Genomic DNA, 51,321 nt, shown 5'->3' with positions numbered 1-51,321 from the left:
AAATGATTAAACCGACAAGTATTTTTTTCATAAAACAGGCATTTCTGGCTAAAAGAATATAATTGCTTTCAAAGCTTAAATTTATTATATTTGTTAAACAAATCCCGTCGTGCTATGGGATTTTTTCTATTTATATAAACGTGGAAGTTATGAGCAAAGTATCTTATTATACTGCAGAGGGCCTTAAAAAGTTGAAAGATGAATTAAATCAGCTGCGAGACATTGAGCGGCCAAAAGCTTCTGAAGCTATTGCTGAAGCCCGTGATAAAGGAGACCTTAGTGAAAACGCTGAATATGATGCGGCCAAGGAGGCTCAGGGAATGCTGGAGATGAAGATCTCCAAAATGGAAGAAATTGTCGCTAATGCGCGCGTTATAGACGAATCTCAGCTCGACACTTCGAAGGTTTTGGTGCATTCCTTCGTTCGGATTAAAAATCTGGGGAATGGTTCAGAAATGAAATATAAACTTGTTGCCCAAAGCGAAGCCGATCTTAAATCGGGGAAAATTTCGGTAGATTCCCCCATAGGAAAAGGTTTGTTAGGTAAAAAGGTGGGAGAAAAGGCAGAAATTGATGTGCCAAGCGGAAAGATGGAATTTGAAGTTCTCGAGATCTGGAGAGAATAAACCGTTATTTAACAAATAAGTAAAATCCTTTTCCAATTCCTTAACTCAGGAAGATAGAAAAGGATTTTATCTTTAAGTAAACTAACAAAAAACAAAGTCATGGCCACACTTTTCAGTAAAATTGCCCAGGGAGAAGTCCCATCTTATAAGATCGCAGAAGACAGTCAGTTTCTTGCTTTTCTCGACATCAACCCCAATGCCAAAGGCCATACACTTTGTATCCCTAAGAAAGAAGTGAATAAGATTTTTGACCTGGAGGAGGAGGTTTATCAGGAGTTAATGCGTTTTTCCAGAAAGGTAGCTATAGCTCTGGAGAAAACTGTTCCTTGTAAGCGAGTAGGAATGGCAGTAGTTGGCCTGGAAGTACCGCATGCACACGTGCACCTTATTCCGTTAAATTCTATGAAAGACATGGATTTTTCAAATAGTGTTAAAATGAGCGATGAAGAGTTTAAGAAATTAGCGGAGTCTATTCACGTAAATCTTTAAATGTTTAAAAGGAGGCTTAGAATAGTTTAGGCAATTGAAGATTAAACTTTTCTTAGAGAGATTCTGAAGGTAGTACCTTTGCTAATCTCACTATGAGCTACTTTAATTCTTCCACGGTGATACTCTTCTATAATTCTTTTTGCGAGTGAAAGGCCTAATCCCCAGCCTCTTTTTTTAGTGGTATGCCCGGGTTCGAAGATGAGTTTGAACTTGTTTTTTTCGACTCCTTTTCCGGTATCTTTAATATTAATATAAGCCCAGGTATTGTCTTGTTTTATTTCTATAGTTAGCCTGCCTTTGCCCCGCATAGCATCTATGGCATTTTTCACGAGGTTTTCTATGGTCCAGCTAAAGAGTTGATGGTTGAGGTGTACATAAATCGATTCTTCCGGGACGATTAATTGAAAATCAATCAGGTTTGAACTTCGGGTCTTTAGGTAATCAAATGTATTATGGGTTTCCTCTACTATATCTGTTTTGGTTAGTAAGGGAGCCGAACCGATCTTGGAAAAACGCTCTGTGATGGTTTTCAGGCGGTCTATATCCTTTTCCATTTCTTCGATATAAGAAGGCTTAACTTTTTCATCCTTCAGGATCTCTGTCCATCCTATCAATGAGGAAAGCGGGGTGCCTATTTGATGTGCTGTTTCTTTCGCCATTCCGGCCCAGAGTTTATTCTGTTCACTTGATTTTGTGGTAGTGTAGAAGAAATAAACTACCCCCACAAACAGAAACCCGATAAGGGTGAGCCCAATAGGATAATATTTTAGCTTATTCAAAGCCGGGGAATTTCCGTAGAAAATATATTGTTCCTGCCCTTCTCCAAGATTGATAACAATTGGTTCATTTTCATCCTTAATACGGTTGAGGTATTTTTTTAATCTCTTTTCGTTCTGGGTAATTGAAGGATCTATATTTGTGGTATAAGCGACCTGCCCGTTCGCGTAAGTATGAATAATAGGAATACTGGTGTTATTGTTAAGAATTTCCAGGATTAGATCAATCTCTGAGTCGGCCGTGGCATTGTCAAGTTCCTGCTGAGCCTTTGCCCAGATATTCATCTTGGCACGTTCATCTTCTTTAAGACTTTGAAAAAAAATAGAGGTGTTCCACAGAACCAGAGCGACCACTACCAAACAGGATATTACTATAAACCAGCGGTTAAAATTTCGCTCATTGGGAAAATTCATGCAGTCTAACAGGTTTTATATTTTAAAGATAAGCGTTTTTAAATATATTTTATTGCCCTGTAGCTCTTTTCATTCCTTATGGGTTTCGTTACCTTTGTCAAAAATCAAAGAATGGTAAGTATAACTCCCGGGGAGCTTAGTACAGGTAAATTGCATCAGTATCTATTGGGGGCTGTGGGGCCAAGACCTATTGCTTTTGCCAGCACGCTGGATTCACAAGGTAGACCTAACTTGTCGCCCTTTAGCTTTTTTAATGTTTTTGGTTCTAATCCGCCTACCCTTATTTTCTCTCCTGCAAGACGTGGCAGAGATAATACGGTTAAGCATACATATAACAATGCCAAAGCTAATAAAGAAGTTGTAATTAATATCGTGAATTTTGATATGGTACAACAAATGTCTCTTTCAAGCTCCGAATATGCCGAAGGTGTTAATGAGTTTGAGAAAGCTGGTCTTAGCATGTTGAAATCGGAGCTTGTTAAGCCTTTTCGTGTTGCTGAATCTCCTGTGCAGTTTGAATGCAAAGTGAAAGAAGTGGTAGAACTCGGCCAGGAAGGTGGAGCCGGTAATTTGATTATATGTGAAGTGCTTAAAATGCATATTAAGGAAGAAATCCTTGATGAAAAAGGCTTTATAGATCAACATAAGATTGACCAGGTAGCGCGTATGGGCGGTAATTGGTATACTCGTGCTAATATGGGGATGTTTGAAGTGCCCAAACCGCTTTCTACCTTAGGGATTGGTGTAGATTCAATTTCTGCTGAAATCAGGAATAGTAAGGTGCTTACCGGAAACGATCTTGGAAAACTGGGGAATGTGGAGCGTTTACCTAGGGAAGAAGAAATTCAGGATTATTTGAATGAAAATTCAGAAATTGCAAAGCTTATTAAAAGCAGAGATATAAATAAAATTCATTTAAAGGCTCAGGAAATCCTGAAACAGGAAAAACCCGAAACAGCCTGGAAAATACTATTAGCAAAATAAAGATTTATGGAAGTACAAGGAAAAATTAAACTTATTGGGGAGACTAAAACTTTTGGAAATAATGGTTTTAGAAAAAGAGAGATGGTGGTAACTACAGAGGAGCAGTACCCACAACATATAATGATCGAGTTTGTTCAAGATAAAACCGAGCTCTTAAATAATTATCAGGTTGGACAACCTGTAAAAGTAGGAATTAACCTACGCGGGAGGGAATGGGTTAGTCCGCAGGGAGAAACCAAGTATTTCAATTCCATACAAGGTTGGAGAATTGAGAATCTTCAGGCACAACAACCCGGTAGTAACGATGTACCACCGCCAGACCAGTTTGAGCCGGCAAGTGACTTCAATGAAGAAGATCACGACGACCTGCCGTTTTAATACTGAAAAGATCTAAGAAATTCATAATTTACAAGTCCGGTAGTATTTCTATCGGGCTTTTTTTTAACCATTAAAATAAAGTCAGTTGATTTTTCTTAAAAGCGGCGATCCTTTTCCTCCGGTAGAATATGCTGATGAACAAGGTTTACTGGCCGTTGGGGGTGATCTTAATGTTCAGAGTCTCATAGCAGCATATAATCAGGGAATTTTTCCCTGGTTTGATAATAGCCAGCCGGTTTTATGGTGGAGCCCTGATCCAAGGATGGTGCTTTTTCCAAACAGGCTTAAAGTTTCAAAGAGTATGAAACAGCTTCTAAAAAAAGATGTTTTCAAAATCACTTATAATGAGGACTTCGCCGGCGTTTTGGAACAATGTGCTAACATAGAACGTCCTGGGCAGGTTGGTACCTGGATTACAGAGGAAATAAAAGCCCAGTATCAAAAATTGTATGAACTGAATATAGCACAATCTGTAGAGGTTTGGAAGGATGGAAAACTTGTGGGTGGACTTTACGGAATATATCTAAAGGAAAAAAAAGTTTTCTGCGGAGAGAGTATGTTCGCAAGAGTGAACAACGCCTCGAAATTCGGATTTATAAAGTTGGTAGAAAAACTGAGAAAAGAAGGGGTTAAACTTATTGATTGCCAGATTTATACCGAACACCTCGCCAGCCTTGGAGCTGAAGAAATTCCGAGAAAGGAATTCCTGAAATTTCTGGAGTGAATTAGATTTTTAACGTGATTAGTTAATCGGTGAAAATAAAGATCGAATTATGTAAATTTAAAACTTAGTAAGTAAGTTATGTTTCCCGAAATTAATTCAGGCACTGTATTTTTTTTATATCTGGCAATTTTCTTTTTTGCCATTCTCTTCAGGTATTTTCTAGCTGCAGGAATTTTTTATTACTATTATTATGTCTGGTATTATGAAAAATTCCATGCAAAGAAGCTAAGTAGACGGGGTGCTAAAAAAGCTCAGTTAAAAAATGAAATCATTTGGAGTATAAAAGCTTCACTAATCTTTGCCCTGGCAGGAACAATCCTGTATTGGTTATGGACAAAAGATCATACTGCAATTTACCTTGCGCCCGATGCATTTGGTTACTGGTATTTACCGGTAAGCCTCATCTTAATCCTGCTAATTCATGAAACTTATTATTATTGGGTGCACAGATGGATGCACCATCCCCGCATTTATAAAACAGTACATAAGGTTCACCACGATAGTTTAACACCCACCCCCTGGACGGCATTTTCTTTTCATCCCTGGGAGAGTTTGCTGGAAGCTATTATCCTGCCGTTAATCCTGCTAATTATTCCGGTTAATATCTATGTTCTGATATTTTACCTGCTTTTAATGACCCTCAGCAGTGTTATTAATCATTTGGATATTGAGGTCTACCCAACCGGTTTTCAGAAAAGCTGGTTTGGTAAATTATTTATAGGAGCCACTCACCACCATTATCATCACGCCGAATTTAATACCAACTATGGCTTATATTTTACTTTTTGGGATAAATTAATGGGTACGGAAAGCTCAAAAATGGAGGGTACCGAAAGTGACCTTAATCTATAAATCGGGATGTATTTCTTTATATCTGAAGCACTTAATTTCGTGGTCGTTTACCATTCCGGTAGCTTGCATATGTGCGTAAACCACGGTAGAACCAACAAATTTAAATCCCCTTTTTTTGAGATCTTTGCTTAGTTTGTCACTTATTTTAGTAGTAGCCGGAGCTTCTTTATAATTTTCTACATTATTCTGAATAGGTTGTCCATTTACAAAACTCCAGATGTATTTGCTAAAGCTTCCAAATTCTTCCTTAATTTTTATAAAGGCCTGGGCGTTATTTACTGCTGAGCGCACTTTGAGTTTATTCCGGATGATCCCGGGATTGGCGAGGAGTTCCTGGATTTTTTCTTCAGAATAAACAGCCATCTTTTTATAATCGAAATCATCAAAAGCCTCGCGGAAATTTTCTCTTTTCCGAAGCACCGTAATCCAGCTTAAACCTGCCTGAAAGGTTTCCAGAATTAAAAATTCAAAAATCCTTTGGTCATCGTATACGGGAACACCCCATTCTGTATCGTGATAGGCTTCGTACAAAGGATCGCCTTCGCACCATCCACAGCGGTGTTTTTTTCTCTTAAGGCTGGAATTCATAAGTTATTGTTCCTGGTTGATTATCTCTGCCGGGTAGTTCACTAAATGTGGCATCAGCAGCGTATAGCAGGGCGTTGTCGATTAAACATTGATTTGAGGTAGTAGAACTCGCTTTGTTAACCGAAGTCTCCAAAACCCTACCCCCCGAATCAACACGAATATTAATTACCACTTTGCCGGCCCGATCACAAGTATAGACAGGATTAGGGATATTTATAGCATTACGCCCTTTTAAAGAAAATGAAATTGAGCTATTTCTTAGGCTCCCGGCCTGCGTTGAAATTTTTTGCGAAGCTTCATTTCCATGAGAAGCCTGCTGTTTTTTTTGAGATGACTTTTGAAAGTTATATTCCCCGTTTTTGGTTTCATTTTCATTCTCTGAAGCTTTCTCACTTTGAGCGCTGTTTTTCTCAAATATTTCCTCTAATTCCCGCTCAAAGTTTTCCTGTCGTGCTTCCTGGTTTTCGTCAAAAGCGCGATGGGTTTTTTGGCTTATGGATTTTTGGGGTTCTGGGGTTTCCTCTTCAGGTTCAGGTGTTTCTTCCTCCAGGGACTCAAAACTATCCAGGTCAACTATCATCTCATTTATTTGTTTTTGGTTTTGAGATAATGTGAAAATATGCAGAGACAGTACCACCACCGAACAAAACAGAATAGTTATAATCAGGGCTTTATGTCGGTCAAAAAAATCCATCGTATATAAAACTCGGCTGGAAAGTTTTTATTTCAGCTATGCGGCAATTTCCTTGGTAAAGACATTTTGATAAATGTGCCAAAACCAGGATAAAACTTCCTGCTAATTAGTTTTCCCGTGAAGGTAAGAAATTCTGAAAGGATTCTACACTGAAGGAATTTTCAAGTCTATATTCTCCAATTCGGGTTCGCTTTAATGCTGAAAGGTGAGCTCCACTATTGAGTGCCTTCCCAAAGTCATAAGCAAGACTACGGATGTATGTTCCTTTGCTGCAAACCACTTTAAAATCTATTTCGGGGAACCTGTTTGAATCAATCTCAAATTCGCTAATTTCTACCTTTCTGGTATTGATTTTTACTTCTTCCCCTTTCCTCGCAAATTCATAAAGCCTTTTACCCTCTTTCTTTAAAGCTGAAAATACCGGTGGCATTTGTTCAAACTCTCCCGTAAATTTTGAAACTGCCTGGTTAAGGTTTTTTTCGGTGATATGATCTACGGGAAACTCCTGATCGATTTCGGTCTCAAGATCATAAGAAGGAGTTGTAGAGCCCAGACTTATAGTCCCGGTATATTCTTTTTCCTGGCCCTGGAGTTCCTGAATTTTTTTAGTGAATTTCCCCGTGCAAATAATCAGGAGTCCGCTGGCAAGAGGATCAAGTGTTCCGGCGTGGCCAACCTTAATCTTTTTTATTCCACAACTTTTTCTTATAAGCCAACGTACTTTATTTACAAGTTGGAAAGAGGTCCATTGCATGGGCTTGTCGAATAAAAGGACCTGGCCCGTTTTAAAGTCTTCTGCGGTGAACTGTTTTTGTTCCATTTAATAATTATAATATCCGAAGATAATTGCTGCTACACCTACCACAAAACAATAAATGGCGAAATAGGAAAGTTTACTTTTTTTAACCAAAGTAATCATCCAGGTGCATGCTACCAGTCCTGCAATAAAAGCTGCTATAAACCCAACAATAAGTACAGAAGCCTCTGTGGTACTTTCCGCAAGGTTTCCATCTAATAGATCTTTAACAATTTTACCTACAATTAGGGGAACCACCATTAGGAATGAAAAACGTGCAGCTTTTGTTTTATCGTTACCCAGTAGTACCGAAGTTGAAATAGTTGCACCACTGCGTGAAATACCGGGAAGGATTGATATTGCTTGGGAAACACCAATTACAAAGGCATTAGAGAAGTTTACTTTTTTCTGGGTATTTTTAGCCTTATCTGCCAGCCAAAGTAGGAGTGCGGTAATTATGAGCATAAATCCAACAAACAATACGTTTCCTCCAAAGAGAGATTCCAGCTCATCTTCAAAATAAAACCCGATGAAAGAGGCGGGGATCATGGAGATAATAATTTTTACTGAAAACTCGGTTTCTTCATTCCATTTAAACTGGAAAAGTCCGTGAAATATTTCTGCTACATCTTTCCTAAATACGACCAGGGTGCTTAGCGCCGTAGCAAAATGTAAGACTACCGTAAATAAAAGTGATTCTTCAGGAACACTGGTATCGCCTAAAATCGCTTTTCCCAGTTCAAGGTGCCCACTGGAGGAAACCGGTAAAAATTCTGTAAGCCCCTGGATTACTCCAAGGATAGCAGCATCAAATTCGTTCAAGGGTAATTATTTTTTGTGAGGATTCAATAAAATAGCATATACTTCAATTCCAAAGCCTAAAAGAACCAAAGTAGGAGCAAGTCGTATACGCCTGAAATTATAAATAGCATCATTAAATTGATTGGGATCTTCGCTTCCCCCGCCAGACATTAAAATGAATCCCAGGGCAATCACTGCCAGACCAATGAACATATAGGTATAATTTTTCTTACCAAAAATGAAATCCTGTTGGGGTTGATTAGTTTCCTTCTCTTTTTTCTTCATAATGGCTCCTGATTTAGGGGATTCAAAATTAATTAAAAATATGTAACTAAGCCTGAAAGGATTTATTTTATAAATGAATCATAAACAAAAAGCTGCGGGCTTGAGCCGGCAGCTTTGTTCTTTGGTTTGTGTTTTTCTGTTTTAGTCTTATGCCGCGTGCGTAACATTGTAGTGCGTAAGCAGGCTCTGGTAAAATACCAGACTTTTTTCATCCTTCCTTATGCAGGATTTTAGAAAGCGCTGAAGATTCTGGCATTCAAAAGTGATGCTGGTATATTGCCTTTCTCCAACGGGAATTTGCATTTCCACCGTTTGTTGGGCATAATCAATCTTTACGTTCTTGGCCTCAAAATATTTTTTAATAATGGCCCGATGCATAGTATTGAAATTAGTCATTTCAATGTCGGGGTTGGAAATACTGTAAGTAATCAAATTCTTAACTTCATCAATAATGTGACTTGGCGGCGTAATCGTGTTCATAATTAAGAATGGTTGTTTTGGTTAGTAAATTTTATTCTACACCCGCTAAATTAGTATTAGCCTGGTTAATTGCTGTTAAAAAAAATCTAATAGTGTTTTGATTAATAAAAGTTTAACTCCCATATTAAACAATTTTGAAAATTCTTAAGTGTTGGGGGTGCATAAAGTAAGATTAATCTTACAGGATTATATAGAAAACTTTATTAACTACTTTTAAACTTCAAGTATTATCGGAGAATGGAGTAGGCGATAACGATCGTCCAGGCTGGATGCATTTATATAAGTGGTAGGAGAAATCCTGGTCTTACCATAGGTGTTGTGTATATGTCCAAAAATATGATAAGGAGGCTGTAATTGTTTGACTCGCTTAAAAAGCTCTTCGCAGCCAACATGGCGTTTGTTACTAAGCCTGTCTTTAATGCTGTAAGGTGGGGTATGGGTGATTAATACCCGGGTGTCTCCCGGAATCTTATTCCAGTGGGAACGTATTTGTTTTCCGCGTTCACGATGAAATGCCCAGGAGCCATCACCGGGGGTTACGGGAGATCCCCAAAATTTTACTCCCTCGATTTCCACTGCATTATCTTCAAGATAGAAAACATTGGTGGGAATTTCAGGAAACTCAGATATACCTGATTTTTCCAGGAAAAAGTCATGATTCCCCCCTATAAAGATTTTGTGCTTATGGGGTTGCTCTGAAAACCATTCTAAAAAATCCAGGGTTTCGTGTTTAGTGCCGGCTTCGGTGAGATCTCCCACATGGATTAACACATCGCCAATAGGGATCTTAATTTCCCGGTGTTTATTATGGGTGTCGCCAATGCATACCAGCTTCATTTATGAGGAAGTGTTTTAAAAATTTAAAAGATAAAAAAATCCGGTGATTTTTTCACCGGATTTCTCTGTAACAACGATTTCTCAACAAAGGTTCCTCATCTTCACTTCCCTCAAAAATCGCTGTCGCCAGATTTTAATCTTCTTCCTTTTCCAGGTCGGGAGAAGTATAATCCTTATCTATAGGGAGTAGTTTAGTAATTAATTTGGTAATACCAAAAGCTACAATCAGTGCGGTTACGGCAAAGAACAGAAACTTAACCAACAAACTGTCGCTAATTGCCAGGCTATAGAACGCCAGAAAGATTTCTATAGCTATGAATAATATTTTCACACTGAATTTTAAAAACATTTTTTCTTATTAATTTGGTCCAAAGATATAACCAAAAATCCCTCCAAGATTCAGTTTATAAATGTTTGACTTAAATTTAACTATGTAGAAATGTGGCGGTTAATTTTTTAAGTTAAAATCTCTTAAACGCTTCAGGAGTGGTCCTTTAGATTTGTAAATTGACTTAAATAAATTTAGGATTTTGAAAAAAACCACAAAGATACTTCTCTACATCATTACTGGAATTATACTACTGGCTCTCATTTTATTTGCGTTGAATAATTTTGCAGAAGAAAAACTAAAAAAAGAAATTGAAGATGCAATCTCGCAAATTAACTTAACCTATGAAGAACTTGATATAAATCTTCTTAACAGGAAGGCTACCCTTAAATCTCCTTCTCTTTCCATGAATGGGAAAAGCTTTAAGGCAGAAAAACTTAGTCTTAATAATATTGGGGTGTTTAAATATTTTACAGAAAAAGAGATAGAAATTGGAAGTTTTAGACTGGATGGCCCCAGTTTCGTATATAATAAAAGCAAAAAATCAAAAACTAGTCCGGACTCCACTTCAAAGGGGTTTAAGAAGAGTATATTAATAGATAAATTTCAGGTGAGAAATGGAGATCTGACCATAGTGGAAAATGATTCCGCAGAGAATTCTTTGTATGCGAAATTCAGTCATTTTAAGATTCTTGAATTTCAATTGGATTCCAGCAGTGTGGATAACACAATTCCTTTTAATTATAGTGATTATGCTTTAAAAGTAGATTCCTTTTTTTATAAACTAGATGCCAGACATATAAGTACGGGGAATTTAAATGTTGAGGAAGATACTTTGATGTTAAAAGATTTCAGAATTATTCCGGTATATGGGAAACAGGAATTTCAGAAGCATATACCTTACGAACTTGATCGTTACGAATTAGTAATTGAAGAAGTGAGTTTTAGTAATTTAAACTGGATGTTTAAAAATGATAGCCTTTCAATAGAGAGTCCGCTAACAGAAATTAAAAACGCAAACCTTGAGGTCTACAGGGATAAATTACAGCCCGATGATACCCGGCAAAAAAAAATGTATAGTGAAATGATCAGGGAGCTTCCGGTCATTTTAAAGTTGGATACTATTAGGCTTAGTGATTCCTATATTAAATATGAAGAGTTAATAGATGCAGACAGGTCTCCCGGAGAGGTGGATTTCAGTAAGCTTAATGCCAGTATTTATAACTTGTCTAATAAAAATATGCAGGCTAAAGATTTTAAACCTACCGTAGTTGATGTGAAAACCATGTTTATGCAGGAAGCAAATCTTAACGTGAATTGGGAATTTAATATTCGAAATAAAAATGACCGATTTAATATTTCGGGGAATATGGATAGAATTTCTGAAGAAGCGATGAATCGGTTTATGAAACCAGCAATGAACGTCTTGGCTAAAGGGGTAATAGAAGATATGGCCTTTAATTTTTCAGGAAATCATACGGAAGCTTTAGGGGATATGAAGTTGGTGTATAAAGATTTTAAGGTAGAAGTTCTTCGGGAAGATGGTAAGCGTAAAAACAAGGTTTTGTCTGCCCTTGCAAATCTTATAATGAATAATGATGCAATTTCTGATGATGTACGGCAGAAACAAATTGAAGTCACCCGGGATAAAACGCGTTCTTTCTGGAATTATCTATGGAAAATGATACGTGCCGGGGCCCTGAAATCCTTCTTTTAAATCCTGAATGTAACAACCGGACGGTTAGCGTGGTTTACCAGATCTTCACTTATACTTCCGTTAAAGAAATGTGCGATACCTTTTCGACCGTGGGTGCTTATTCCTATTAATCCTGCATCCAAATTACGGGCAAAATTCAGAATCCCTTTTTCTACACTGGTGTCGCTATATACATGTAATTTTATTTTATCTCCATCTACCTGAGAGCCTGTGATAAATCTTTCCAACATTTCATAAGCTTCCGTGCTGGTTATAAAATTATTTGGTGTGTTTATAAACAATAGGTGCAGGTTAGCTGAAAGTTTTTTGGCGATTTCGTCAGCGTGTTTCAGAGTATGGCGGTTGGCTTCATTGGCATCTGTGGCAAAGACAAAATCTTTTATATTAAATTCTGGTTGATCCTTTTTTATGACCAATACCGGGATTGTGGAAGATCGAACGACTTTTTCAGTATTACTACCAATAAACATTTCCTTGAAGCCACTTGCCCCATGTGATCCCATCACTATAAGGTCGCATTGTCTTTCCTCGCTCACCTCCTTTATGCCATCAAAAGCCTGGTGGAATAATACCGTTTCCTTTACTTTTAGATCTTTCAGATAGGGTTTCGCCATTAATTTTGAAAATCGCTGATGTGCGAGTTTCATAAAAAATATTGACTCAGGAAGGTTGTGTGCATTGCTTCCCTGAACAGGGTCTATAAGCTGTAAAGGTAATTCCAGCATATGCAAAAGATAAATTTCACTATCGAATTTACGCGCAAGCTGGGCCGCTACCTTAAGTGCATTTTCCGCTTGATCTGAAAAATCTGTGGGAACGAGTATTTTTTTCATAAGGATGCAAACCTATAAGTTGATACTAAATATAATTAAATGTACAAAAAAAATATGTACAGGAATTTCTTGTCATAAATATACCTGAAACAGAAAATAGGAGAAAGCTAAAGCTGCAAGGGATTGAGTTTCTTGTTTTAGCCTTGGTTACTTTAAAATTGACTGTAGTTTGTTTGGTATTTGAAATTCAATTTTAAAGACAGATTTACGTAATGATCAGCACAGGAGTAAATGCTTTAAAAAATTGGTTCAGGGATTATTGATCTCCTGAACCCTTGAGAATCCATGGTGGCAATTAGAACTTTCCCAAACTCTTCCCTGTTTTAAAAATATTGTGTTTAAACAAAAAGAGACATAGTTCTATGGCCATGTCTCTTTTTATATTTAATAGCCGAAACTTAAGCTATAATAATCTCTGCAAAAAGATTATTTATTTAATTCATTTTCTAAATCCAGGGTTTTGGGAAAAAGGATGTTGTTTTCCAGATGAACATGCTGGTGAAGATCCTGCTCGAATTCTTCCAGTTTAGAATAGAATGCTCTATAAGTATTGCAGGCAAATTCGGGTGGGGTGTAATTATTGCTTAAAACAGAGATTCTTCTCAATAATTCTCCTGCGGTTTCGTGTTCTGCTTCCATCATCTGGATTGGATTGTCTGCAGAGCCAAAATGAGGTTTAGGGGCTTCAGTTTCCTCTCGCTTCGCCTGAACCAGTTTCTTGATAAAGGGGAAAAGTATAAGTTCTTCTTTCTTCATATGAGCACTTAACTCCCCGGCAACTTCTGAAACCAGATCGTTTATTTCATTCAATTCTGGAGCGTGATGTCCGTGCACTGTTGTAACTTTTGCCGAATACTGCAGAAGAAGTGGAATATTTTCTTCTACGTAAGTATGATGTACGTTAATTATATGATCTGTGAGGAAATCCAACTCCCAGCTGTTGTAATTGCACGCCCTGCTTGTGGAAGGATTTACATTTAGTAATTCATGCTCCACGGTAGAGTAATCTATATTGGCATTTTTACAAGCTTCGGTAACAGGGATGTTTCCGCCGCAGCAAAAATCAATTCCATGTTTTTTAAAGATGTGGGCTGTATCTATGTTTTCGGTAACTAATTGTGCTACGGTTTTTGTTTTTAAGTTTTCCATAATTCAGGTATTTATATTAATAGTGTTTTTTGAATAAGTGGGTGTGAGATTTTTGTTCTTATGGATACAAAGGTGGTTGTTAACGGCCTGCCTGTTTATGAGTGAAGTCATAATGATAAAATTCACATTCAGAAGGAATTAAAAGCTGATGGAACCTAATGCAGAGCAAAAGGCAACAGCTTGGTTGTATTGTTTTTTCTAAAGCTTTAAAAATGAAAACCTTATTTATTGAAATGCCTTAAATTTGATTGGGAGTGTGGTTTTCTATCTCCGATTTTATTATTATATTTGCATCGTTGAAACTAAAAAAGTACAGCGAGGGGACGAAAGTCCCCTCTTTTTATAAGCTATGTTGCAGGAAAAAGTAGAAAAATTGCTGGGGGAAGCTTTAGAAGAGAATAATTCTTTATTTTTAATTAGCCTTGACGTTAACCCTTCCAATAATCATATTTCGGTGATCATCGATGGAGATCAGGGCGTTTCTGTAAATGATTGTATAACCGTGAGTCGCCAGATTGAGCATAATCTGGACAGAGATGAAGTAGATTTTTCTCTTGAGGTTAGTTCGGCCGGGGTATCAGAACCACTTCGGTTACCAAGGCAATACCAGAAGAACATTGGCAGAAAAATAAAAGTAAAGACCGCTTCTGAGACTTTTGAGGGGGATTTAAGGCAGGCAACAGAACAAGATATAACATTGAACTGGAAAACGAGGGAGCCCAAGCCGGTAGGTAAAGGCAAGCACACGGTAGAAAAAGAAGCTGTAATCCCGTATTCAGAGATTGTAGAAGCAAAAGTTATTATAACATTTTAACCGCAAATTGATATGGAAAATATCGCTTTGATTGAGTCATTTTCAGAGTTTAAGGATGATAAGCTTATAGATAGAGTTACCTTGATGGCAATTCTGGAAGAAGTTTTTAGGAATGCATTGAAGAAAAAATATGGTGAAGACGATAATTTTGATATTATTGTAAATCCAGATAAAGGGGATCTTGAGATTTGGAGAAACCGGGTAGTGGTTGCCGATGGTGAAGTTGAAGATCCAAACCAGGAAATTTCTCTTACTGAAGCCCGAAATATTGAACCTGATTTTGAAGTTGGTGAGGATGTTTCAGAAGAAGTGAAACTTGTAGACCTTGGGCGTCGTGCTATTCTGGCTTTGCGTCAAAATCTTATCTCTAAGATTCACGAGCACGATAACACCAATATCTATAAGCACTTCAAAGATCTTGAAGGCGAGATTTATACTGCAGAAGTTCATCATATTCGCCATAGAGCGATAATTTTACTGGATGACGAAGGGAATGAGATTATTCTGCCTAAAGACCACCAGATTCCTTCAGATTTCTTCAGAAAAGGAGAGAATGTTAGAGGGGTTATTGAAAGCGTGGAGCTTAAAGGGAATAAGCCAAGCATAATCTTATCGAGAACCGCTCCCGGTTTTCTGGAGAAACTATTTGAACAGGAAATCCCTGAAGTTTTCGACGGACTTATTACTATTAAAAAGGTAGTGAGAGTTCCCGGTGAAAAAGCGAAAGTGGCCGTAGATTCTTATGATGATAGAATCGATCCTGTTGGAGCTTGTGTGGGGATGAAAGGTTCAAGAATACACAGTATTGTCCGTGAATTGGGCAATGAAAATATAGATGTGATAAACTACACCAATAACGACCAGTTATTTATCACCAGGGCTTTAAGTCCTGCCAAGATCACCTCTATGAAACTGGATGAAGAAAATAAAACCGCCGAGGTAATGCTTAGACCTGAAGAGGTTTCTAAAGCCATAGGCCGCGGAGGACATAATATTAGACTTGCCGGGCAGTTAACCGGTTATGAGATAGATGTGTTTAGGGAAGGTGTAGAGGAAGATGTTGAATTGAATGAATTCTCCGATGAAATTGAAGACTGGGTAATAGCAGAATTCTCTAAGATCGGTCTTGATACTGCAAAAAGTATTTTGGAACAGGATGTGGATGATCTGGTGCGACGTACAGATTTGGAAGAAGAAACCGTTCGTGCTGTTATCCGCGTGTTGAGAGAAGAATTTGAAGAGTAAGAATAAATAGATTACAATACAATACAGGTTAATTTAGAGGGCAATTTATGGCTGAAGCAAAAACAATGCGATTAAACAAAGTTTTACGTGAATTTAATATTTCGTTAGACCGGGCTGTGGAATTTCTTAATTCCAAAGGTCACGATATTGAAGCGCGTCCTACTACAAAGATCTCTCCTGAGATTTATCAGGTGTTGTCTGATGAATTCGAAACCGATAAAAGCAAGAAAGTAGCTTCAAAAGAAGTCGGTGAAGAAAAGCGTAAAGAAAAGGAAGAACTGCGTATAGCCCGCGAAAAAGAGCAGGAAGAAAAACGTAAGCTTGAAGAAGCCAGGGAGAAAGAGCAGGAACAGGAGGAAGTGATATCGTCTAAAACTAAGCTCGCCGGACCTAAAAAGGTAGGTAAGATAGATCTTGATAAAAAGACTAAAACTCCTGAAAAAGAAGAACCTGCTAAACCCGAAGAGCCCACCGGGAAAAAAGAAGAGGAGAAGGAAGAGAAGGAAGAAAAGGTAGAGAAAAAAGAAGAGGAGAAGTCAAAGGCAAAAAAAACCGAAGAGAAGAAAGAGGAAGCTCAGCCCAAGCCTACTCAGGAATCTAAACCGGCTGCTGAAGAAAAACCTAAGGAAGAGCCTGTTAAGGAAGAGCCAGCGCCTGAAGAGAAGGAAAACTCTACTATTAGAACCAAATACACCAAGCTTAACGGCCCTAATTTTACTGGTGAGAAAATTGATCTTTCCAAGTTTAAAAAGCCCGAAAAGAAAAAAGAGGATAAAAAAGCTGAAGACGACAAAAAAGATAAGCGCAAAAAGCGTCGTCGTCGTATAAGTAAGGATGCTAAACCCGGAGCTCCAGGTCAAACGGCCAGAAAAGGGGGAGGTGCAGCCGGAGGACGTAAACGCGCAAAGCCAATCACAAAAGAAGAGCCAAGCGAGGAAGAAGTGCAAAAGCAGGTGCGGGAAACTCTTGAAAAACTTCAGGGGAAATCCGGGAAAGGAAAAGGCGCCAAATACCGTAGGGATAAAAGAGATCAACACCGTCAACGTTCAGAAGACGATTTAGCAGAACAGGAATCATCAAGTAAAGTACTTAAGGTAACTGAATTTGTTACCGTAAGTGAAGTAGCAACAATGATGGATGTTCCAGTAACTAAAGTTATTTCAGCCTGTATGTCACTCGGAATGATGGTGACAATGAATCAGCGTCTTGATGCAGAAACCCTCTCTATTGTTGCCGATGAATTTGGTTATGAAGTAGACTTCGTAACTGCAGATATTGAACCAGCAACTGAAGAAGTAGTTGAAAACCCTGAAGATCTTGTTGAAAGAGCTCCTATTGTTACTGTTATGGGGCACGTAGATCATGGTAAGACTTCTTTGCTGGATTATATTCGTAAAGAGAATGTAATTGCCGGCGAGAGTGGTGGTATAACTCAGCATATTGGTGCTTACAGTGTTGAACTAAAGAACGGAGAGAGAATGACATTCCTGGATACTCCTGGTCACGAAGCCTTTACGGCGATGCGTGCTCGTGGTGCTCAGGTAACAGATATTGCGATTATTGTGATTGCAGCAGATGATGATGTAATGCCTCAAACCAAGGAGGCAATTTCTCATGCCCAGGCGGCGGGTGTTCCTATTGTGTTTGCAATAAATAAATCTGATCTTCCAACAGCAAACCCTGAGAAAATTAAGGAGAAATTAGCTGCGATGAATCTTCTGGTTGAGGACTGGGGAGGTAAAGTGCAGTCACACGATATTTCGGCTAAAACAGGAACGGGAGTTGAAGAATTGCTTGAAAAAGTACTTCTTGAAGCCGAAATTCTGGAATTAAAAGCTAATCCTGATAAAATTGCAACCGGTACTGTTGTAGAAGCTTATCTGGATAAAGGTAGAGGTTATGTATCCACAATTCTTGTGCAAACAGGAACTCTTAAAATTGGGGATTATGTACTTGCCGGAAGACATAGTGGTAAGATAAAAGCAATGCATGATGAGCGTGGTCACGAAGTTAAAGAGGCCGGACCTTCTACTCCTGTTTCTATTTTAGGACTTGATGGGGCACCGCAGGCTGGTGATAAATTTAAGGTAATGATGGATGAACGTGAAGCCAAAGATATTGCTGCTAAGCGTACTCAGTTGCAACGTGAGCAATCCGTTAGAACGCAACGTCATATTACCCTTGATGAAATTGGACGCCGAATTGCGCTCGGAGAATTTAAAGAACTTAACATTATCCTCAAAGGAGATGTTGATGGATCTGTAGAGGCTCTTACCGATAGCTTCCTTAAACTTTCCACTGAAGAAATTCAGGTAAATATTATACATAAAGGGGTAGGTGCTATCACCGAAAGTGATGTGCTTCTGGCTTCAGCATCTGATGCGGTTATCATTGGATTTAATGTAAGACCTGCCGGAAACGCGAGACAGGTAGCTGATAAAGAAGAAATTGACATCAGAACTTATTCTATTATTTATGATGCTATCAATGATCTTAAGGATGCGATGGAGGGAATGCTTTCTCCTGAACTGAAAGAGGAGATCACTGGTACCGCAGAGATAAGAGAGACCTTTAAAATATCTAAAATTGGAACTATTGCTGGATGTATGGTTACCTCTGGTAAAATATATAGGAATTCCGGAATCCGACTTATTCGTGAAGGGGTTGTAATCTTTACCGGAGAACTGGCTTCTCTGAAACGTTTCAAAGAAGATGTGAAGGAAGTTTCAAAAGGATATGATTGTGGTATGCAGGTTAAAAATTACAACGATATTAAAGAAGGGGATGTAATTGAAGCATTCCGAGAAGTAGAGGTGAAGAAAAAGTTAAAGTAACCTTGGATAAACTAAAAAAAAGCTGTTTCATTTCCGAAACAGCTTTTTTTTTGCTTAATTCTTTATTATCGCCTTCGTGGTTTTGGAATAAAGGCCGAGGGAAATGTCTCTTTTATTTCCAGTAAAGCCCTGTCGGCTTCCAGTCTGTTTCTAAAGTTTCCAACCCAGACCTTATAATTTGGAGCTTCATAAGCGATTAGGGAAGGATATGAGTATTTGCTTCGGTATTCCTTTATCACCTCATTTGCCTTACCGTTATCGCCGTAAAATAATTGAATTTTGTAGCGGTCCCCAATTTCATTATCCTTGGTCATTTCGGCTTTTAATTCCAGTAGAGTTTCAATTCTCTGGTCCTGGTTTAAATTAACCGATCCCTCTTGAGCCTGAATTCCGGTAATTGAAATACCCGTAAAAATGCAGGCAGAAAGTATAGATTTTAGGTTTAATTTTCTCATAATTATTTATTTAGGACAAAAGTAAAATTTAATAACAGAAAGTAATGTGTTTTATTATTTAGAACTATTATAAATTATGTGTTAACGCGAAAGTAAGATTCCGCAACTCCACTTTAAATATTACTTTTGTCCACCAAATTAAGGGTGCGAACAGATTTAATTGTTATTTTGCGTTAAAATACCGTGCCAAAGTTTAGACCTTAATTCAACTTTATAATATGGAAAAGGTGAAATACCGAAATTCAACTTCGCGATTGTGGCTCTTAAGTGTAGCTTTTTTTATTTCGTGTACTTTCCTAAGTTGGTCTCAGGAGGAGGCTGAAGAAACTGCCGATGCTGAAGTACAGGAAGAACAGGTAGAAGAAGCCCCGGCTTCCGGGTTAGGAGATCCCGCTAATGGAAAATCCCTTTTTAATTCACTTTGTGCTGCCTGTCATAAGCCCTACTCTGAGTCTATTGGGCCTGCCCTGCATGGTATTACCGAAAAACGTGATATGCAATGGCTGTATCAATGGATTGAAAACAGTGCCGATCTTATTGCTAGTGGCGATGAGGAGGCTGTTGCGATCTTTGAAGAGTATAACAATACTCCCATGCCTGGTTTTCCGCAGTTAAGCGAATCTGAAGTAAATGATATTCTGGCTTATGTTGAACAGCCAAAACCTGAACCTGTAGCTGCTGCTACCGGAGAAGGCGCTGCACAAGAAGGTGGCGGTTCGCAAGGAGGTGTTTCTTTAAATGTGATTCTTGCTATTCTGGTCTTTGTTTTGGTGATGCTTCTTGTTGTTTTGTTCCTTGTGAATAAAACCCTTAAGAATTTTGCTGAAGCCTCTGGAGTTGTTGTGCCTGAAAAAACTAAAAGAAAACCACTTTGGAAATCTTTTGTCGAGAATCAATTTCTGGTTCTGGTAACTTCTATTGTTGTTTTGCTTGCGGTAGCTTATTTTGGTTATGGTTGGTTTATGCAGGTTGGAGTTGATCAAAGCTATCAGCCAATTCAGCCAATTCACTATTCTCATAAAATTCATGCTGGTGATAACCAGATTGATTGTAAATATTGTCACTCTTCTGCAAGAACTTCCAAGCAGGCGGGAATTCCTTCTCTTAATGTTTGTATGAATTGTCATAAAACTATTTCTGAAGTGGCTCCGGAAACCGCTACTGCAGAATATTCGAAAGAATTCTATGACGGGGAGATCGCAAAGCTGTATGATGCCGTTGGATGGGAGCCTTCTACGCAGTCTTATTCCGGGGAGACCCAGCCTGTTAAATGGGTGAGAATTCATAATCTTCCAGACTTTGCTTACTTTAACCACTCTCAGCATGTTAGTGTTGGTGGAGTCCAGTGTCAAACATGTCACGGCCCGATCCAGGAAATGGAGGTAGTTTATCAGGATGCGCCTCTAACAATGGGTTGGTGTGTGAATTGTCATCGCGATACTAAAGTTAAAATGGAAGGCAACGAATATTACGAGAAAATTCATGAGGAGCTATCTACCAAGTACGGAGTTGAAGAATTGACTGTGGCTCAAATGGGTGGCCTTGAATGTGCTAAATGTCACTATTAAAAATATATTCCCGTATTTCGGGGTTTAATTTCGAAGTTAATATCTAGATATATATGTCATCAAACAAAAAATACTGGAAAAGTGTTGAAGAGCTAAATGAAAACAGCTCTGTTGTTGAGACGCTCCAACAAAAAGAATTTACAGAGGAGATTCCCGTTGATGAGTTTTTAGGAGATAAGGATTCTCTTGAAAGTTCAAAAACTTCACGCAGAGATTTTCTTAAATATGTTGGGTTTAGTACCGCAGCCGCTTCTTTGGCTGCTTGTGAGGGGCCTGTTGTTAAATCTATACCTTACGTGGTGCAGCCGGAGCGTATTGTTCCCGGGGTAGCTAACTACTATGCTTCAACCATTGCCGATGGTTTTGATTTTGCAAGCGTTTTAGTGAAAACCCGTGAAGGCCGACCTATTAAAATCGAGAAAAATGATCTTTCAGCAGCGAAGGGCGGTGCCAATGCACGTGTTCACGCTTCTGTATTGTCTTTATATGATACCGAGCGTGTTAAGCGCCCTATGATCGAGGGAAGAAATGTTTCCTGGGAAGAATTTGACCGTGAGGTTAAAGCCGATCTGGATAAGGTTGATGGAGATATTGTGTTGTTAACGCAAACCTTCGCCAGTCCTTCGACCACCAAGCTTATTGAAGAGTTCTCTTCAAAATATCCGAATGTACGACACGTAGTTTATGATACCGTTTCTGAAGATGCTGCCCTTAATGCATTTCAGGCGAAATTCGGAAAGCGTGCCTTACCAAATTATGATTTTTCAAAAGCTGAAACCATTGTTTCTGTAGGAGCCGATTTCCTTGGTGACTGGCAGGGTGGGGGTTATGATGCGGGTTACGCAAAAGGGCGGATTCCTGAAAATGGGAAAATGTCCCGTCATATTCAGTTTGAAGCAAATATGACCTTATCAGGTGCGAATGCTGATAAGCGTATACCGGTTAAACCATCTCAGCAAAAAGCCGTTTTGGCTGCTCTTTACGGTTATATTGCCGGAGGTTCTTCTACCAGTAATCTTCCTGATGCTGTTGATGATGCGGTAGTGAAAGCTGCGAGGCAATTAAGAAAAGCCGGCGCTAGCGGAGTTGTAGTTTCAGGGATTCCTGATGAGAATGCTCAGGCTCTTGTTCTTGCAATTAATGAGGCTCTTGGAAGTGAAGTGGAGGATACCGCTAATCCAAGAATGATCCGTCAGGGAAATGCACAGGCTGTAAAAGAGCTTGTAGATAGCATGAAAAACGGTAGTGTGGGAGCCCTGCTCATGGCTGGTGTTAATCCCGCCTATAGTTTGCCTGATTCTTTGGAGTTTGCCAAAGCTTTAGAAAATACTCCTGTTACTGTTTCTTTTAGCTTAAAGCCAGATGAGACTGCTGTACTTTCAAAATATGTTGCTGCTGTTCCTCATTACCTTGAGAGCTGGGGTGATATCCAATATACAGAACAGGATTTCAGCCTTATGCAGCCAACTATTAAACCTTTGTTTGATACTCGTCAATTTCAGGACTGCTTGCTTCGCTGGAGTGATAATGATCAGTCTTATTATGAATTTTTAAAGGAAACCTGGGCTGGTGGATTTGGGGATAAATCCTGGAACGATGCATTGCACGATGGAACCTTTAAAGCTACTTCTCCTGTTTCAGTAGAAACTTCTGTAGAAGTAACAAATATAAATATTTCTTCTGCTGCCAGAAATCTTGCTAATGCTGAAGAAACTAGTGGTCTTGAACTTAGTCTTTTTACCAATACTGCCCTTGGAGATGGTCAACAGGCCAATAATCCCTGGTTGCAGGAATTTCCTGATCCTATTACAAGGGCTTCCTGGGATAACTATCTTACAGTTTCTAAAGCAGATGCAGAGGAGCTCGGTCTCGTAAACGAACATGTTTCTAATGGGGCCTTAAATGGAAGCTATGTAAACCTTAAATTAGGAGATACCACGATTGCGAATGTGCCTGTAATGATCCAGCCGGGACAGGCTAAAGGTTCTGTTGGATTAGCTCTTGGCTATGGTAAAAAAGAAGCCATACAGAAAGAAATGCAGGTTGGTGTAAATGCTTACCCTCTTTATAAAGATTTTAAGTCTGTACAGAGTATCAGTCTTGAGAAAGCTCCTGGTATGCATGAATTTGCATCTGTTCAGTTACATAATACCCTGATGGGTAGAGGAGATATCATTAAGGAAACTACTCTAGAGATCTTCAATACAAAAGATGCGCATGTCTGGAATAAAGTTCCTGAGGTGTCGCTTGATCACGTTGAAAAACCTGTAACTTCTCCAGAAGTTGATATGTGGGAAGGTTTTGACAGAAGTGTTGGTCATCATTTTAATTTATCTATAGACTTAAATGCTTGTACGGGATGTGGAGCTTGCGTAATTGCTTGTCACGCTGAGAATAATGTTCCTGTTGTAGGAAAAAGCGAAGTGAGAAGATCACGTGATATGCACTGGTTAAGAATTGACCGTTATTATTCTTCTGAAGATAACTTTAGAGATGACCTTGAAAAGAAAAATAATATTTCTGGTCTTGGTAGTTCTCTATCAGAATTTAAGGAGATGGAAGAGCCTGCAGATAATCCTCAGGTAGTATTCCAACCCGTAATGTGTCAGCATTGTAATCACGCGCCTTGTGAGACTGTATGTCCTGTAGCGGCAACTTCACATGGTCGTCAGGGGCAAAACCAGATGATCTATAACCGTTGTGTAGGTACTCGTTACTGTGCTAACAACTGTCCATATAAAGTGCGTCGTTTCAACTGGTTTGATTATTCCCAGAATGATGAGTTCGACTATTATATGAATAATGATTTAGGTCGTATGGTGCTTAATCCCGATGTTACTGTTCGTTCCAGAGGGGTTATGGAAAAATGCTCTATGTGTATTCAAATTACACAGAAAACTATTCTGGATGCCAAACGTGAAGGCCGGGAAATTAAGGATGGAGAATTCTATACAGCCTGTTCTGCTGCCTGTGATAAAGGAGCAATGACTTTTGGAGACATTAACAATGAAGGAGCAGTGATAAGGGAGAAACAGGAAGATGAAAGGATGTATCATTTGTTGGAATATGTAGGTACTAAGCCAAATGTGATGTACCAGACAAAAATCAGGAATACCACTGAAGCTTAATAAAATCAACTATTAAAGAAATCAATTTAAAAAGGATATGTCTCATTACGAAGCACCTATACGAAAGCCCTTAGTTACCGGGGATAAGAGCTACCACGATGTCACTGTGGATGTAGCCGCACCGGTTGAGGGGAGGGCTAATAAAACCTGGTGGATTGTATTTTCTATTGCACTTGTCGCCTTTCTTTGGGGTGTAGGTAGTATCATTTATACTATTGCTACAGGTATTGGAACCTGGGGTCTCAATAAGACCGTAGGTTGGGCCTGGGATATCACCAACTTTGTATGGTGGGTAGGGATTGGTCACGCCGGGACACTTATTTCGGCGGTACTTTTACTTTTCCGTCAGAAATGGAGAATGGCTATTAACCGCTCTGCAGAAGCAATGACTATTTTCTCTGTAATGCAGGCCGGTTTATTCCCTTTAATTCACATGGGGCGACCATGGTTAGCATATTGGGTGCTTCCAATCCCTAATCAGTTTGGTTCGCTGTGGGTTAACTTTAACTCACCACTACTTTGGGATGTTTTTGCCATTTCAACTTATTTGTCGGTTTCCCTTGTTTTCTGGTGGACAGGTTTGCTTCCTGACTTTGCTATGATACGTGACCGTGCAATAACCCCTTTTAATAAAAAAATCTACGGAATCTTAAGTTTTGGTTGGAGTGGACGTGCTAAAGACTGGCAGCGTTTTGAAGAAGTATCCCTGGTACTTGCCGGTTTGGCAACCCCTTTGGTGCTTTCGGTACACACGATCGTATCTTTTGACTTTGCTACCTCGGTAATCCCGGGATGGCACACCACTATCTTCCCTCCTTACTTTGTGGCGGGAGCGATCTTCTCTGGATTTGCGATGGTAAATACCTTGCTTATTATAATGAGAAAGGTTTCTAACCTTGAAAATTATATTACCATTCAACATATTGAATTGATGAATATCGTGATCATGATTACCGGTTCTATTGTAGGTGTAGCCTACATAACCGAGCTGGTTATCGCGTGGTATTCAGGGGTTGAATATGAACAATACGCATTCCTTAACAGGGCTACTGGTCCTTACGCCTGGGCTTATTGGGCGATGATGACCTGTAATGTGTTCTCTCCACAATTTATGTGGTTCAAAAAGCTAAGAACAAGTATCATGTTCTCTTTCTTTATCTCGATTGTTGTAAATATTGGAATGTGGTTTGAACGTTTCGTAATTATTGTGACCTCGCTTCACCGTGATTACTTACCTTCTTCCTGGACAATGTTTTCTCCTACATTTGTAGATATTGGAATTTTCATTGGAACCATAGGTTTTTTCTTTGTGTTGTTCCTGCTTTATGCTCGTTCTTTCCCGGTGATCGCACAGGCTGAAGTAAAAACCATTCTGAAAGCTTCAGGAGAAAAATACAAGAAATTAAGAGCCGAGCATGGGGATGATGTCAAACATTATGATCCAATCGTTAGAGAGCCTGTTTCTAATACCGAAGAAGGAGTTCATAAAAAAATACAGGACACTGAAGACTATGATGTAACAAGGGAGGATGATTCTCATAATGAAACTGTAAATGCTGATGGTCTTGTTATTTCAGAAGTATTACGCCACAAGATTGATGCTATGTTGGAAAGGATTGGAAGTTTTAATCCTGAAAACCAGTCGGCAGATGATCTTCAGAAATTAAAAGCCGTTGGACCTTTCCTTGAGCAGCGTCTGCATCAGGTGGGAATTTACACCTATGTTCAGGTTAATAACTTAACTCAGGAAGATTTTGAATTGCTGGATGAAGTAATAGAAAACTTCCCGAATGCAGAACAAAGAGAAGATTGGGTTGCACAGGCAGGTAAACTAAAAAACAAGTAATTAAGATGGCATCAAAAGTTATACACGCTATTTATAATGACGACGATGTGCTTCTACTGGCAGTAAAGCAGGTGCGTGAAGCCCGTTATCATATTGGTGAAATTTATACTCCGTTTCCCGTTCACGGTTTGGATAAGGCAATGGGACTTGCGCCAACAAGATTAGCTATTACCTCTTTTCTTTACGGAGTAGTAGGACTTGTTGTTTCTATCTTAATGATGAATTACATAATGATAGAAGACTGGCCACAGGATATTGGAGGTAAGCCCAGCTTTAGCTTTCTTCAGAATATGCCTGCATTTGTGCCGATTATGTTTGAGCTAACGGTATTTTTTGCTGCTCACCTTATGGTGATTACTTTTTATATGAGAAGTAAACTATGGCCTTTCAAAGTTGCAGAAAATCCTGATGTAAGAACAACCGATGATAAGTTTCTTATGGAAGTGGATGCAGCAAACCTTAATGTTGATGATCTTTCCGATTTCCTTTTAAAAACGGGAGCATCAGAAATAAAAATAATTGATAATAAATAGACAAAATGAGAAGTTTTTTCCATAAATCTATAGTATTGTTTCTTCTGGCAGGCTTAGTGGTATCCTGTGCCGATAGTGACCGACCTAACTACCAGTTTATGCCCGATATGTATGAGTCAGAGGGATATGAATCTTATGGCGAATACGATATTTTTCCCGGGGGGCAATCTGCTATGGATCCCGTAGAAGGTACGGTAGCCCGTGGATGGAAACCCTACGATTATGAAAATACTCCAGACGGAAGTTCACAGGCTAAAGCCGAACTTAAAAATCCGTTGCCTTATACTGAAGATAACTTAACTGAAGGAAAAGAATTGTATACCATTTATTGCGCTGTTTGCCATGGCGATGCCGGCGAAGGAAAGGGAATTCTTGTTGAAAGAGAGAAAATTCTAGGGGTGCCTTCATACGATGATGTGGGAAGAGCAATTACTGAAGGGAGTGTATATCACGTTATTTACTACGGACTAAACTCCATGGGTTCATATGCTGCTCAAACCGATGAAAAGGAACGCTGGCAGATTACTCATTACGTAATGAATCTAAAAAATAAGTTGGAAGGAAACCCGGAAAGAGAATTTGAAGAAGTTGGACCTACCGTAAGTCCGGATGATCCCGAAGTACAGGCGGCACAGGAAAATGTTGGAGAAGGTACTGTTCTTACAGAAGAAGAAAGCAATAATTAAGAAATAAAGCATTTAGATCTATAAATATGTACACGCTATCCAGTAAATTAAAGTTAACAGCAATTATTTTTGTAATTGTTGGTGCCATAGGTCTCGTTATAGGATTTTTGCAAGCACCATCAAATCTTGATGATGTCAGGGAAATGATGGCTGCAGAAGAACACCACGCTGAACCGGCGGAAAGCACAATGGTAGAAGCTGATTTTGCAAAAGAAGAACACGGCATGCTATTAGACGATGAGCCTGGAAGAAATGCAGAAGAAAAAGAAGATCATGCTGCTGAAGCTGGGTCACACGATACCGAACATCTTGAGCATAAATTGCACCAATTACAGAACAAACCCTGGGCCGCCGTTTATGTAGCAGCTTTTTTCTTCTTTATGATCTCTTTGGGCGTACTGGCTTTTTACGCAGTTCAATATGCTGCACAGGCCGGATGGTCTCCAGTATTATTTAGGGTAATGGAGGCTATTACTGCTTATCTTGTTCCCGGCGGAATAATTTTGTTCGTGATTCTGGTACTTTCAGGATTGCATATGAACCACCTGTTTATCTGGATGGATCCTGAAGTTGTAGCACATGATGAGATAATAAGAAATAAATCAAGCTATCTTAATGTGCCGTTTTTCTTAATTAGAGCAGCTATCTACCTTGGGGGTTGGTTTGTCTTCAGGCATTTTCTGGTTAGAAATTCAAGAAGACTTGATGAAGCTTCAGATAACTATTACTTCAAGAAAAACTTCAAACTCGCTGCAGGCTTCCTTGTATTCTTTATAGTTTCTGAATCTATGATGTCCTGGGACTGGATAATGAGTCTTGATCCGCACTGGTTTAGTACTCTGTTTGGATGGTATGTATTTGCAAGCCTGTTTGTTGCTGGAATTACTGTTATCGCCCTAATAAGTATCTACCTTAAATCAAGAGGTTATCTTCCTTTTGTAAATGATAGTCACATTCATGACCTGGCCAAATTTATGTTTGGAATAAGTATATTCTGGACGTATTTATGGTTCTCACAGTTCATGCTTATCTGGTATTCTAACATTCCAGAAGAAGTTGTATATTTTATAAGCCGAATTGAAAATTATTCACTGCCATTTTTCGGAATGGTAGCACTTAATTTTATATTTCCGTTATTAATGTTGATGAATAGCGACTATAAACGTGTTAATTGGTTTGTAGTACTAACAGGAATTGTAATCCTGGTTGGGCATTACTTGAATGTTTTTGTGATGATAATGCCCTCTACAGTGGGTGAATCGTGGTTTATAGGCCTTCCTGAAATAAGTGCAGTTTTATTATTTGCAGGATTGTTTATTTTTGTGGTTTTCAGAGCACTAACTAAAGCTCCGTTACTAGCCAAGAGGAACCCGTTTATCAAAGAAAGCGAACACTTTCATTATTAATTAAAAGATTGATTGTTTAAAGAAGAAATTTAAAAATGACCGTATTCTTAGTAATAATTGCACTTGCACTTCTTGCCGTGACCGGATGGCAATTATCGAAGATTTTCGAACTATCCAAAGGGCCGGGTGCAGATTCATCACAAATTGCCAACGATAACGACAACCGGAAGCAAGCCAGGTATATGCTTTGGTTTATGATCTTTATCTATGTTGGAATGGCTTACAGTTTCTGGAAATGGAGTAAGCTCTACCTTCCGGAAGCCGCATCAGATCATGGTAGCCAGGTAGATACCCTTATGTTTATTTCTATAGCTATCATTATGATAGTCCAGGTATTAACACAGGCCTTACTTCACTGGTTCGCCTATAAATACCAGGGGAAAAAGGGAAAAAAAGCCTTGTTCTTTGCCGATAATGATAAACTGGAATTTATATGGACTATCATTCCGGTGATTACCCTTGCTGGTTTAATTATCTACGGCTTGTTCACCTGGTCTGATATAATGAATATCGATGAGGACAGCGATCCTATCGTTATTGAGATCTATGCCAAACAATTTAGCTGGCAGGCGCGTTATGCAGGAGAAGATAACACTCTTGGTAAAGCAAATGTGAGGTTTATTGAAGGAAGAAATAATGTTGGCCTCGACGAAAGTGACCCTTATGGTGAGGATGACAAGATAACAACCGTTTTACACCTTCCGGTAAATAAACCTGTTCTTTTTAAATTCAGATCTCAGGATGTTTTACATTCTGCTTATTTCCCACACTTCCGTGCCCAGATGAATGTGGTACCGGGAATGGTTACTCAATTCGGCTTTACGCCAACCATTACTACTGCAGAAATGCGTGATAGCGAGTATATGGTAGATAAAGTTCAAACCATAAATGAAATTCGAAAGGAAAATAGCGAAGTATTAAGGGCTGAAGGAGAAATGCCACTCGACCCTTATGAATTTGATTATTTTATTGCCTGTAATAAGATTTGTGGAGAAGCTCACTACAATATGCAAATGAAGATCATAGTTGAAACTGAAGAGGAGTACAACGCATGGTTAAGCGAGCAGCCTACCTTCGGGGAATTCATGGATAATTAAAAACAACATTAAAAGAATATACTTTAAGATATGTCAGCATTAGCAACAGCACCGGCTCAGGATCACCACGACGATCATGGACATCATCATAAACAATCTTTCATTACTAAATATATATTTAGTACAGACCATAAGATGATCTCCAAACAATACCTAATTACTGGAATTATAATGGGTATTGTAGGGATTATGATGTCTGTATTATTCCGTATGCAACTGGCCTGGCCAGAGGAGTCTTTCGCTATTTTTGAAGCTCTTTTAGGTAAATGGGCGCCAGATGGCGTAATGACACCTTCTATATACCTCGCTTTGGTTACCATTCATGGAACTATTATGGTATTCTTTGTATTAACTGCCGGATTAAGTGGTACTTTTAGTAACCTGCTTATTCCGTTGCAGATTGGAGCGCGAGATATGGCCTCAGGATTTCTTAATATGCTTTCCTACTGGTTATTCTTTGTGTCTTCAGTAATTATGTTGGCTTCCCTTTTTATTGAATCGGGGCCGGCCAATGCAGGTTGGACTATTTATCCTCCACTTAGTGCATTACCGCAGGCAATTGGAGGATCGGGACTTGGAATGACGCTTTGGTTAGTTTCTTTAGCTATTTTCATTGCATCTTCTTTGCTAGGTTCTCTAAACTATATTGTTACTGTATTAAACTTAAGGACCAAGGGAATGTCTATGACCAGGCTTCCACTTACAATATGGGCCTTTTTCGTAACAGCGATTATCGGAGTAGTTTCCTTTCCGGTGCTATTATCGGCGGCCTTACTTTTAATCATGGACCGTAGTTTTGGAACTTCATTTTTCCTTAGTGATATTTATATTTCGGGAGAGGTATTAAGTCACCAGGGTGGTTCTCCCGTATTATTTGAACACCTTTTCTGGTTTCTTGGTCACCCTGAAGTTTATATTGTAATACTACCTGCAATGGGTATCGTTTCTGAAGTTATGGCTACTAACGCCCGGAAGCCTATTTTTGGTTACCGTGCGATGGTTGCTTCCATACTTGCGATTGCATTCCTTTCCACAATTGTATGGGGTCACCATATGTTTGTATCTGGTATGAACCCATTCCTGGGATCGGTCTTTACCTTTACAACCTTGCTTATTGCCATTCCTTCGGCAGTAAAAGCCTTTAACTGGATTACTACTTTATGGAAGGGTAATTTACAGATGAATCCAGCAATGCTGTTTTCCATCGGGTTTGTTTCTACCTTCATTACCGGTGGGTTAACAGGTATTATCCTTGGGGATTCAACGCTAGATATTAACGTACATGATACCTATTTCGTAATCGCCCACTTTCACCTGGTGATGGGAATATCTGCCATCTATGGTCTTCTTGCCGGTGTTTATCACTGGTTCCCTAAGATGTTTGGGCGTATGATGAATAAAAATATGGGGTACGTTCACTTCTGGATTACTGCTGTGGGTGCCTATGGGGTTTTCTTCCCAATGCATTTTATAGGTTTGGCTGGTCTGCCGAGACGTTATTATACCAACACTGCTTTCCCATATTTTGATGATCTTGCTGATGTAAACGTAATCATAACCGTTTTTGCATTAATAACTGCAGCCGTTCAAGTGTTATTCCTCTGGAACTTCTTTGCCTCAATCTTCTACGGAAGAAAGGCAACACAAAACCCCTGGAATGCCACTACCCTGGAATGGACTACGCCCGTAGAACATATCCACGGAAACTGGCCTGGAGAGATCCCGTCCGTATACCGTTGGCCATACGACTATAGTAAAACCAACGAGGATGGTGAATATGTAATTAAAGGTCAGGATTTTGTTCCACAGAATGTGCCCCTTCAGGAAAATGAAGAAGAGTTAAACCATTAGAGAAATAATTTTTAGTATTTTAAACAAAAACCTTCGGATAACCTCCGGAGGTTTTTGTTTTTCAGACCAAATTGCTTGTTTGTTTAGCGATCTTTTAGCAATTTTGGAGATAATCCATGAATATCATTAAAATGAACAGAAAATTACTCCTCGCCTTTTTAATTCTTCCCCTTTTTGTTTTCAGTCAAAAACTGGATATGTCCCTGGTTAAAAACATGGAACCACGAAATATTGGTCCTGCAGGAATGAGTGGTAGAATAACCGCCATTGATGCTGTTACTTCTAACCCTGATATAATTTATGCGGGCTCAGCATCGGGTGGCTTGTGGAAATCAACCTCAGGCGGAGTAAATTGGGAGCCTGTTTTTGACGATGAGGAAACTGCCTCAATTGGTGCTGTTGCCATTCAACAATCTAATCCTTCTGTTGTATGGGTTGGCACCGGAGAAGGAAACCCCAGGAATAGTCTTAATGGTGGGGCTGGGATATATAAATCCCTCGATGCCGGAAAAACCTGGGAAAGGATGGGGCTCGAAAACACCCGACACATTCATCGTGTTATTATAGATCCCACTAATCCTGAGACTGTTTATGCCGGAGCTATTGGGTCTCCCTGGGGAGAACATCAAGAGCGTGGTGTGTACAAAACCACAGACGGCGGAAAAACATGGAATAAAATCTTATACACAAATGAAAAATCTGGTGTCGCTGAGCTTGTGATGGACCCCCAAAATCCTAATAAGCTTTTTGCAGCCATGTGGGAACACGAAAGGAAACCCTGGTTCTTTAAATCTGGAGGAGCCGGTTCAGGCTTGTATGTTACTTACGATGGTGGTGAAAATTGGAAAGAAATAACCGAAAAAAATGGTTTGCCCGAAGGCGATCTGGGGCGAATGGGGCTTGCTATAGCACCCGGGAAGCCTGAGGTGGTTTACGCCTATGTTGAAGCAAAAAAGAATGGACTGTACAAATCTGAAGATGGAGGTGAAAATTGGAAATTAGTCAATGATGATATGGCCGAAATTGGAAATCGACCTTTTTATTATGCCGAAATTTATGTTGCACCCAATAACGAGAATCGTGTGTACAGCATATTTACTTTCGTAAATGTTTCTGAAGACGGAGGAAAAAGTTTCGAGGAACTTATGCCTGCCTATGGTGCAAATAACGGCATACATCCAGATCACCACGCCTGGTATATTCATCCTGAAAATCCTGATTTTATGATTGATGGAAATGACGGAGGCTTAAATATTACCAGGGATGGCGGAGAAACCTGGCAATTTGCAGAGAATATTCCAGTTGGTCAATTTTACCATGTAGCGGTGGATAACGAAACCCCTTATAATGTGTATGGAGGAATGCAGGATAACGGAAGCTGGAAAGGGCCAGGCTATGTTTGGAAACCCCAGGGAATCCGAAATTCTTACTGGCAGGAAATTTCCTTTGGCGACGGATTTGATGTCGTTCCCGACCCCGATGATAGTCGCTATGGATGGTCTATGAGTCAGCAGGGAAATGTGGGGAGATATGATTCTAAAACCGGTAAGAATTATGTGGTTAAGCCTACCCATTCCGATCCTGATGTGGAGCTTCGTTATAATTGGGATTCAGCAATAAATATCGATCCTTTCGATAATAATACCCTTTACTTTGGAAGTCAGTTTGTGCATAAATCAACCGACAAAGGATTAACCTGGGAGGTGATCTCCCCAGATCTTACCACCAATGATACCACCAAACAGAAACAGATGGAGAGCGGTGGCCTGACCATAGATGCTACAGGAGCAGAAAACCATACTACCCTTTTGGTAATTGAACCATCTTCCGTAGAAAAGAATATGATCTGGACAGGATCTGATGACGGAAAAGTTTTTTACACCCGGAACGGCGGAGAAGAGTGGACTGATGTTTCTAGCAATTTGAGAGGATTGCCAGAGGGAAGCTGGATCGAACAAATTCAGGCTTCCAACAAGAACAAAGGAGAGGCATTGTTGGTAGCCAATAATTATAGAAGAGATGATTATACACCTTATGTCTATCGCACCCGTAACTACGGTAAAAGCTGGGAACGTATAGTTGATAAAGAGGATGTACTCAGTTTTGCTCTTTCGGTTGTAGAAGACCCGGAGGAGGAAAACCTCTTATTCGTTGGTACAGATGATGGCCTTTATGTTTCTATAGATGCCGGAACCAATTGGCAAAAATGGACAAATGGGTTTCCCACCGTTCCGGTAAAAGATATGGTAATCCACCCACGGGAACATGACCTGGTGATTGGCACCTTCGGAAGGTCGTTTTGGATACTTGATGACATTAGACCGCTAAGAGAAATGGCAAGAAATAAAGCTGTGTTTACAAACCTTAAGAAAGAAGAGCCAAAGCTTCAGGTCCTTTCTTCTCCTACTGCTTATCTTGCCGTAAGCCAGCAACCATCTGGAATGCGTTTTCCTGCTGATGCTGTTTTTAGTGGAGAAAACCGTGAACGGGGTGCCAGGATTTCATACTTTATCAATCCTGAAGAGCAGAAAAAAGGACAATCTTCCAAAGAAGAAATAAAGGACGAAGAAAGTAAAAGCGGCTCAGTTTGGGATACCATTAGTCTTAAGGTGTATGATGGAGAAAGACTCATCCGAACCTTGAAAAAGAAAGCTCCTGATTCTACAGGGGTTTATAAGATGTCCTGGTCTTTGGATGAAAAAGGAGCAGATTCACCTTCCCGGGAAATTAAAGAATCAAAAGACGAGCCGGGTGGAATTAATGTGAAGCCCGGAACTTACGGGATAGTGATAAATTATGGTGAGCTGGAGTCTGAAGGAGAGATAACTGTGAAAACCGATCCCAGGTTAAATATTTCTGATGAAGACATTTCGGAACTTTATGAAACCCAAAAAGAATTGGAAAAAATGACCCAGGTTTCAGCAGATGCTGTAAAGCAACTGGTGCAGAGCAAAAATACCGCTGAAGAATTTCAGAAAAAGCTTAAAAAAGAAGATAAAGAAAAGTTTAAAAATGAAATTGAAGCTTCCAAAGCCATTGTCGATACTATTAATAAGAAAATCGCCATTTTTCTCGGCAAGGAAGATGATAGGCAGGGGATTGTAAGAAGCCGTGAAATGACTGTAAATACAAGGTTGAACCAGGCGAGATATTATGTTGCAACCAGACCGGGTGGACTTACTTCCACCGAGAAAACTTTAATTTCGCATGCTGAAAATGAATTGCAGGAGGCTTTAGAAGAAGTAAACTCATTTTTTGAAACCGAATGGCCTGAATACCGCTCAAAAATGGAGAAAATTGAAATTTCACCATTTAAGGAGATCAAAACCTTTGATTTAGCGCTGTAAAATTGTGTAAGTTAGAGCCTTTCCTTTTTCCGGAAAGGCTTTTTCTTTTCCGGTGGTTCTCTAATTCTTCTTTCTTCCTTTTCTTTATCTTTGTCCAAAGACCTGTTGAGAATTATGAATGAAAACCTTGATCCCAGCGGAGAAAATTTCTCTCCTGAAGAATTCGATATTGAAAGGGCCTTACGCCCATTGGAATTTGATGATTTTGCGGGTCAGGATCAGGTATTGGAAAATCTAAAGGTGTTTGTTGAAGCGGCCAATCAAAGGGGCGAAGCTTTAGACCACACCCTTTTTCATGGGCCTCCGGGGCTTGGGAAAACAACTCTTGCACATATTCTGGCCAACGAACTAAGTGTAGGCATTAAAGTGACTTCAGGACCCGTTTTGGATAAACCCGGAGACCTTGCGGGTTTACTTACAAACCTGGATGAAAGAGATATTCTTTTTATTGATGAAATACACCGGCTTAGCCCCGTAGTAGAAGAATACCTTTACTCGGCTATGGAAGATTACCGGATTGATATCATGATCGAAACCGGCCCAAATGCCCGAACTGTTCAAATTAATTTGAATCCGTTTACCCTGGTGGGAGCAACCACTCGTTCCGGACTACTTACTGCACCAATGCGGGCGCGTTTTGGGATTTCAAGTAGACTACAATATTATACTACAGAATTACTTTCAGACATTGTGCAAAGGAGTTCTGAGATACTCAAAGTCCCTATTACCCTGGATGCCGCTATAGAAATTGCGGGAAGAAGTCGGGGAACGCCTCGAATTGCTAATGCGCTATTGAGAAGAGTGCGGGATTTCGCCCAAATAAAGGGCAATGGTAAAATCGATATAGAAATCGCTAAATATGGGCTTAAAGCGCTTAATGTAGATACTCACGGTTTGGATGAAATGGATAATAAAATTCTCGAAACTATTATCGATAAATTTAAAGGCGGCCCTGTTGGGATCACCACTCTGGCCACGGCAGTAAGCGAAAGCGCCGAAACTATCGAAGAGGTCTATGAGCCGTTCCTCATTCAGCAGGGATTTATCTACCGCACCCCTCGCGGTCGGGAAGTAACTGAAGCAGCCTACCGGCACCTGGGTAGGACCAAAGGGAATACACAGGGCGGATTGTTCTAAAAGTTAAAACGCGGGTGTTTTCTTTTCGATTCAAGCCCTTTCAGCGGGTTTCTTCTTAACTTGAGGCTTTAAATGTGAATATGAAGGGAAAAGACATACCGGCGGTATCGTGGTTAAAATTTATGGGGAAAGCCAATCTTATCCTCAAAAATCCTCTGCCTTTTCATGCTGAAAATTTTGAAAAACTCGGCGATATATTCAGGGTGCAAACCGGTTTCGGCAATCCTCTTGTCTTTTCCAGAAATGCTGAATTCGCCGAATATGCGCTTCAAAAAAACCATAGAAACTTTGAAAAATCGCCCATTCAAACCAGGGATATGGCGAAATACCTGGGTTACGGACTCCTAACAGCCACAGGAGAACACTGGCGTAAACAACGTAAACTCATCCAACCCGCTTTTCATAAAAAGCAAATTGCTGGCCTTTTGTACACTGTAAATTCGGCCATTCTAATAGAACTGGACAGGATAAAACCTAATAAAACTATAGATGTTTTCCCGGTTTTTAATGACCTTGCTTTTCAAACAGTGGTTAAGTCACTTTTTAGCAGTGCCGTTGGTCAGAAGGAGATTAACAGGCTGCAATATATTACCGAAGCGGCCCAGCGAATGCTGGTTAGGGAACTCCGGCAGCCGTTTAAGCGTTGGTGGTTTAAGTACGGAGGGAGTATAAAGAAACACATGGATTTAGTTGAAGAGGCCCGGGAAATTCTTCGAAAGTTGGTAAGAGAAAGAAAAGAAAATCTTGTAGGCGCGGGAGATCTTTTGGATATGTTATTGGAGGCGAGATATGAGGATGGGACTGCAATGAGCGAGAAACAATTGATTGATGAAATCCTGATCTTTTTTACCGCCGGGCACGAAACTACCTCGAATGCACTCACTTTCACTGCAGAACTACTCGCAAGACATCCCGAAATTCAGGAAAAAATTGTTTCAGAAACAAAAGATGCTAAGGCGAAGACCGGCGATCTCATGGAATTGATTGCTTACTGTACCTATACGAAACAGGTTCTGGAAGAAGCTATGCGCCTGTACCCGCCGGTTTATTTTATAGATCGGATAAATCTTGAGAAAGATGAGTTTAACGGATTCAGAATTCATAAAAATTCCAATTTATTATTTTCAATTTATGAAATTCACCGTGATGCTAACTACTGGAAGAATCCACAGAAATTTGATCCATCCCGTTTTGCTGAAGGTGCCAAACATACCTCTCACTACTATCCTTTTGGGGCAGGGCCACGAAAGTGCATTGGTAACAACTTTGCCATGTATGAAATGATTTTGGCGATTTCTGAGCTTGTTTCCAGGTATAAAATCAGCACCAATAAGTTAGAAATTGAGATCACACCCTTAATTACCCTAAAACCCAAAAATGCAATTTTGAGATTCGAGGAAAGATCCTAATTTGAACTTCACGAATTCCCCATTTATTTTGAAGGCTTAATTATTCTTTATTAAGCATCTACGCAAAGTTTCGAAGGAATAATAAGTTTTTAAAGACAGGTTCGATTAAGAGATTTTTTTATCTTTCTTAATGACGTAAATTCCTGTTTATCAATATTTTGTATATTTGTAGTTCAAACCATATCTCCTGTATGGTTTATCATGGTCTCCCCCGAAATTAGATAGAGAAAGCTAAAGCCGCACCTTAGATTGATAAGTCTGCTTAATTGAGAAATTCATCAATCAGCTACGCATAGTATTCAAAAGTTAACCATAAAAACCAAAATTATGAAAATTTCAATTTTTATTTTGATTGTATTTGTTTTTGTACCCGGCTTTGTCACTGGTCAAAATGAACTGGAAATAAATAAGGAATATCCGGAAGCAAAAAAAGAAGTAAAACAAGCTCTGGATGAGATCGAGCAAAGCATAAGGGATAATGAAATCGACAAGTTGATCTCTATGCATGCATATGGCCCCAAGTTCACAGAATTTGAGGTAGGCGGAAAAAGACAGGGTTCAAAGGAAAATGAAGATTTTGAGCGAAATTTCCTTGGAGCGATAACCGAAGTTGAAAAATGGGATTGGAAAGATTTAAAAATCAATGTCTATGGCGGCAATGTGGCCAATGCCACTTTTCATGCCGATTTCAAATTTAAAAGAGGAGAAGAAGCCTATGATTTTATGATGCAGGGCACTTTACTTTTTGTTAAAACAGATGATGGCTGGAAGATTACTCACGAGCATATGGCTCCAATTACTGAGGCACAACCCCAGCCCGAAACTCCCGAAATAACTCATATCTCCAAATCAGATTTCCCTAAAGGGAATATGGTAAATCTTGTTAAAGGTTGGGGAGGAATGGTGGTTGCTATTAATGAACCGCCCGCAGGAACCGATTTTGCCCCGCTTTTAGAAGGCCAGAAAGATGATTTGTGCCAGGTGCCGCATTGGGGATACCTGGAAAAGGGAAAGCTACAGGCTGAATATAAAAACCGTCCTACTGAAATGATTTCGGCAGGAGATGTTTTCTATATGCCTCCGGGTCATACCGCTAAGGTCATTGAAGATGCCCGGATAATTGAGTTTAGCCCGGAAGAAGAAATGATGGCCTTAATGACAGATATCGAGAATAAAATGAAGAAAGAAAAGAATTAACGCTGTCCAGGAAAGAGTAGTGAGACCTATGAAATAGATCATAAATTTTAAATATTGCATCTTTGTAATATTATTATGATTGATCAAAAGGAGCAATACACACAATTAATCAAAGCCGAAGCCAAGCGCCTCGGCTTTCTTTCATGCGGGATTTCCAAAGCTGAATTCCTCGAAGAGGAGGCACCTCGCCTGGAGAATTATCTTCAGAAAGGAATGCACGGTGAGATGAAGTATATGGAAAATCATTTCGATAAACGCCTCGATCCCACTAAACTGGTTGAAGGTTCAAAATCGGTTATTTCTTTATTGCTGAATTATTACCCTCATCAAATTCAAAATCAGGATTCCTATAAGATCAGCAAATATGCTTACGGCCGGGATTATCACTTTGTAATAAAGGATAAGCTGAAGGATTTGATGCAGTATATGCAGCAGGAAATTGGGGAAATAGAAGGGCGCGCCTTTGTCGATTCGGCGCCGGTACTGGATAAAGCCTGGGCGGCAAGAAGCGGTCTCGGCTGGATAGGGAAACATTCTAACCTTTTATCCAAGCAAACCGGCTCTTTCTATTTTATCGCCGAACTTATTGTAGACCTCGACCTGGAATATGACACCCCGGTTACCGATCACTGTGGAAGCTGTACTGCCTGTATAGATGCCTGCCCCACCGATGCCATCGTAGAGCCTTATAAAGTTGATGGAAGTAAATGCATCTCTTATTTTACCATTGAGTTGAAGGACGAATTACCTGCTTCCTATAAAAACCAGTTTGAAGACTGGATGTTTGGCTGCGATATCTGCCAGGATGTTTGCCCGTGGAACCGGTTTTCAAAACCTCATAATGAACCCCTGTTTAATGCTCATCCCGATTTATTGATAAATGATAAAAAAGACTGGGAAGAGATCACCAAAGAAACATTTAATGAGATCTTCAGGAAATCTGCAGTGAAAAGGACAAAATTTACAGGATTCAAGAGGAATATAGATTTTTTAAAGAAATAAAATTTAGGATTATTTCTTTAGTTCGTTAATTATTTTAATTTACACTTAAATTAATATCGCTTGTTTTAAGTATTGGAAATTTAGTGATGAAGCAAGAAGACACCTGTCATTATTATCCTCCGGCCGAAGAGAAATTTAATATTATTTCTCACGGATTTGGATTTGCTCTAAGTGTAATTGGATTGATCCTTTTAATTATAAGAGCCAACGAGCTGGGAGGCGTCAGGCATTTGGTGAGTTTTAGTATTTTTGGAGCAAGTATGATCCTGCTTTACGCCGCTTCTACTTTTTATCATGCCTCAAAGGACTCTACCTGGAGATATAGGTTGAATATTGTAGATCATGCTTCCATTTATGTGCTTATTGCGGGGACTTATACCCCATTTGCTTTAGTGACCTTAAATGGTGTTGTGGGTTGGAGTATTTTTGGGGTGGTATGGGCCCTTGCGATTACAGGAATTATCCTTAAACTCTTTTTTACGGGGCGGTATAACACTCTTTCTACAATTATGTATGTTGTTATGGGGTGGATAATCGTTTTTGCGGTAAAGCCCCTCCTTGATAACCTTGTCCTTCCCGGGCTTTTATGGCTAGTGGCAGGTGGGATTTCATACACCATTGGAGCTGTAATTTTTAGCCTGGATAAAATTAAATTCAATCATGCTATCTTTCACATCTTTGTCTTGTTGGGGAGTTTCTGCCATTTTATCTCCATCTATTTTTATGTACTGCCTCGCGAATCAATGGATATCCTTAACTGAATAGTTGCTTTCTTGTTAAAATAGCTATTAGAATCCCTTATTTAAAGGAGTAATAGTGATTTTATTGAAGGATTTATAATCAAAAAAAGTGCTTTTTGTTATTAATTCTAAAAGCCGTGCTTTGCAAGCTTTTTCCCTAAAGTTTGTGTCTTTTATTTGTATAACCTTACTAACTTTGTAGGTACAGTCAAATTAATAATTATGAGTAGCACTCCCAGAAAAAGACGTGAAGCCTTAGTTTATCACGCAAAACCAAAACCTGGAAAAATTCAGGTAGTTCCCACTAAAAAATATTCAACACAAAGAGATTTGTCTCTGGCTTATTCTCCGGGAGTGGCAGAACCCTGTTTAGAGATTGAAAAAGATAAAGAAAACGCATATAAATATACCACCAAAGGAAACCTGGTGGCCGTTATCTCTAATGGTACTGCAGTTCTTGGTCTTGGAGATATAGGTCCGGAGGCTTCAAAACCGGTTATGGAAGGTAAGGGTTTACTGTTTAAGATCTTTGCCGACATTGATGTTTTTGATATTGAAGTAGATACAAAAAACGTAGATAAGTTTATTGAAACTGTAAAAAATATCGCCCCTACTTTTGGCGGAATTAACCTTGAAGATATAAAAGCACCCGAAGCTTTTGAGATCGAAAAACGCCTGAAAGCCGAGCTTGATATTCCGGTGATGCATGACGATCAGCACGGGACTGCTATTATCTCTGCAGCTGCTTTGCTGAATGCACTGGAATTGGCTAAAAAGAAAATGGAAAAGGTTAAAATAGTGATTAATGGTGCCGGTGCTGCTGCAATTTCCTGTACCAAACTATACAAAGCCTTTGGAGCCAAGCCCGAAAATATTATCATGCTGGACAGTAAGGGGGTTATTAGAAAAGACAGGTCAAACCTTTCTGAGGAAAAAGCCGAATTTGCTACATCCCGTAAAATCGATACCCTGGATGAAGCGATGAAAAATGCTGATGTTTTTGTTGGACTTTCCATTGCTGATATTGTTACCCCCGAAATGCTGAAAAGCATGGCCAAAAGGCCTATCGTCTTTGCGATGGCTAATCCCGATCCCGAAATTGATTACAATCTTGCGGTCTCCACAAGGAAAGATTTGATAATGGCAACTGGTCGTAGTGATCATCCTAACCAGGTGAATAATGTTTTGGGATTCCCGTTTATTTTTAGAGGTGCTCTGGATGTTCGGTCCACCAAGATTAACGAAGAAATGAAAATGGCCGCGGTTAAAGCCCTGGCTGAACTCGCTAAAGAACCCGTTCCGGAACAGGTGAACATTGCCTATGGAGAGACCCGTATGAATTTCGGCCCCGATTATATTATTCCTAAACCTTTTGATCCAAGGCTTATTGCTAAAGTTCCTCCGGCGGTAGCAAGGGCAGCTATGGAAAGCGGTTGCGCCAGGTATCCGATCCAGGATTGGGAAAAATATGAAGAAGAGCTTTTGGAACGTATGGGAAGTGATAATAAAATCACGCGTTTATTGATGAACCGGGCAAAAATGAACCCTAAGCGAATTGTTTTTGCTGAAGCAGACCATCTTGATGTTCTGAAAGCTGCTCAGATTGTAAATGATGAAGGAATTGGGATCCCTATTCTTTTGGGAAGAAGAGAGGTTATCCAGGAACTCATGAAGGAAATAGATTTTGATGCCGATGTTGAGATCCTTGATCCAAAATCTGATGAACAGGAAGAAATACGTACTGCCTATGCTAAAGCTTACTGGCAAACAAGTAACAGAAGCGGAGTAACCCTATACGATGCCGAAAATTCTATGCGTCTTAGAAATTATTTCGCGGCGATGATGGTTAATACAGGAGATGCTGATGCCTTGCTATCTGGATATTCCAGAGCTTATCCTACTGTTGTAAAACCCATGCTTGAACTTATTGGGATGGCTAAAGGAGTTAGCCGTGTGGCAGCAACTAACCTTATGAATACCTCCCGTGGCCCATTATTTATAAGTGATACCTCGATTAATATTGACCCGCCGGCAAAAGATCTTGCTAAAATTGCACAAATGACTGCTCGTACGGTACAGCTTTTTGGACTGGAGCCTGTAGTAGCAATGATTTCGTATGCGAATTTCGGGTCTTCTAAAAATCCACATGCTTCAAAAGTGAAGGAAGCAGTTTCATATCTTCATCGTTGGCAACCCGAATTAAAAGTTGATGGTGAATTACAAACAGATTTCGCGCTCAATAAAGAAATGCTTCAGAGCAAATTTCCATTTTCTAAACTGGCCGGTAAGAAGGTGAATACCTTGATTTTTCCAAATCTGGATTCAGCAAATAGTAATTATAAAATGCTAAAAGAACTGAATCACGCCGATTCCATTGGACCAATTATTATGGGAATGAAAAGACCGGTACATATTCTTCAGCTAGGGGCGAGCGTAGAAGAAATGGTCAATATGGCTGCCGTTGCTGTGGTAGATGCACAGGAAAAGGAAAAAAAGAAGCAAAAATAATATCTGTAGAAAATTTGATGATGAAGCCCGTAAAATAAGCATTTCAGGCTTAAGTTAATTTTACTACATTTGATCTCTAAGCTTGAATTGAAATATGATTCATCATTTAAAGGGGCAATTGATTAAAAAATATCCCACCCATGTGGTGGTTGAATGTAACGGAGTTGGATATTTTTTAAATATATCATTAAATACTTTTTCTAAACTTCCAGACGCTGAAGCTGTTCATATATTTACCCATTTGCAGGTAAAGGAAGATTCCCATACCCTGTATGGTTTTAGTGACCAGTATGAGCGTGAAGTTTTCCGGTTGCTAATCTCAGTTTCCGGGGTGGGTGCCAGTACGGCACGAACCATGTTGTCTTCCCTGGAGCCCAGTCAGGTTAGGGATGCCATAGCCACAGCCGATGTAGCAACAATTCAGAGTGTAAAGGGAATTGGAACTAAAACGGCTCAGCGGGTTATTCTAGACCTGAAGGACAAGATACTGAAGGTGCAGGGAGGAGATGAAGTTTTAGTTTCTCAGGACAATACAACAAAAGAAGAAGCGTTATCAGCATTAGAAACCCTGGGCTTTGCCCGAAAGCAAGCAGGGAAAGTTATAGATAAGATTTTAAAGGAATCTAACAGTCATACCGTAGAGTCCCTTATAAAACTTGCGCTTAAAAACCTGTAGAAATTGAAGAACAATTACTTGAAATTGTCAACTTCGGTCCCGCTTGCCTTACTGTTATCGCTGATAATTTCAACTAATTTATCAGGACAGGAGACTTCGCAGGATACCACCCGAACCGGATATGACTTGGGCACCATTTCATTGCCCGATCCTTCGAGTTTCTCTTCACAGTATGAGTATGATCCCATTTTAGACCGCTATATCTTCCGTGAAAGTATCGGGAATATCAGTTTGTCGCAACCCCTTATCCTTACTCCTGAAGAATTTGAAGAACTTGTACTTCGGGAAGAGATGCAAAACTATTTTAAACTTAAAGGTGATGCCCTGGCCGGAAATAAAAAAGGAGCTGAAGAAATTCAAAAAGATTTGTTGCCGGATTTCTATGTTAACTCTGGTTTCTTCGAGAGTGTGTTTGGGGGGAGTGAAATAAATATAGTGCCTCAGGGAACCGTTGAAATGGATTTGGGATTGCTCTTTACCAAGCAGGATAACCCGGCATTTTCTCCTCGTAACCGAAGGAATCTTACTTTCGATTTTGATCAGCGCATAAGTTTAAGTCTTCAAGGGCAAGTGGGAGAACGCTTGGGAATTATTGCTAATTACGACACCGAATCCACCTTCGATTTTCAAAATCAACTAAAATTGGAATACACCCCCAATGAAGATGATATTATTCAGAAAATAGAGGTTGGGAATGTGAATATGCCTCTGAATAATGCACTTATGCAGGGTGCACAAAGCCTTTTTGGCTTTAAGACTGAACTTCAGTTTGGGAAAACCAGGATTACGGGAGTGTTTTCTGAACAAAAATCAGAACGGCGTACCGTGAACGTTGAAGGGGGAGCTACTATCGAAGATTTTGAGAGATTCATCCTGGAATACGATCAGGATCGACATTTTTTCCTGGCACATTATTTTAGAGATCACTATGATGAGGCTCTAAAGGATTATCCATTCATTAATTCCAATATTCAGGTACAGCGTATCCAGGTGTGGATTACCAATAGAACCAATAATATTCAAAACCTTCAGAACACACGTAATATTGTGGCAATTCAGGACCTTGGGGAGGCTTTTTCAGAAGAAAATATAGGTTTGAATAATCCGCCTGCCGGATTTTTTAATCAGCCTGAAGGGACTTTTCCCGATAACACGAATAATGATTTTAATCCTTTTGGAATTAATGGTCCCGAGGAATCTGTTCTTACTCCTGCCATCAGGGATATTTCTACCATAAAAAGTGGTTTTGGTGGGATACAGGTTTCAGAAGGGACTGATTATATTAAACTTGAAAATGCCAGGCAGTTAAATCCTAATGAATATACCCTGAATACTCAATTAGGTTATATCTCATTAAACCAGCGTTTAAGTAATGATGAGGTATTGGCTGTTGCATTCCAATTTTCGGTTAACGGCAAGGTTTACCAGGTGGGTGAATTTGCTAACGATGGGGTAAATGCAACCGGCTCTGTTTCTGCTGAAGAACCAGGGGAAGAAAATGAACAAGACATCAACCCCCGGTCTAACCGTAACCTGGTGGTTAAGCTTCTTAAAAGTACGATTACCAATGTACAAGAGCCTATCTGGGACCTGATGATGAAAAATATCTACAACCTTGGGGCTTATGAGTTGGAAAGAGAGGATTTTAGATTGAACATCCTTTATACCGATCCGCAACCGATTAATTATATTAAACCGGCCGGAGATGGCTCTACTCCATTGCCTGAAGATGTAAGTGAAACTCCTTTGTTGAGAGTTTTTAATTTGGATAAGCTCAACTCCAATAATGATCCAATTGTGGGAGGGGATGGTTTTTTTGATTATGTCCCCGGACTAACCATAGACCCTCGCAATGGAAATGTTATTTTCACCTCGGTAGAGCCTTTCGGGGAACACCTTTTTAGGAAACTGGATAACACACCTAATACCGGAACAGAAGATTATAGCGATAAAGATACCTGGAATGCTAACCAGCGAAAATATGTTTTTCGCTCCCTTTACACCACTACCAAAACCCAGGCGGAACAGGAAGAGGCCGAGAAAAATAAATTTCAATTAAAAGGAAGGTATAAATCGGCTGAGGTAGAAGGAATTCCGATAGGATTTAACCTGCCACCGGGCTCGGTTACGGTCACGGCAGGAGGCCGCGTTCTTCAGGAAGGTGTAGATTATGTGGTGAATTATGAACTTGGGCGTGTCCAAATCCTCGATGAAGGTTTACTCGCTTCTAATATTCCTATCCAGGTTAATACAGAAAATAATGCGCTCTTCGGGCAGCAGACCAAGCGTTTTACCGGGGTAAATGTAGAACATCTTTTTAATGAGAACTTCCTTGTAGGAGCAACCTTCCTGAATTTAAAAGAGCGGCCATTAACTCAAAAGGCCAATTATAGTTATGAACCGCTCAATAATTCGATTTACGGTTTCAATTTAAATTATTCTACTGAAGTTCCTTTCTTTACCCGATTGGTGAATAAGCTTCCGAATATAGACACCGATGTGGAATCTAATTTTTCGGTGACTGGTGAATTTGCATATTTGCAGCCGGGATCACCAAATATTAATGATTTTGGTGGAAAAACTACGACTTACATAGATGATTTTGAAGCAGCTCAAACCTCAATCGGGATTAACACTCCGCTAAGTTGGGACCTTTCCAGCGTTCCTTTGGGATATGGCGGAGAGCTTTCTAATGGAGATATAAATGTGGGCTTTAAACGGGCAAAATTAGCCTGGTACACCATAGACCCTATCTTCTACAGCAGCAGCCGCCCCGATGGAATCACAGACGCCGATCTTTCTTCTTATGCTACCCGCCGGGTTTCAATGAGTGAAATTTTCCCCAATACCGATGTGGTACAGGGACAGCCTATGGTAGTTTATACTATGGATGTCGCCTATTTTCCTGAACAACGTGGGCCCTATAACTTTAACCCTGCAACTTCAGGTGGAAATACCCTTCCCAATCCAGCCGATAATTTTGGGGGAATGATGCGGGGGATAAGTGCTACAAATTTTGAACAGTCTAACGTGGAGTTTATCGAATTTTGGGTGATGGACCCATATATTTATGATGAAAACCGGGAGAATACTGGAGGAAGCATCAACTTTAATCTTGGGAATATTTCCGAAGATATCCTAAAGGATGGAAGAAAGCAATATGAAAACGGCCTGCCTAAGGATGGAGGCAACAGTAATACCATATCAACAAATTTCGGAAAAGTTCCGGCCGATCAATCCCTGGTGTATGCTTTTGATTCTGAAGGCCAGGAACGTTTAAACCAGGATGTTGGTTACAATGGCCTTTCTGATGAAGAAGAAGCCTTGAAATTTCCTGAATTTGGAAACCTGGAAGATCCTGCCGGAGATAACTATGAATATTTTCTTGCACGCGATGGAAACATAGTAGATCGTTACAAGAATTATAATGGGATTGAAGGAAATTCCCCAACCGAAGTTGGAGATACAAACCGTGGGAATACCACCTTGCCTACTGCCGAAGATATTAACCGTGACAATACGATGAATACCATAGATAGTTACTTTGAGTATGAAGTTCCTTTCTTTCAAGGTATGGACATAGATAACAACCAGTATATCACCGATGTTAAAGAGCTTAATGTGAGCCTAAGGAATGGCCAGGAACTTCCGGTTAGGTGGCTACAATTCAAAGTGCCTATCTATGAGCCAACCGGCAGCAAAGGGGGTATAGCTGATTTTAGATCGATTAGGTTTATGAGAATGTATCTTACCGGTTTTCAGGATCCTACTTTATTGAGGTTCGGGACAATGGAACTGGTTAGAGGTGATTATCGCAGGTATAATCAAAGTTTACAAATTGAAAATGGCAGACCCGAAAATTCCAATACTTTATTTGAAGTTACTGCCGTAAACATAGAAGAGAATGAAAACAGGCAGCCAATTCCGTATGTATTACCTCCTGGAGTGATAAGAGAAGAGCTTTTTGAGAGTAATACCAATATCAGGCAGAATGAACAATCGCTGGCTTTAAGGGTTTGTGATCTCGAACCTCAGGATGCCCGCGCCGTTTATAAGAATTTCCAGATTGATATGCGGCAGTATAAAAACCTTGAAATGTTCCTGCATGCCGAATCCCTGGTAAACCAAACTCCATTAAAAGATGGACAGTTGGTAGCTTTCTTAAGAATAGGAACAGATTTTACTGATAACTTCTATCAGGTTGAAATTCCGTTAAGTCCAACAATTTTTGGAGCACAGTCTGCCGAAGAAATATGGCCGGCAGTAAACCGTCTTAATCTTCCTTTGGATTTATTGAAAAGGGTTAAAACAAGTGTTTTGGGCGATCCTTCATTAAATTCCGGAGATCTTAATTTTTATAATCAGGACCTTGAGTTAACCGATGCCGAAGAAACCTACGACCCCGGAGAAATGAGGATAGGAATTAAGGGGAATCCGAGTTTTGGGAACGTTCGGGTACTAATGCTCGGCCTGAAAAACGGGATGCCAAGCAATAGCGTGCAGGATCTTTGTGGCGAGGTTTGGTTTAATGAATTAAGACTTTCAGATCTTAATAATGAAGGAGGTTGGGCCAGTATTATTAATATGGATACCAACTTTGCAGATTTTGGTAATCTTGCAGCGACAGGGCGGAAAAGCACGGTTGGATTTGGTACTTTAGATCAGGGGCCTAATCAACGAAGCAGGGAAGATGTTGAACAATATGATGTGGTTACCAATTTAAATATGGGGCAATTATTTCCGCAGAAATGGGGGCTAAGAATTCCTGTAAATTATAGTCGTGGCGAGGAACTGGTGACTCCAAAATACGATCAGGAGTTCCTTGATGTGGAACTGGACACCCGATTACAGGATATTGTTGATCCTGTGGAAAGGGATAAAGTTAAAAAGCAATCTCAGTCTTATACAAAGCGTCAAAGCATAAATGTAATTGGGCTAAGGAAAGAAAGAACAGGCGAGGCAAAGCCTATGCCTTACGATATAGAGAACTTTACCTTTTCTACTTCTTATAACCAGGTAGATCATAGGGATTTTGAAATTGAGGAAAGCCTGGATCAAAATGTTAGGGTAGGAGGCACCTACGAATTCAATTTTGCCAATAAACCCATTGAACCTTTTAAGAATATTGCAGTTTTAGATAGTAGTGATTATTTCACAATATTAAAAGATTTCAATTTCAATCCCTTGCCTACAAATATAAATGCGAGTTCAAATATCCTTCGGCAGTATAATGAACAGAAATTTCGAAGTCTGGAATTGACAGAAAACGATCTTGGATTACCTGTTTTATATCAGCGGAATTATTTATTTAACTGGGATTACGGTATTAATTACAATTTAACTAAATCATTGAATTTCAATTTCAATGCTTCCAATAACAGGGTTATAAGAAACTATATTACTGAAGATGGTATACCCGATAACAGCATTGGCCTTTGGGATGATTTCTTCAATATTGGTGAGCCTAATTTGCATTATCAGAGCCTTCAGTTAAATTATGATCTTCCTTTTGAAAAACTACCTGTATTGAGATTTCTAAAAGCTACCTATTCTTTTACAGGAGATTTTCAATGGCAACGGGGCTCCAGGATTTATGAAAACCTGGAAGGGGTACCGGATATAGGGAACTCTATTCAGAATTCTAATACACATCAGGTGAATGCAAGCCTGGATATGCAAAACCTGTATGATTATCTTGGTCTGGTTGAGAAAAAAACCGCAGGTAACAGTACCATAAAGGAGCGCAGTGCCGGAGTGCCAACTCTGGATGGGACCCGGGAGGAACCACAAGAGGCTTCACCTCCGGAGACTAAAGAATACAAAGGTTATAATACCTTTATTGGAGTGATAACCTCCTTAAAAAGGATCCAGGTGAACTATAGAAATAGCCAGGGTACCTTTTTGCCGGGCTATACTCCGGAAATAGGCTTTATGGGCACTTTGAGGCCTACCACCGGATTTACCTTCGGGTTACAGGATGAGATAAGATATAGAGCTGCCAGGCGTGGATGGCTAACCCTTTTTCAGGATTTTAACCAGCAATTCACCACGGTTGAAAATGAACAACTCGCCGCCCAGGCTTCGTTAGATCTTTTGCCGGATCTTACCATAGACATTAGTGCCAACCGAAATTACGCAGAAACATTTAATGAGAATTACAGAGTTGATCCTAACACCTTGGAGTATCAATCTTTGACTCCCTATACCTACGGGAATTTTAATATTTCTACCATCCTGCTCAAGACTGCTTTTAACCAATCGTCAGAAACTTCTTCAGAAACCTTTGAAACTTTCAGGGAAAACCGGTTGAATATAGCGCGTAGACTTGCTGTTGAACGTGGTTTGGATCCAAATGATACCGATGAAGACGGTTATCCGGTAGGGTTTGGGAAAACAAATCAGGCCGTATTATTACCTGCCTTTATATCGGCTTATGCCGGAGTTGATCCCGATAATGTTAAACTAGGAGCTTTTAGAGACGTGCCATTGCCCAACTGGGATCTAAAATATACCGGTTTGATGAGAATAGGTTGGTTTAAGGATAAATTCAGGCGTATTTCTTTAAATCACGGATATCAGTCTAATTATACGATAAATCAGTTTCAAAGTAATCTTGATTACGATCCCAATGATAGATTTGCTGTTAACCAGGCTGGGGATTTTAAAAACCCGGTGCTTTATTCAAATATAGTTTTAACCGAATTATTCACTCCTTTGATTAGAATAGATCTTGAAACAAAATCTTCGATACAAGTGCTGGCCGAAATACGAAAAGACAGAGCTCTTGCACTTAGTTTCGATAATAACCTTCTTACTGAAACCCGCGGGAATGAATACAGGCTTGGGATGGGTTACCGAATCAAGGATTTAAAAATAGCGACGAGTTTAGCAGGACAAAATAGAATTTTGAGTAGTGACCTTAATTTTAAAGGAGATGTATCCTTCAGAAGAAATAATACGGTAATTAGATATTTAGATTTGGAAACCAGTCAGGTTATTGCAGGTCAGGATATTTGGGGCATTAATTTTACGGCCGATTATGCACTGTCTCAAAACCTTACTGCAATATTTTATTACGATCATAGTTTTTCTGAATACGCTGTTTCTACGGCATTTCCACAGACCACTATCAGGTCTGGAATAACATTAAGATATAATTTTGGAAATTAGATAACGGCTATTTGAACAATAACATTAAAAAATTACCTTTGCGTATATATAATAATTAGTTATGAACATACCTCAAGATTTAAAGTACACAAAAGACCACGAGTGGGTTAAAATTGAAGGCGATACTGCTACTATAGGAATTACTGATTTTGCCCAGGGTGAATTAGGCGATATTGTTTACGTTGAAGTAGATGCCGTAGATGAAACTCTGGAAAAAGAAGAAGTCTTTGGAACCGTAGAAGCTGTTAAAACAGTATCAGATCTTTATCTTCCGCTTTCGGGAGAGATTGTAGCCTTCAATGACAGCCTTGAAGATGAGCCTGAAAAGGTGAATTCTGATCCTTACGGAGATGGCTGGATGATTAAAATTAAATTTTCTGATGCTTCTCAACTGGAAGATCTTTTAACCCCTGAAACCTATCAAGAGATTATTGATAGCTAGAATCCTTTTAGTTGGTGCAAGTCTTTACACCCTTGCCCTTACGATTGGCTCCCTGGTTCAACTGGGGAAAATTAGCGTTGGGAATTTTAATCCCACCGATAAGTTTTTGCATTTTATAGCCTATCTTGCACTGGTTATACTGTGGCAACTTTATATCGTTTTTAAGGAACAGAATTTTAAACGGTATTATTCTTATTTAATTAAGATATCTGTTCTCGCTATTGCTTTTGGTATGTTAATTGAGGTTTTACAGGGAGCCCTTACCAGCTTCAGAGAGCCCGAATGGACTGACGTATTAGCAAATAGTTTGGGTGTAATGAGTGCCGCGATGTTACTACTGTTATCTAAAGGAATCCTGCAAAGGTTAAAAAGCAGGATTAATTTAGTTTTTTAGAAAAAATATTTATTTTAGCAATCCTTATTAATCAATAACCCATTATGGAACCAAAGAAAAATCCTAAAGCAGATCTAAGCAGGAG

Annotated in this window: 41 protein-coding genes; 29 read left to right on the top strand and 12 right to left on the bottom strand. The window is 39.5% G+C overall.

The annotated features are described in order from the left end of the window. Window positions 1-149: 149 nt before the first annotated feature. The gene (gene greA, locus VIM94_RS08365; protein ID WP_332038842.1) at window positions 150-626 is read left to right on the top strand and encodes a transcription elongation factor GreA; all 477 of its coding nucleotides are present in this window, start codon (window positions 150-152) and stop codon (window positions 624-626) included. 99 nt (window positions 627-725) lie between these two features. Next, on the top strand, window positions 726-1,115 hold the full coding sequence (locus VIM94_RS08360) for an HIT family protein (protein WP_332038841.1): 390 nt from the start codon (window positions 726-728) through the stop codon (window positions 1,113-1,115). A 41-nt stretch (window positions 1,116-1,156) separates the two neighbouring features. Here VIM94_RS08360 and VIM94_RS08355 read toward each other — a convergent pair whose 3' ends face one another. Then, window positions 1,157-2,305 (bottom strand): HAMP domain-containing sensor histidine kinase, encoded by a 1,149-nt coding sequence (locus tag VIM94_RS08355; protein ID WP_332038840.1) that lies wholly within the window; start codon window positions 2,303-2,305, stop codon window positions 1,157-1,159. Window positions 2,306-2,416: 111 nt separating this feature from the next. Between VIM94_RS08355 and VIM94_RS08350 the strand changes: the two genes are divergently transcribed. From VIM94_RS08350 to VIM94_RS08335, 4 genes are all read left to right on the top strand, one after another. Continuing rightward, complete coding sequence (locus VIM94_RS08350) at window positions 2,417-3,289, top strand: flavin reductase family protein (protein WP_332038839.1); 873 nt, start codon at window positions 2,417-2,419, stop codon at window positions 3,287-3,289. 6 nt (window positions 3,290-3,295) lie between these two features. Beyond that, complete coding sequence (locus VIM94_RS08345) at window positions 3,296-3,667, top strand: DUF3127 domain-containing protein (protein WP_332038838.1); 372 nt, start codon at window positions 3,296-3,298, stop codon at window positions 3,665-3,667. Between the two features lie 85 nt (window positions 3,668-3,752). Continuing rightward, window positions 3,753-4,391, top strand: coding sequence for a leucyl/phenylalanyl-tRNA--protein transferase (aat, locus tag VIM94_RS08340; protein WP_332038837.1), 639 nt, complete (start codon window positions 3,753-3,755; stop codon window positions 4,389-4,391). 78 nt (window positions 4,392-4,469) lie between these two features. Next, window positions 4,470-5,243, top strand: a complete 774-nt coding sequence (locus VIM94_RS08335) for a sterol desaturase family protein (protein ID WP_332038836.1) — start codon at window positions 4,470-4,472, stop codon at window positions 5,241-5,243. On the opposite strand, the gene VIM94_RS08330 is transcribed toward VIM94_RS08335, so the two are convergent. From VIM94_RS08330 to VIM94_RS08295, 8 genes are all read right to left on the bottom strand, one after another. Next, the gene (locus VIM94_RS08330) at window positions 5,238-5,831 is read right to left on the bottom strand and encodes a DNA-3-methyladenine glycosylase I (protein ID WP_332038835.1); all 594 of its coding nucleotides are present in this window, start codon (window positions 5,829-5,831) and stop codon (window positions 5,238-5,240) included. The genes VIM94_RS08335 and VIM94_RS08330 overlap by 6 nt on opposite strands. Beyond that, complete coding sequence (locus tag VIM94_RS08325; protein ID WP_332038834.1) at window positions 5,815-6,411, bottom strand: hypothetical protein; 597 nt, start codon at window positions 6,409-6,411, stop codon at window positions 5,815-5,817. Before VIM94_RS08325 ends, VIM94_RS08330 begins: the two co-directional genes overlap by 17 nt. Window positions 6,412-6,631: 220 nt before the next feature. Beyond that, complete coding sequence (truB, locus tag VIM94_RS08320) at window positions 6,632-7,345, bottom strand: tRNA pseudouridine(55) synthase TruB (RefSeq protein ID WP_332038833.1); 714 nt, start codon at window positions 7,343-7,345, stop codon at window positions 6,632-6,634. Further along, window positions 7,346-8,143, bottom strand: coding sequence for an undecaprenyl-diphosphate phosphatase (locus VIM94_RS08315; RefSeq protein ID WP_332038832.1), 798 nt, complete (start codon window positions 8,141-8,143; stop codon window positions 7,346-7,348). Between the two features lie 6 nt (window positions 8,144-8,149). Beyond that, on the bottom strand, window positions 8,150-8,407 hold the full coding sequence (locus VIM94_RS08310; RefSeq protein WP_332038831.1) for a DUF3098 domain-containing protein: 258 nt from the start codon (window positions 8,405-8,407) through the stop codon (window positions 8,150-8,152). A gap of 147 nt (window positions 8,408-8,554) precedes the next feature. Continuing rightward, window positions 8,555-8,887 (bottom strand): hypothetical protein, encoded by a 333-nt coding sequence (locus VIM94_RS08305; protein ID WP_332038830.1) that lies wholly within the window; start codon window positions 8,885-8,887, stop codon window positions 8,555-8,557. Between the two features lie 213 nt (window positions 8,888-9,100). Further along, the gene (locus tag VIM94_RS08300; protein ID WP_332038829.1) at window positions 9,101-9,724 is read right to left on the bottom strand and encodes a metallophosphatase domain-containing protein; all 624 of its coding nucleotides are present in this window, start codon (window positions 9,722-9,724) and stop codon (window positions 9,101-9,103) included. A 133-nt stretch (window positions 9,725-9,857) separates the two neighbouring features. After that, entirely contained in the window at window positions 9,858-10,055 is a 198-nt protein-coding gene (locus VIM94_RS08295) for a hypothetical protein (RefSeq protein ID WP_332038828.1), read from the bottom strand. 199 nt (window positions 10,056-10,254) lie between these two features. On the opposite strand from VIM94_RS08295, the gene VIM94_RS08290 reads away from it, so the two are divergent. Next, a complete protein-coding gene (locus VIM94_RS08290; protein ID WP_332038827.1) occupies window positions 10,255-11,769 on the top strand; it encodes a hypothetical protein in 1,515 nt (504 codons plus the stop codon). Here the strand turns inward: VIM94_RS08290 and VIM94_RS08285 are convergent. Both VIM94_RS08285 and ric read right to left on the bottom strand, forming a co-directional pair. Further along, window positions 11,766-12,602, bottom strand: coding sequence for a universal stress protein (locus VIM94_RS08285; RefSeq protein WP_332038826.1), 837 nt, complete (start codon window positions 12,600-12,602; stop codon window positions 11,766-11,768). The two genes, VIM94_RS08290 and VIM94_RS08285, sit on opposite strands and share 4 nt — an antisense overlap. Before the next feature lie 426 nt (window positions 12,603-13,028). Then, the gene (gene ric / locus VIM94_RS08280) at window positions 13,029-13,751 is read right to left on the bottom strand and encodes an iron-sulfur cluster repair di-iron protein (protein WP_332038825.1); all 723 of its coding nucleotides are present in this window, start codon (window positions 13,749-13,751) and stop codon (window positions 13,029-13,031) included. A gap of 349 nt (window positions 13,752-14,100) precedes the next feature. On the opposite strand from ric, the gene rimP reads away from it, so the two are divergent. Genes rimP through infB form a run of 3 tightly spaced genes read left to right on the top strand, consistent with a single transcriptional unit; the run spans window position 14,101 to window position 18,644 of the window. Continuing rightward, the gene (gene rimP / locus VIM94_RS08275; RefSeq protein ID WP_332038824.1) at window positions 14,101-14,565 is read left to right on the top strand and encodes a ribosome assembly cofactor RimP; all 465 of its coding nucleotides are present in this window, start codon (window positions 14,101-14,103) and stop codon (window positions 14,563-14,565) included. A gap of 12 nt (window positions 14,566-14,577) precedes the next feature. After that, window positions 14,578-15,810 (top strand): transcription termination factor NusA, encoded by a 1,233-nt coding sequence (gene nusA, locus VIM94_RS08270; protein WP_332038823.1) that lies wholly within the window; start codon window positions 14,578-14,580, stop codon window positions 15,808-15,810. Window positions 15,811-15,857: 47 nt separating this feature from the next. Continuing rightward, window positions 15,858-18,644, top strand: a complete 2,787-nt coding sequence (infB, locus tag VIM94_RS08265) for a translation initiation factor IF-2 (protein ID WP_332038822.1) — start codon at window positions 15,858-15,860, stop codon at window positions 18,642-18,644. A 65-nt stretch (window positions 18,645-18,709) separates the two neighbouring features. Here infB and VIM94_RS08260 read toward each other — a convergent pair whose 3' ends face one another. Beyond that, a complete protein-coding gene (locus tag VIM94_RS08260; protein ID WP_332038821.1) occupies window positions 18,710-19,099 on the bottom strand; it encodes an SPOR domain-containing protein in 390 nt (129 codons plus the stop codon). Between the two features lie 218 nt (window positions 19,100-19,317). On the opposite strand from VIM94_RS08260, the gene VIM94_RS08255 reads away from it, so the two are divergent. From VIM94_RS08255 to VIM94_RS08165, 19 genes are all read left to right on the top strand, one after another. Continuing rightward, window positions 19,318-20,667 (top strand): cytochrome c3 family protein, encoded by a 1,350-nt coding sequence (locus VIM94_RS08255; protein WP_332038820.1) that lies wholly within the window; start codon window positions 19,318-19,320, stop codon window positions 20,665-20,667. 53 nt (window positions 20,668-20,720) lie between these two features. Beyond that, on the top strand, window positions 20,721-23,795 hold the full coding sequence (locus tag VIM94_RS08250) for a TAT-variant-translocated molybdopterin oxidoreductase (protein ID WP_332038819.1): 3,075 nt from the start codon (window positions 20,721-20,723) through the stop codon (window positions 23,793-23,795). A 37-nt stretch (window positions 23,796-23,832) separates the two neighbouring features. After that, a complete protein-coding gene (gene nrfD, locus VIM94_RS08245; RefSeq protein WP_332038818.1) occupies window positions 23,833-25,641 on the top strand; it encodes an NrfD/PsrC family molybdoenzyme membrane anchor subunit in 1,809 nt (602 codons plus the stop codon). Between the two features lie 5 nt (window positions 25,642-25,646). Continuing rightward, window positions 25,647-26,174 carry a DUF3341 domain-containing protein gene (locus VIM94_RS08240; protein ID WP_332038817.1) on the top strand — a complete coding sequence of 176 codons (528 nt, stop codon included), beginning with the start codon at window positions 25,647-25,649 and terminating at the stop codon, window positions 26,172-26,174. 5 nt (window positions 26,175-26,179) lie between these two features. Then, entirely contained in the window at window positions 26,180-26,860 is a 681-nt protein-coding gene (locus VIM94_RS08235; protein ID WP_332038816.1) for a cytochrome c, read from the top strand. A 26-nt stretch (window positions 26,861-26,886) separates the two neighbouring features. After that, complete coding sequence (locus VIM94_RS08230; protein ID WP_332038815.1) at window positions 26,887-28,266, top strand: quinol:cytochrome C oxidoreductase; 1,380 nt, start codon at window positions 26,887-26,889, stop codon at window positions 28,264-28,266. A gap of 35 nt (window positions 28,267-28,301) precedes the next feature. Next, window positions 28,302-29,363: a cytochrome c oxidase subunit II gene (locus VIM94_RS08225; RefSeq protein ID WP_332038814.1), complete on the top strand. Its 1,062-nt coding sequence runs from the start codon at window positions 28,302-28,304 to the stop codon at window positions 29,361-29,363. A gap of 30 nt (window positions 29,364-29,393) precedes the next feature. After that, window positions 29,394-31,214 carry a cytochrome c oxidase subunit I gene (locus tag VIM94_RS08220; protein WP_332038813.1) on the top strand — a complete coding sequence of 607 codons (1,821 nt, stop codon included), beginning with the start codon at window positions 29,394-29,396 and terminating at the stop codon, window positions 31,212-31,214. Window positions 31,215-31,345: 131 nt separating this feature from the next. Beyond that, a complete protein-coding gene (locus tag VIM94_RS08215; protein WP_332038812.1) occupies window positions 31,346-34,561 on the top strand; it encodes a WD40/YVTN/BNR-like repeat-containing protein in 3,216 nt (1,071 codons plus the stop codon). A 114-nt stretch (window positions 34,562-34,675) separates the two neighbouring features. Beyond that, on the top strand, window positions 34,676-35,698 hold the full coding sequence (ruvB, locus tag VIM94_RS08210; protein WP_332038811.1) for a Holliday junction branch migration DNA helicase RuvB: 1,023 nt from the start codon (window positions 34,676-34,678) through the stop codon (window positions 35,696-35,698). 80 nt (window positions 35,699-35,778) lie between these two features. Then, the gene (locus VIM94_RS08205) at window positions 35,779-37,107 is read left to right on the top strand and encodes a cytochrome P450 (RefSeq protein ID WP_332038810.1); all 1,329 of its coding nucleotides are present in this window, start codon (window positions 35,779-35,781) and stop codon (window positions 37,105-37,107) included. Window positions 37,108-37,434: 327 nt separating this feature from the next. After that, a complete protein-coding gene (locus VIM94_RS08200) occupies window positions 37,435-38,304 on the top strand; it encodes a nuclear transport factor 2 family protein (RefSeq protein ID WP_332038809.1) in 870 nt (289 codons plus the stop codon). A gap of 75 nt (window positions 38,305-38,379) precedes the next feature. Then, complete coding sequence (gene queG, locus VIM94_RS08195) at window positions 38,380-39,306, top strand: tRNA epoxyqueuosine(34) reductase QueG (protein WP_414707167.1); 927 nt, start codon at window positions 38,380-38,382, stop codon at window positions 39,304-39,306. Between the two features lie 86 nt (window positions 39,307-39,392). After that, the gene (gene trhA, locus VIM94_RS08190) at window positions 39,393-40,067 is read left to right on the top strand and encodes a PAQR family membrane homeostasis protein TrhA (protein WP_332038808.1); all 675 of its coding nucleotides are present in this window, start codon (window positions 39,393-39,395) and stop codon (window positions 40,065-40,067) included. A gap of 201 nt (window positions 40,068-40,268) precedes the next feature. Continuing rightward, on the top strand, window positions 40,269-42,554 hold the full coding sequence (locus VIM94_RS08185) for an NADP-dependent malic enzyme (protein WP_332038807.1): 2,286 nt from the start codon (window positions 40,269-40,271) through the stop codon (window positions 42,552-42,554). Window positions 42,555-42,648: 94 nt separating this feature from the next. After that, the gene (gene ruvA, locus VIM94_RS08180; protein ID WP_332038806.1) at window positions 42,649-43,230 is read left to right on the top strand and encodes a Holliday junction branch migration protein RuvA; all 582 of its coding nucleotides are present in this window, start codon (window positions 42,649-42,651) and stop codon (window positions 43,228-43,230) included. Window positions 43,231-43,233: 3 nt separating this feature from the next. Further along, window positions 43,234-50,400 carry a cell surface protein SprA gene (gene sprA, locus VIM94_RS08175; RefSeq protein ID WP_332038805.1) on the top strand — a complete coding sequence of 2,389 codons (7,167 nt, stop codon included), beginning with the start codon at window positions 43,234-43,236 and terminating at the stop codon, window positions 50,398-50,400. Between the two features lie 61 nt (window positions 50,401-50,461). After that, window positions 50,462-50,842, top strand: coding sequence for a glycine cleavage system protein GcvH (gene gcvH / locus VIM94_RS08170; protein ID WP_332038804.1), 381 nt, complete (start codon window positions 50,462-50,464; stop codon window positions 50,840-50,842). Then, a complete protein-coding gene (locus VIM94_RS08165) occupies window positions 50,832-51,236 on the top strand; it encodes a VanZ family protein (RefSeq protein ID WP_332038803.1) in 405 nt (134 codons plus the stop codon). The genes gcvH and VIM94_RS08165 overlap by 11 nt, the downstream gene beginning before the upstream one ends. Window positions 51,237-51,321: the final 85 nt, after the last annotated feature.

The sequence above is a fragment of the Salegentibacter sp. genome, from assembly GCF_036568425.1.
In the GTDB taxonomy this organism is placed as follows: Bacteria; Bacteroidota; Bacteroidia; order Flavobacteriales; family Flavobacteriaceae; genus Salegentibacter.
The sequence above is the reverse complement of the archived record's forward strand: the minus strand, read 5'-3'. Positions and strand labels throughout refer to the sequence as shown.

Bases quoted from the DNA above. Each gene is read 5' to 3' on its own strand.
- VIM94_RS08230 (WP_332038815.1), top strand. From the start codon at position 26,887: ATGTACACGCTATCCAGTAAATTAAAGTTAACAGCAATTATTTTTGTA.
- VIM94_RS08335 (WP_332038836.1), top strand. From the start codon at position 4,470: ATGTTTCCCGAAATTAATTCAGGCACTGTATTTTTTTTATATCTGGCA.
- VIM94_RS08310 (WP_332038831.1), bottom strand. From the start codon at position 8,407: ATGAAGAAAAAAGAGAAGGAAACTAATCAACCCCAACAGGATTTCATT.
- VIM94_RS08205 (WP_332038810.1), top strand. From the start codon at position 35,779: ATGAAGGGAAAAGACATACCGGCGGTATCGTGGTTAAAATTTATGGGG.
- VIM94_RS08185 (WP_332038807.1), top strand. From the start codon at position 40,269: ATGAGTAGCACTCCCAGAAAAAGACGTGAAGCCTTAGTTTATCACGCA.
- VIM94_RS08200 (WP_332038809.1), top strand. From the start codon at position 37,435: ATGAAAATTTCAATTTTTATTTTGATTGTATTTGTTTTTGTACCCGGC.
- truB (WP_332038833.1), bottom strand. From the start codon at position 7,345: ATGGAACAAAAACAGTTCACCGCAGAAGACTTTAAAACGGGCCAGGTC.
- VIM94_RS08215 (WP_332038812.1), top strand. From the start codon at position 31,346: ATGAACAGAAAATTACTCCTCGCCTTTTTAATTCTTCCCCTTTTTGTT.
- rimP (WP_332038824.1), top strand. From the start codon at position 14,101: ATGTTGCAGGAAAAAGTAGAAAAATTGCTGGGGGAAGCTTTAGAAGAG.
- ruvA (WP_332038806.1), top strand. From the start codon at position 42,649: ATGATTCATCATTTAAAGGGGCAATTGATTAAAAAATATCCCACCCAT.
- VIM94_RS08225 (WP_332038814.1), top strand. From the start codon at position 28,302: ATGACCGTATTCTTAGTAATAATTGCACTTGCACTTCTTGCCGTGACC.
- ric (WP_332038825.1), bottom strand. From the start codon at position 13,751: ATGGAAAACTTAAAAACAAAAACCGTAGCACAATTAGTTACCGAAAAC.
- nusA (WP_332038823.1), top strand. From the start codon at position 14,578: ATGGAAAATATCGCTTTGATTGAGTCATTTTCAGAGTTTAAGGATGAT.
- VIM94_RS08350 (WP_332038839.1), top strand. From the start codon at position 2,417: ATGGTAAGTATAACTCCCGGGGAGCTTAGTACAGGTAAATTGCATCAG.
- VIM94_RS08360 (WP_332038841.1), top strand. From the start codon at position 726: ATGGCCACACTTTTCAGTAAAATTGCCCAGGGAGAAGTCCCATCTTAT.
- VIM94_RS08325 (WP_332038834.1), bottom strand. From the start codon at position 6,411: ATGATAGTTGACCTGGATAGTTTTGAGTCCCTGGAGGAAGAAACACCT.
- VIM94_RS08250 (WP_332038819.1), top strand. From the start codon at position 20,721: ATGTCATCAAACAAAAAATACTGGAAAAGTGTTGAAGAGCTAAATGAA.
- VIM94_RS08300 (WP_332038829.1), bottom strand. From the start codon at position 9,724: ATGAAGCTGGTATGCATTGGCGACACCCATAATAAACACCGGGAAATT.
- greA (WP_332038842.1), top strand. From the start codon at position 150: ATGAGCAAAGTATCTTATTATACTGCAGAGGGCCTTAAAAAGTTGAAA.
- VIM94_RS08285 (WP_332038826.1), bottom strand. From the start codon at position 12,602: ATGAAAAAAATACTCGTTCCCACAGATTTTTCAGATCAAGCGGAAAAT.
- infB (WP_332038822.1), top strand. From the start codon at position 15,858: ATGGCTGAAGCAAAAACAATGCGATTAAACAAAGTTTTACGTGAATTT.
- VIM94_RS08235 (WP_332038816.1), top strand. From the start codon at position 26,180: ATGAGAAGTTTTTTCCATAAATCTATAGTATTGTTTCTTCTGGCAGGC.
- VIM94_RS08240 (WP_332038817.1), top strand. From the start codon at position 25,647: ATGGCATCAAAAGTTATACACGCTATTTATAATGACGACGATGTGCTT.
- VIM94_RS08220 (WP_332038813.1), top strand. From the start codon at position 29,394: ATGTCAGCATTAGCAACAGCACCGGCTCAGGATCACCACGACGATCAT.
- VIM94_RS08345 (WP_332038838.1), top strand. From the start codon at position 3,296: ATGGAAGTACAAGGAAAAATTAAACTTATTGGGGAGACTAAAACTTTT.
- nrfD (WP_332038818.1), top strand. From the start codon at position 23,833: ATGTCTCATTACGAAGCACCTATACGAAAGCCCTTAGTTACCGGGGAT.
- VIM94_RS08305 (WP_332038830.1), bottom strand. From the start codon at position 8,887: ATGAACACGATTACGCCGCCAAGTCACATTATTGATGAAGTTAAGAAT.
- VIM94_RS08260 (WP_332038821.1), bottom strand. From the start codon at position 19,099: ATGAGAAAATTAAACCTAAAATCTATACTTTCTGCCTGCATTTTTACG.
- trhA (WP_332038808.1), top strand. From the start codon at position 39,393: ATGAAGCAAGAAGACACCTGTCATTATTATCCTCCGGCCGAAGAGAAA.
- VIM94_RS08355 (WP_332038840.1), bottom strand. From the start codon at position 2,305: ATGAATTTTCCCAATGAGCGAAATTTTAACCGCTGGTTTATAGTAATA.
- VIM94_RS08330 (WP_332038835.1), bottom strand. From the start codon at position 5,831: ATGAATTCCAGCCTTAAGAGAAAAAAACACCGCTGTGGATGGTGCGAA.
- gcvH (WP_332038804.1), top strand. From the start codon at position 50,462: ATGAACATACCTCAAGATTTAAAGTACACAAAAGACCACGAGTGGGTT.
- ruvB (WP_332038811.1), top strand. From the start codon at position 34,676: ATGAATGAAAACCTTGATCCCAGCGGAGAAAATTTCTCTCCTGAAGAA.
- VIM94_RS08255 (WP_332038820.1), top strand. From the start codon at position 19,318: ATGGAAAAGGTGAAATACCGAAATTCAACTTCGCGATTGTGGCTCTTA.
- queG (WP_414707167.1), top strand. From the start codon at position 38,380: ATGATTGATCAAAAGGAGCAATACACACAATTAATCAAAGCCGAAGCC.